54 protein-coding genes (1 of these 54 running past the window's edge) are annotated in these 57,671 nt (G+C 48.9%); 33 read left to right on the plus strand and 21 right to left on the minus strand.

Annotated elements, in window-relative coordinates:
- Positions 1–167 precede the first annotated feature (167 nt).
- Positions 168–890, minus strand: a complete 723-nt coding sequence (gene cysE, locus H6F90_RS24850) for a serine O-acetyltransferase (protein WP_190554758.1) — start codon at positions 888–890, stop codon at positions 168–170.
- 688 nt (positions 891–1,578) lie between these two features.
- Here cysE and H6F90_RS24855 point away from each other — a divergent pair.
- The 3 genes from H6F90_RS24855 (at position 1,579) to H6F90_RS24865 (ending at position 4,913) form a co-directional block, all read left to right on the plus strand.
- Entirely contained in the window at positions 1,579–3,072 is a 1,494-nt protein-coding gene (locus H6F90_RS24855) for an ABC transporter substrate-binding protein (protein ID WP_190554759.1), read from the plus strand.
- 75 nt (positions 3,073–3,147) lie between these two features.
- The gene (locus H6F90_RS24860; protein WP_190554760.1) at positions 3,148–4,041 is read left to right on the plus strand and encodes an ABC transporter permease; all 894 of its coding nucleotides are present in this window, start codon (positions 3,148–3,150) and stop codon (positions 4,039–4,041) included.
- 56 nt (positions 4,042–4,097) lie between these two features.
- On the plus strand, positions 4,098–4,913 hold the full coding sequence (locus H6F90_RS24865; protein WP_190554761.1) for an ABC transporter ATP-binding protein: 816 nt from the start codon (positions 4,098–4,100) through the stop codon (positions 4,911–4,913).
- 15 nt (positions 4,914–4,928) lie between these two features.
- On the opposite strand, the gene H6F90_RS24870 is transcribed toward H6F90_RS24865, so the two are convergent.
- Entirely contained in the window at positions 4,929–6,944 is a 2,016-nt protein-coding gene (locus H6F90_RS24870) for a LysR substrate-binding domain-containing protein (protein WP_190554762.1), read from the minus strand.
- Between the two features lie 229 nt (positions 6,945–7,173).
- Here H6F90_RS24870 and H6F90_RS24875 point away from each other — a divergent pair, with 229 nt between their 5' ends.
- The 9 genes from H6F90_RS24875 (at position 7,174) to H6F90_RS24915 (ending at position 17,768) form a co-directional block, all read left to right on the plus strand.
- The gene (locus tag H6F90_RS24875) at positions 7,174–8,877 is read left to right on the plus strand and encodes a fumarate reductase/succinate dehydrogenase flavoprotein subunit (protein ID WP_190554763.1); all 1,704 of its coding nucleotides are present in this window, start codon (positions 7,174–7,176) and stop codon (positions 8,875–8,877) included.
- Positions 8,878–9,044: 167 nt separating this feature from the next.
- On the plus strand, positions 9,045–9,272 hold the full coding sequence (locus tag H6F90_RS24880; protein ID WP_190554764.1) for a ferredoxin family protein: 228 nt from the start codon (positions 9,045–9,047) through the stop codon (positions 9,270–9,272).
- A 9-nt stretch (positions 9,273–9,281) separates the two neighbouring features.
- Entirely contained in the window at positions 9,282–10,256 is a 975-nt protein-coding gene (locus H6F90_RS24885) for a HEAT repeat domain-containing protein (RefSeq protein ID WP_190554765.1), read from the plus strand.
- Positions 10,249–11,337, plus strand: coding sequence for an Mrp/NBP35 family ATP-binding protein (locus H6F90_RS24890; RefSeq protein ID WP_190554766.1), 1,089 nt, complete (start codon positions 10,249–10,251; stop codon positions 11,335–11,337). The genes H6F90_RS24885 and H6F90_RS24890 overlap by 8 nt, the downstream gene beginning before the upstream one ends.
- A 67-nt stretch (positions 11,338–11,404) precedes the next feature.
- Positions 11,405–13,675: a lipopolysaccharide assembly protein LapB gene (locus H6F90_RS24895; RefSeq protein WP_190554767.1), complete on the plus strand. Its 2,271-nt coding sequence runs from the start codon at positions 11,405–11,407 to the stop codon at positions 13,673–13,675.
- Complete coding sequence (locus tag H6F90_RS24900; RefSeq protein ID WP_190554768.1) at positions 13,672–13,824, plus strand: hypothetical protein; 153 nt, start codon at positions 13,672–13,674, stop codon at positions 13,822–13,824. The genes H6F90_RS24895 and H6F90_RS24900 overlap by 4 nt, the downstream gene beginning before the upstream one ends.
- A gap of 128 nt (positions 13,825–13,952) precedes the next feature.
- On the plus strand, positions 13,953–15,683 hold the full coding sequence (locus H6F90_RS24905) for an ATP-binding protein (protein WP_190554769.1): 1,731 nt from the start codon (positions 13,953–13,955) through the stop codon (positions 15,681–15,683).
- A 129-nt stretch (positions 15,684–15,812) separates the two neighbouring features.
- Positions 15,813–16,859, plus strand: coding sequence for a chemotaxis protein CheB (locus tag H6F90_RS24910; protein WP_190554770.1), 1,047 nt, complete (start codon positions 15,813–15,815; stop codon positions 16,857–16,859).
- A gap of 177 nt (positions 16,860–17,036) precedes the next feature.
- Positions 17,037–17,768 (plus strand): DUF72 domain-containing protein, encoded by a 732-nt coding sequence (locus H6F90_RS24915; RefSeq protein ID WP_190554771.1) that lies wholly within the window; start codon positions 17,037–17,039, stop codon positions 17,766–17,768.
- Between the two features lie 58 nt (positions 17,769–17,826).
- Here the strand turns inward: H6F90_RS24915 and H6F90_RS24920 are convergent, their stop codons facing one another.
- Both H6F90_RS24920 and glf read right to left on the minus strand, forming a co-directional pair.
- Positions 17,827–20,175: a family 1 glycosylhydrolase gene (locus H6F90_RS24920; protein ID WP_190554772.1), complete on the minus strand. Its 2,349-nt coding sequence runs from the start codon at positions 20,173–20,175 to the stop codon at positions 17,827–17,829.
- A gap of 102 nt (positions 20,176–20,277) precedes the next feature.
- Positions 20,278–21,546: a UDP-galactopyranose mutase gene (gene glf / locus H6F90_RS24925; protein ID WP_190441643.1), complete on the minus strand. Its 1,269-nt coding sequence runs from the start codon at positions 21,544–21,546 to the stop codon at positions 20,278–20,280.
- Between glf and H6F90_RS24930 the strand changes: the two genes are divergently transcribed.
- A complete protein-coding gene (locus H6F90_RS24930) occupies positions 21,546–21,734 on the plus strand; it encodes a hypothetical protein (protein ID WP_190554773.1) in 189 nt (62 codons plus the stop codon). The genes glf and H6F90_RS24930 overlap by 1 nt on opposite strands.
- A gap of 30 nt (positions 21,735–21,764) precedes the next feature.
- Here H6F90_RS24930 and H6F90_RS24935 read toward each other — a convergent pair whose 3' ends face one another.
- On the minus strand, positions 21,765–23,003 hold the full coding sequence (locus H6F90_RS24935; protein WP_242024624.1) for a glycosyltransferase family 1 protein: 1,239 nt from the start codon (positions 23,001–23,003) through the stop codon (positions 21,765–21,767).
- Positions 23,004–23,578: 575 nt separating this feature from the next.
- On the opposite strand from H6F90_RS24935, the gene galE reads away from it, so the two are divergent.
- The gene (gene galE / locus H6F90_RS24940) at positions 23,579–24,580 is read left to right on the plus strand and encodes a UDP-glucose 4-epimerase GalE (RefSeq protein WP_190554775.1); all 1,002 of its coding nucleotides are present in this window, start codon (positions 23,579–23,581) and stop codon (positions 24,578–24,580) included.
- 152 nt (positions 24,581–24,732) lie between these two features.
- Here galE and H6F90_RS24945 read toward each other — a convergent pair whose 3' ends face one another.
- A complete protein-coding gene (locus H6F90_RS24945; RefSeq protein ID WP_190441650.1) occupies positions 24,733–25,095 on the minus strand; it encodes a signal peptidase I in 363 nt (120 codons plus the stop codon).
- Between the two features lie 469 nt (positions 25,096–25,564).
- On the opposite strand from H6F90_RS24945, the gene H6F90_RS24950 reads away from it, so the two are divergent.
- From H6F90_RS24950 to H6F90_RS24980, 7 genes are all read left to right on the plus strand, one after another.
- Positions 25,565–27,568 carry a glycoside hydrolase family 2 protein gene (locus H6F90_RS24950; protein WP_190554776.1) on the plus strand — a complete coding sequence of 668 codons (2,004 nt, stop codon included), beginning with the start codon at positions 25,565–25,567 and terminating at the stop codon, positions 27,566–27,568.
- Positions 27,471–28,571 (plus strand): galactose-1-phosphate uridylyltransferase, encoded by a 1,101-nt coding sequence (galT, locus tag H6F90_RS24955; protein ID WP_190554777.1) that lies wholly within the window; start codon positions 27,471–27,473, stop codon positions 28,569–28,571. Before H6F90_RS24950 ends, galT begins: the two co-directional genes overlap by 98 nt.
- Before the next feature lie 102 nt (positions 28,572–28,673).
- Positions 28,674–29,798 (plus strand): Xaa-Pro peptidase family protein, encoded by a 1,125-nt coding sequence (locus H6F90_RS24960; RefSeq protein WP_199296159.1) that lies wholly within the window; start codon positions 28,674–28,676, stop codon positions 29,796–29,798.
- Positions 29,799–29,820: 22 nt separating this feature from the next.
- On the plus strand, positions 29,821–30,879 hold the full coding sequence (galK, locus tag H6F90_RS24965; protein WP_190554778.1) for a galactokinase: 1,059 nt from the start codon (positions 29,821–29,823) through the stop codon (positions 30,877–30,879).
- Positions 30,880–31,164: 285 nt separating this feature from the next.
- A complete protein-coding gene (locus H6F90_RS24970) occupies positions 31,165–31,359 on the plus strand; it encodes a hypothetical protein (protein ID WP_190441661.1) in 195 nt (64 codons plus the stop codon).
- Between the two features lie 255 nt (positions 31,360–31,614).
- Positions 31,615–31,968, plus strand: coding sequence for a DOPA 4,5-dioxygenase family protein (locus H6F90_RS24975; protein ID WP_190554779.1), 354 nt, complete (start codon positions 31,615–31,617; stop codon positions 31,966–31,968).
- A gap of 298 nt (positions 31,969–32,266) precedes the next feature.
- On the plus strand, positions 32,267–32,521 hold the full coding sequence (locus tag H6F90_RS24980) for a hypothetical protein (protein ID WP_190441665.1): 255 nt from the start codon (positions 32,267–32,269) through the stop codon (positions 32,519–32,521).
- Between the two features lie 120 nt (positions 32,522–32,641).
- Here the strand turns inward: H6F90_RS24980 and H6F90_RS24985 are convergent, their stop codons facing one another.
- Entirely contained in the window at positions 32,642–33,820 is a 1,179-nt protein-coding gene (locus H6F90_RS24985; protein WP_190554780.1) for a phosphoserine transaminase, read from the minus strand.
- Positions 33,821–33,977: 157 nt separating this feature from the next.
- Between H6F90_RS24985 and H6F90_RS24990 the strand changes: the two genes are divergently transcribed.
- From H6F90_RS24990 to H6F90_RS25005, 4 genes are all read left to right on the plus strand, one after another.
- A complete protein-coding gene (locus H6F90_RS24990) occupies positions 33,978–34,808 on the plus strand; it encodes a dienelactone hydrolase family protein (RefSeq protein WP_190554781.1) in 831 nt (276 codons plus the stop codon).
- Between the two features lie 30 nt (positions 34,809–34,838).
- Entirely contained in the window at positions 34,839–35,534 is a 696-nt protein-coding gene (locus tag H6F90_RS24995) for a glutathione S-transferase N-terminal domain-containing protein (RefSeq protein WP_190554782.1), read from the plus strand.
- A gap of 160 nt (positions 35,535–35,694) precedes the next feature.
- Positions 35,695–36,324 carry a DUF4142 domain-containing protein gene (locus tag H6F90_RS25000; protein ID WP_190554783.1) on the plus strand — a complete coding sequence of 210 codons (630 nt, stop codon included), beginning with the start codon at positions 35,695–35,697 and terminating at the stop codon, positions 36,322–36,324.
- A gap of 196 nt (positions 36,325–36,520) precedes the next feature.
- Positions 36,521–37,912 carry an erythromycin esterase family protein gene (locus H6F90_RS25005; protein WP_199296160.1) on the plus strand — a complete coding sequence of 464 codons (1,392 nt, stop codon included), beginning with the start codon at positions 36,521–36,523 and terminating at the stop codon, positions 37,910–37,912.
- An 850-nt stretch (positions 37,913–38,762) separates the two neighbouring features.
- Here H6F90_RS25005 and H6F90_RS25010 read toward each other — a convergent pair.
- Both H6F90_RS25010 and H6F90_RS25015 read right to left on the minus strand, forming a co-directional pair.
- Entirely contained in the window at positions 38,763–39,032 is a 270-nt protein-coding gene (locus H6F90_RS25010; RefSeq protein WP_190554784.1) for a hypothetical protein, read from the minus strand.
- Between the two features lie 387 nt (positions 39,033–39,419).
- Complete coding sequence (locus H6F90_RS25015) at positions 39,420–39,824, minus strand: DUF1499 domain-containing protein (protein ID WP_190554785.1); 405 nt, start codon at positions 39,822–39,824, stop codon at positions 39,420–39,422.
- Between the two features lie 122 nt (positions 39,825–39,946).
- Here H6F90_RS25015 and H6F90_RS25020 point away from each other — a divergent pair, with 122 nt between their 5' ends.
- Both H6F90_RS25020 and H6F90_RS25025 read left to right on the plus strand, forming a co-directional pair.
- Positions 39,947–40,231 (plus strand): DUF2470 domain-containing protein, encoded by a 285-nt coding sequence (locus tag H6F90_RS25020; protein WP_190554786.1) that lies wholly within the window; start codon positions 39,947–39,949, stop codon positions 40,229–40,231.
- Between the two features lie 77 nt (positions 40,232–40,308).
- Entirely contained in the window at positions 40,309–40,878 is a 570-nt protein-coding gene (locus H6F90_RS25025) for a hypothetical protein (RefSeq protein ID WP_190554787.1), read from the plus strand.
- A 5-nt stretch (positions 40,879–40,883) separates the two neighbouring features.
- Here the strand turns inward: H6F90_RS25025 and crtW are convergent, their stop codons facing one another.
- Positions 40,884–41,666 (minus strand): beta-carotene ketolase CrtW, encoded by a 783-nt coding sequence (gene crtW / locus H6F90_RS25030; protein WP_190554829.1) that lies wholly within the window; start codon positions 41,664–41,666, stop codon positions 40,884–40,886.
- Positions 41,667–41,749: 83 nt separating this feature from the next.
- On the opposite strand from crtW, the gene H6F90_RS31235 reads away from it, so the two are divergent.
- Complete coding sequence (locus H6F90_RS31235) at positions 41,750–41,875, plus strand: hypothetical protein (RefSeq protein WP_255525062.1); 126 nt, start codon at positions 41,750–41,752, stop codon at positions 41,873–41,875.
- Positions 41,876–42,007: 132 nt separating this feature from the next.
- On the opposite strand, the gene H6F90_RS25035 is transcribed toward H6F90_RS31235, so the two are convergent.
- Positions 42,008–42,223, minus strand: a complete 216-nt coding sequence (locus H6F90_RS25035) for a chlorophyll a/b-binding protein (protein WP_190441681.1) — start codon at positions 42,221–42,223, stop codon at positions 42,008–42,010.
- Positions 42,224–42,537: 314 nt separating this feature from the next.
- Here H6F90_RS25035 and H6F90_RS25040 point away from each other — a divergent pair, with 314 nt between their 5' ends.
- A complete protein-coding gene (locus H6F90_RS25040) occupies positions 42,538–45,249 on the plus strand; it encodes a glucosidase (RefSeq protein WP_190554788.1) in 2,712 nt (903 codons plus the stop codon).
- A 10-nt stretch (positions 45,250–45,259) separates the two neighbouring features.
- Here H6F90_RS25040 and H6F90_RS25045 read toward each other — a convergent pair whose 3' ends face one another.
- Positions 45,260–45,694 (minus strand): rhodanese-like domain-containing protein, encoded by a 435-nt coding sequence (locus H6F90_RS25045; protein WP_199296161.1) that lies wholly within the window; start codon positions 45,692–45,694, stop codon positions 45,260–45,262.
- 54 nt (positions 45,695–45,748) lie between these two features.
- A complete protein-coding gene (queA, locus tag H6F90_RS25050) occupies positions 45,749–46,915 on the minus strand; it encodes a tRNA preQ1(34) S-adenosylmethionine ribosyltransferase-isomerase QueA (RefSeq protein WP_190554790.1) in 1,167 nt (388 codons plus the stop codon).
- Between the two features lie 150 nt (positions 46,916–47,065).
- Between queA and H6F90_RS25055 the strand changes: the two genes are divergently transcribed.
- On the plus strand, positions 47,066–47,455 hold the full coding sequence (locus H6F90_RS25055) for a hypothetical protein (RefSeq protein ID WP_190441687.1): 390 nt from the start codon (positions 47,066–47,068) through the stop codon (positions 47,453–47,455).
- A gap of 72 nt (positions 47,456–47,527) precedes the next feature.
- On the opposite strand, the gene H6F90_RS25060 is transcribed toward H6F90_RS25055, so the two are convergent.
- Positions 47,528–48,127 carry a YraN family protein gene (locus H6F90_RS25060; RefSeq protein ID WP_190554791.1) on the minus strand — a complete coding sequence of 200 codons (600 nt, stop codon included), beginning with the start codon at positions 48,125–48,127 and terminating at the stop codon, positions 47,528–47,530.
- Between the two features lie 264 nt (positions 48,128–48,391).
- On the opposite strand from H6F90_RS25060, the gene H6F90_RS25065 reads away from it, so the two are divergent.
- A complete protein-coding gene (locus tag H6F90_RS25065; protein ID WP_370588090.1) occupies positions 48,392–48,901 on the plus strand; it encodes a pentapeptide repeat-containing protein in 510 nt (169 codons plus the stop codon).
- Here H6F90_RS25065 and dnaG read toward each other — a convergent pair.
- Positions 48,898–50,913, minus strand: coding sequence for a DNA primase (gene dnaG, locus H6F90_RS25070; protein ID WP_190554792.1), 2,016 nt, complete (start codon positions 50,911–50,913; stop codon positions 48,898–48,900). The genes H6F90_RS25065 and dnaG overlap by 4 nt on opposite strands.
- 324 nt (positions 50,914–51,237) lie before the next feature.
- Here dnaG and H6F90_RS25075 point away from each other — a divergent pair, with 324 nt between their 5' ends.
- Complete coding sequence (locus H6F90_RS25075) at positions 51,238–52,641, plus strand: N-acetylmuramoyl-L-alanine amidase (RefSeq protein ID WP_190441692.1); 1,404 nt, start codon at positions 51,238–51,240, stop codon at positions 52,639–52,641.
- A 15-nt stretch (positions 52,642–52,656) separates the two neighbouring features.
- Here the strand turns inward: H6F90_RS25075 and H6F90_RS25080 are convergent, their stop codons facing one another.
- The 3 genes from H6F90_RS25080 to H6F90_RS25090 form a co-directional block, all read right to left on the minus strand.
- The gene (locus H6F90_RS25080) at positions 52,657–53,334 is read right to left on the minus strand and encodes a hypothetical protein (protein ID WP_190554793.1); all 678 of its coding nucleotides are present in this window, start codon (positions 53,332–53,334) and stop codon (positions 52,657–52,659) included.
- A gap of 129 nt (positions 53,335–53,463) precedes the next feature.
- A complete protein-coding gene (locus H6F90_RS25085) occupies positions 53,464–53,661 on the minus strand; it encodes a hypothetical protein (protein WP_190554794.1) in 198 nt (65 codons plus the stop codon).
- 59 nt (positions 53,662–53,720) lie between these two features.
- Positions 53,721–54,131, minus strand: coding sequence for a hypothetical protein (locus H6F90_RS25090; protein ID WP_190554795.1), 411 nt, complete (start codon positions 54,129–54,131; stop codon positions 53,721–53,723).
- A gap of 87 nt (positions 54,132–54,218) precedes the next feature.
- Between H6F90_RS25090 and H6F90_RS25095 the strand changes: the two genes are divergently transcribed.
- Complete coding sequence (locus H6F90_RS25095) at positions 54,219–54,881, plus strand: class I SAM-dependent methyltransferase (protein ID WP_190554796.1); 663 nt, start codon at positions 54,219–54,221, stop codon at positions 54,879–54,881.
- An 11-nt stretch (positions 54,882–54,892) separates the two neighbouring features.
- Here H6F90_RS25095 and H6F90_RS25100 read toward each other — a convergent pair whose 3' ends face one another.
- From H6F90_RS25100 to H6F90_RS25110, 3 genes are all read right to left on the minus strand, one after another.
- Positions 54,893–55,828, minus strand: a complete 936-nt coding sequence (locus tag H6F90_RS25100) for a DMT family transporter (RefSeq protein ID WP_190554797.1) — start codon at positions 55,826–55,828, stop codon at positions 54,893–54,895.
- Between the two features lie 153 nt (positions 55,829–55,981).
- Positions 55,982–57,082, minus strand: coding sequence for a DUF3616 domain-containing protein (locus H6F90_RS25105; protein ID WP_190554798.1), 1,101 nt, complete (start codon positions 57,080–57,082; stop codon positions 55,982–55,984).
- A gap of 237 nt (positions 57,083–57,319) precedes the next feature.
- On the minus strand, positions 57,320–57,671 hold the 3' portion of the coding sequence (locus H6F90_RS25110) for a hypothetical protein (protein ID WP_190554799.1). Its footprint extends 542 nt past the window's final position; only the last 352 of its 894 coding nucleotides appear in the window; its start codon lies beyond the right edge, outside the window; it ends in the stop codon at positions 57,320–57,322.

Here is a 57,671-nt window from a genome sequence, read left to right on the forward strand (position 1 = left end):
GTCAGCCAAGTTCGTCATCGTGTAGTTAATCGGACTGCTTAGTAAGTACTGGCAGTAATCCAGTTTGGTGAAGCTCATGCCTCTAGTTTATGTCTGTCTCTGCGTAAGTCCTGTCAAGTTTTTTATCTCTAGCTTAAGAACCTAGCTTCAGAAGACAGGTACGAAAGCTAGATGCCTGCTCCATTGAGAAACTCTTCAATCATCAAGTCAGAGTTGGCTTTTTCACTTGGCACCCCTACTTCGCTTGAGGCAGGAAGTGAAGGAGCAGACGCTTGCAACTGCTCGATCTGTTGTTCTAAGAATTTAACTCGCTCAAACAATAGCTGAATTACTTCCGCTTCCACATCTCGTAAGCCGCTATTGCCTGGTATTCCCGCACTTGTGCGATCTTGAGGAATTACCCGCCCAGGAATACCCACGACAGTACTGTAGCTAGGAACATTTCGCAGCACCACTGAGCCTGCGCCAATCCGGGTGTGATGGCCAATTTGGATATTACCTAACACCTTGGCTCCCGCGCCCACCACAACATGGTCTCCTACCGTTGGGTGCCGCTTCCCGGTTTCCTTGCCCGTTCCACCTAAGGTAACTCCTTGATAAATCAAGGCATAGTCGCCCACTATGGCTGTTTCCCCAATCACCACTCCCATCCCGTGGTCGATAAAGACTCCTTTGCCAATCTCGGCTCCCGGATGGATTTCGATTCCAGTTAGAAAACGGCTGAGTTGAGAAATGAGTCGAGGTACCAAAGGCACTTTCAGACCATGTAACCAGTGGGCTAAGCGATGGAACTGTAGGGCTTGCAGTCCAGGGTAGCAAAATAAGATTTCCAGCCAATTCCGGGCCGCTGGATCTCGCTCGTAAATTGTCCGAAAATCCGCTAACACCATAGTTGCTCGACCTCTCAAAAGCTTAGGTATTTTTCGCTGGAGACTAGGAACCAGCTAAACTCGCATAAAATATACGGTAACTCTATCAAGTTATAGTATTTTAGATCAATGGCATCCTATCATGCCTTGCAGTTATAGAGCGAGCTGGCCTAGAAAACCAGTAATTGTAGAGAGTGATTGTGGAGAGCGATCGCCTTTACTTTTCCACCGAACAACCGTCATTCCTCAGATTTAGCTTCTGTAGAATGAAAAATTCCTGACTTTATTTAGAGCTTGTATTTAGCGATACAACATTCAGCTAGATAGAGCACTTCTATAGAAGAAATATATTGACTCAATCGTTTTGTTTATCGATACCAAGCGTTCGCAGATTGGTTTGTTAGCGGAATTGCTTGAAAGCTATACATTTGCGGTTTTCCTGTCAGTAAATTTAACTGAGTTCGCAGCTTGAACTACCTGCTTGAACTTTGGTTTTGCCTATGGCATTGTCTTAATCAATCACTAACTACAAAAAGCCTATCGATTAACCGTAGTTTAAAGGTATACTGCCTAAGATTCTACTGGAGAGGGTCCTGTTAGTGCCTACATTCATCGCTCTGGGGCAGTCGGCAATCAAGTGCAGCAGGTAAGCTCCTGTACTTATAGGGCCACTGAATCATTGCTCAAAACTTAGTTCTTGCTGTGAATTATGGACTCAATTGTTCGGAGAAGTGCTGTTTCCTGCTTAATTACAGTGTCCTTACTGTTTAGTAGTGGCTGTTCCAAAGAAGTTACTAATAGTTTGGGTGCTGATACAGGAAAAAAAGTAGTTCGTATTTCTATTGGCACTCAAGATCAAACCATCAATACAGTGACAGGCGGCTCGGTAATTCGTGAAGGAAAACTGCTAGAGAAATACTTACCTAAAACCGGAAAGTACGCCAATACAGAATACAAAATTGAGTGGTCCAGCTATACTTCTGCGCCACCTCTCACCAACAAAATGTTGGCGAACCAAATTGATATTGGGATGATGGCAGACTTCCCTTCTACCATTAACATCACTACATTTCAAAAGAAGGGAAATGGGGTCAAAACTAAATACATTGCTACCCTCGCTTACAGTCCCAACGGCGCGGGTAACGCGGTAGTGGTCCCCAAAGACAGCCCTTACAAAACGCTGCAAGATCTGAAGGGTAAGACGATTTCTGTACCATTCGGTTCTTCGGCCCACGGCATGATCCTGAAGTCACTCAAAGATGCAGGAATTGACCCACAAAAAGATGTCACGCTAGTCAGTCAGTCGCCAGAGGTGGGAGGTAGCAGCTTACAAAAAAGCCAGATTGATGCCCATGCGGACTTTGTGCCTTACGGCGAGTTGTTTCCATTTCGCGGTTTCGCCCGCAAGATTTTGGATGGTGCCCAAGCAGGCACACCCACTTTTCACGGGGTAGTGGTGCGTTCAGATTTTGCTGAAGCCAACCCAGAAATTGTGGTGGCGTATCTGAAGGCGGTGCTGGAAGCAAACAAACTCTTCCGCGAGCAGCCAGAAGTTGTAGCTAGCAACATTCAGAAATGGTCTGGGATTGAAAAAGAAGTGGTTTACATGTTTCTGGGGCCTTCTGGCATTCAGAAGCTTGATCCCAGAATTCAGTCTTACCAGTTGACAGCGCTCAAAAATAGCGTCACCACCCTCAAGCAAATTGGCAAATTAGATGCCAGCGTCAATCCAGATGATGTCGCAACTTGGGCGGATGACAGCTATCTGAAACAGGCAACTAAAGAACTGGGCGTGAGTGAGGCGGAACTTGGCACTCTTGCTGATCAGAATGTGATCGGTGGTAAAGATGCGCTGACCCAAGAGCCGATTACAGAGCCTAAGTTAGCCGCTCAAGTCTGGGTCAAAGGTGAAGATAAGGTGATTAACTTTGCTTCGATCAAAAACATGGTGACGGCATTGGACAAACTCAAAAAAGAGGGCAAAACCCCCAGCGTTATTTTTGTCCACGATCGCACCAATGGCTGGAAGTTGTTTGCCGAAAAGTCCTTCTACGTGCAGAACGGTGATGAAGTAGCGGCTTTCCTGTTAGAACCCGATGCCCAAGCCTTTGCCGAGAAAGCAGGAACTAAGGTCGCTGATTTTAACGGCCTACAGACGCTCTATGCTCAAAGTGCTCAGCCCGCCGCGATCGCTGCTAAGTAAATCGTATTTATCCTGAAACATCACACTTTGTCTATTTTGGGTATTGCCTGAGTTCCTTTCACGGAAAGATGTCGCATGTCTAGCTCCTCTTCTTCTAAGCGTTCTAGCAAAACTACCTGGCTCAGCAGCTTAAGTGGCTTTGTAAGCCAACTGCGAAGCCAATCTCAACGTAGTCAGCGGTCTGCCCGTTTGCCCTTCCCTACAGGTAAAGTACTCAGGCAATGCCTTTCTCTGGTTCTCTTTTTTGGGATTTGGCAATTGCTCTGTATGGCGAAGTTTAATTTCTTTGTCAGCTTTGAATTTTTGCCATCTCCATTAGAAGTCTTTCACGCGACTGTGGAATTCTTCACGGGCAACGCAATGGTACATATTCAGGCCAGCGCAATTCGAGTGTTAGTTGGCTTCAGTGTTGCCACTATATTAGGGGTGAGCTTAGGGATCTTGATCGGCTGGTTTCAAAAACTAGAAGATTTAATCTTTCTGCCTCTAGAAATCCTGCGGCCCATCCCAGCCGTTGCCTGGATTCCCTTAGCAATTTTGATGTTTCCTACGTCCGAAGCAGGGATGATCTACATCACCTTTTTAGGAGCCTTCTTCCCTATCCTCATTAGTACAATTCGGGGGGTGGAGGGAACCGATGTGATTTTGCTCCGAGTGGGGCAATGTCTAGGAGCTAAGCAGTGGCATATCTTTAAGGATATTGTGGTCCCTGGTGCCATGCCTTGTATTGCTAGCGGTCTGGTGATTGGCATGGGGAATTCCTGGTTTTGTTTAGTAACGGCTGAAATCTTGGCAGGCCGCTACGGTGTGGGTTATATCACTTGGGAGTCTTATGTCACTTCTAACTATCCCCCCATTGTCATGGGTATGTTGTTGATTGGTTTGATGGGATTGTTTAGTACTTACTTAGTCGATCGCTTGACTGGCTTACTCATGCCCTGGCGAATCACTCAGAAACAACGAACTTAGCTTCATAGCGCTAGGGATTGCTAATGAATTCGTGAGTGTGAAGAGATAGCAAAACTATGACAAAGTTAGTAGAAAGAACGAGCAAGCCTTCGGTCAAAGGGCTAGTAGAAGTTGAGCAGTTGTCAGTTTCCTTCAAGCGTCGGGGACATCATATTCCGGTTCTAGAATCGATCGATTTAAAGATTAATCCTGGCGAATTTGTCTGTTTACTCGGCCCCTCTGGTTGTGGCAAGTCTACAATCTTAAACTCTATTGCTGGCTTCATTCGACCTAATCGAGGCTATATCTCGGTTGATCAACGCTTAGTCGATCAACCTGGAGCCGACCGAGGCTTTGTCTTTCAGCAATATTCGCTATTACCTTGGAAGACAACCCTTCAGAATATTGAATTTGGCTTAAAGATTCGCGGTTTATCGAAGACGGAACGCGAAGCCCTGGTACATGAATATCTAAACCGAGTGGGGCTTTATAAGCATCGCCATTCTTATCCCCACCAGTTATCCGGTGGAATGCAGCAAAGAGCCAGTATTGTGCGAGCCTTAGTGAATTCTCCTTCTGTGTTGCTGATGGATGAACCATTTGCAGCACTGGATGCCCAAACTCGACATATGATGCAGGAGCTATTGCTCAGCATTTGGAGCGACTTAAAGACAACTGTTATTTTCGTAACTCATGACATTGAAGAAGCCATTTTTCTAAGCGATCGCATCTTTGTCATGGGTGTAAATCCAGGCCGTATTAAGACTACCTTGACGGTGCCATTACCTCGCCCTCGCCACACTGATGACATCTTATCTCCCGAATTTGTGCAACTCAACCGTCAGATCTTTGATCTGATTCGAGAAGAAACGTTGAAGAGTATGGATATTTAGAAGGAGGAAGGTAGTTTAGAGCTGAGCTTTGGCGGTTTGGAGGAGGTCTGATTGAACCCATTGGTTGAGATCGATCGCTTTTAGGCTCTCATTCCCTGGAATCAAGCTGAGTTGCGCGATGTGTTGAGCGATCCAATCAGGTCGAATGGTCATTTCTGAAAAGAAACGTCCTGGTTGTTGCTTCTGGAAGGTACTGCTGAGCAGTTGCACAATGATTTCGGCATTAAGTTGGGTCCAACGACTAATCAAGGGTAAAGCCGCAGAGGTGTTAGCGCACCAATATTGAGCCGCTTGCAAGGCTTTCAAGTAAGCAATCACGATCTCTGGATGTTGTTCTGCTAGAACTTCGCTCACTACGACAGCATGAAACGCCGGGAGACCGCTTAAGTCATCGTCCAATAGATAACGGAACTTACCTTGCTGGCAAGCGATCGCGTGGAAGGGAGCAAAGTGAGCATAACCATCGGCGAGTTTGGTTGGGTGTTGGAAAGGACGATTTAAGTTCGCTTGATCGAGTGCGGCAATGGTTACGTCTGATAAAAGGTTGGCCGTTTGGAGCGATCGCATCACCATGCCGTGAGCGGAGGAACTGAAGGGAACCGCAATCACTCGCCCCCGCAAATCTTCTACACTCTGCAATTTAGATTCATGCGGCACAATCACAGCATTGCAAGAGCCATCTGGATTAGCTGAGACAAAACTGACCAAGCGAGTTTTAGAGACTGGATGAGGAGAGTCTGAGGGAGGCGTGGCACTGAGCAGGGAAGGATAATCACCCAATAAGCCAACATCTAGTTGCCCTGACTGTAACCCTTGAATAATGGGGGCACCCAGAGAGAAATCTTGCCACTGAATTTGATATTGAGTAGAACTGTAGCGACCGCTCCTGGGTAAGAAATGTTCTAGCAAGCCCAAGCGCTGAATTACTAAACCTCCTGTCACTGTGGGAATCGTGGCATTCTGTATCCCAATTCGAATGGTGATCGTTTCAGGGTGGTGAGTTTGATGAGATCGCGTAATTAAACTGGGCGATCGCAGGCGCACTGAGGGTTCAGTTGCAGGAGACGCAGCCGTTAACTCAGAGGTAGAAGTTTGAGCGGGTTGAACGAGAGCCACAAACTTTTGGATCGGATTTAAGCTTGGAGATTTACGGCTAGGGCGATCGCTGGGTGGTATAACTGACTGACTTAAGCGCTGGGGTAGCAACAAAAATACATTTCCTGGTAAAGGAAATTCTTGAAGCGGAATGCTCGTCAAAATACGGGATTGCCGCTCAGATTTGAATTCTAAATCTGAAGCAAATCCCACATAGTTTCCTTGGGTTAAATAAGTCCGTACCAAGCTTAAAGTGTCAACGGTTTCCATTTGAGAAAAGTCAGCGAGCGATCGCCCCAATTCGATTAGCCGAGATTCCAAAACTAGTCGATTTGCAGAACTAGCAGGTAGTACCACCCATTTTTGCTTTTGCAACTCCTTTAAACTTAACCATTTCTGTTTGGTTAGAGGATGGTTTGTTGCCACGATCAAAGCATAGTGAATGGGGGCGATCGCTGTAGCTGAAATTTCAGCGAAATCACCCAAATCAATTTCTGAAACACCTAGATCAATTTGGTTGCTCGTTAAAGCTCGATGCAGACTTTCGGCTGAGTCAAACACAACACACTGAGTTTGAATATCAGGATACTGCTGACGATAGTGAAAGAGTACCTCTGGGAGCCAGTTTTCCGCGATTGCAGTAGTGCAGCCAACCTTTAGTTGACCTAATTTTCCTTGTTTAATTTCCTCAATCGTCTTGAGTAGATGGTTCTCTAGATCAATCAGCTTTTGGCCTTCGTTATATAGAAATTGACCCACTTCTGTAAGCTGAACCTTGCGACCTAAACGATGAAACAGTGAAGTGCCAATTTCTGACTCTAAAGATTTAATTTTGGCACTCACCGCAGGCTGAGTTAAGTTCAGAGTATCTGCCGCCTCAGTAAAACTTAAATATCGAGCAACTTCCAGAAAAACTCGAACTTGATAAACCTCCACAGCCCCACAACCCTTATTTGAAATTTTCTTGATTTTGCCAATATCAAAGTATTCTATCAGTCAATAAAAGATGTGGATAGAGAAACAGTGATTCTTGCTTCAAAATAAAAGTATGAGTTTAGTGTCTTCATTGTTCGAGATTCAGTAAGATCTAGCCTTTAAAGTTATTCTTGCTGACAAGTTTTTACTACTGAAGTAATAGATTATCGCTACTAGAGGGATAGGTTGAGTGGATACTCAATGGCTGAAGACGGATGTTCTAGTGATTGGCGGCGGTACGGCGGGAACAATGGCTGCGATCAAGGCCAAGCAAGCCAACCCCGAAGGAGATGTGTTAGTCCTGGAAAAGGCTAACATCCGTCGTAGCGGGGCGATCGCGATGGGAATGGACGGCGTCAATACCGCCGTGATTCCGGGTCACTCTACACCTGAGCAATATGTGCGAGAAGTTACGATCGCCAATGATGGCATTCTCGATCAGCGAGCGGTTTACCAAACGGGCAAACTCGGTTACGAAACAATTCAAGAACTAGAAAGCTGGGGCGTTAAGTTTCAAAAGGATGCTCAAGGCAACTACGACTTGAAGCAAGTGCATCGGGTGGGCAAATATGTGTTGCCGATGCCTGAAGGAAAAGACTTAAAGACGATTTTGGCTCGCCAAGTCAAGCGTCACAAGGCCAGAGTCACCAATCGCGTCATGGCTACGCGGATTTTAGTCAAAGACGGTCGGGCGATCGGAGCCGTTGGGTTTGATGTCCGCAATGGTGATTTTGTGGTGATTCAAGCCAAGGCTGTCATTCTCTGTACTGGAGCTTGTGGGCGCTTGGGCTTACCTGCTTCTGGTTATCTCTACGGCACTTACGAGAACCCTACCAATGCAGGAGATGGCTACTCAATGGCCTACCATGCAGGTGCCGAGCTATCTAACATCGAATGTTTTCAGATCAATCCTTTGATGAAGGATTACAACGGCCCCGCCTGCGCTTATGTAGCTAGTCCGTTTGGGGCTTATACCGCCAATGCAGAGGGACATCGCTTCATTAGCTGCGACTACTGGAGCGGCCAAATGATGTTAGAAGTTTGGAAAGAGCTGAACTCTGGCAAGGGTCCGGTGCAATTGAAGATGACTCATCTAGATGAGGATACAATTTCTGAAATTGAATCGGTTCTCTGGGCGAATGAGCGTCCTAGCCGAGGGAGATTTCACGAGGGGCGAGGTGAAAACTACCGCACCCACGGAGTCGAAATGAACATCTCCGAGATTGGTCTGTGCAGCGGCCATAGTGCTTCTGGGGTCCGGGTGAATGAAAAAGCTGAAACCACGGTACCTGGGCTTTATGCGGCGGGAGACATGGCGAGTGTGCCTCACAACTATATGATTGGAGCCTTTGTCTTTGGTCACTTGGCAGGTACCAACGCCGTGGAATACGGCCAAGATTTAGAGCATGTTGAGCCTGATCAAGAGTTTCTGGAAGCCGAGAGACAGCGCATCTACGCTCCTTTAAGCCGCCCCGACGGTATCCCGCATACGCAAGTAGAGTTTAAGCTACGCCGCTTGGTGAATGATTATCTGCAACCTCCGAAAGTAGATCACAAAATGGAGATTGGCCTCAGACATTTTGTGCGTTATCACGAAGCCCTAGACCAAATGGGAGCCCGCGATCCCCATGAACTAATGCGCTGTATGGAGGTTCATTTTATCCGCGACTGTGCGGAGATGGCGGCAAGAGCTTCTTTGTATCGTCGAGAAAGCCGCTGGGGTCTGTATCACTATCGCGTAGATTGCCCAGAGAAGAACAATGAAGAGTGGTTCTGCCATGTCATTGTGCAGCAAGATGAGACAGGGGAGATGAATCTGTTCAAGCGGCCTGTAGAACCTTATGTAGTGCAGGTGGATTTGGAACGAGAAGTTTATGATGTGGCGGTTCGTTGAAACCGATCCTCGGGGCACTCGCCCCCAAACCCCCGTTGAGGGACGGTTGCATCCCTCAAACTCCCTCCAAAAAGGGTTCGACAGCGTAGGTGAAGCATAGAAAAGGTAGGCTACTTAAGAGTTGTAGCAACAAATAGAGAAATGGAATGTAAGTTTGGAGAATATATATGGCGTTAGCGACACAACGGGTAGATGTGCCTGTGATTGTGGATGAGTCGAAGTGCTTGGAAAAGTGTACAGCTTGCATTGAGGTTTGCCCGTTGGATGTCTTGGCGAAAAACCCTGAAACAGGGAAAGCCTACATGAAATATGACGAGTGTTGGTTCTGCTTACCTTGCGAGAAGGAGTGCCCCACCAATGCGATCACTGTGAAAATTCCATTCTTGTTAAGGTAAGGAAGAGAGATGTCTGTAGAGACGAATCAAGAGCTAGAGCCGTGGTTGGAGATGTTGCGATCGCCTGAGGTAAGCGATCGCTTAGTTGCTGTCAAAACTCTGCAACATTTAGGAGATGAGGCAGCGCTCACGCCTCTCATGACCGCGTTGCAAGATGAAAGTTCTGTGGTGCAAAAGTTGGCAGTAACGGCGCTTTGGGAATTAGCTAATCCAGCTGCAGTGCCAGCATTAATCGGTTGTTTGGATTCTCCTGATGAGGAAATTCGCGAGGAAGCACAATCAGCTTTAGGTGAACTAGTCTCTCCTGATCACCTACTATTGTTGCTTGATGCTTTGCAGCAGGAGAATACTCACTTACAGTTTCATGGGCTGGTGCTGCTGCGCAAAATTCATGATGTGCAGTCTCTCCCTTATGTGTTGCCATTTTTTGCGGCTGAGCTGCCAGAATTACGGGAGGCGGCAATTACGACCTTGCGCTATCTAAACCAAGTCGATCGCTGCCAGCCTGCTTTGGCACTCCTACAAGATGCATCAGAAACGGTACGACGAGCGGCGGCTTTGACCTTAGGGCATTTAACCGATGCAGAAGTGGTGCCTCTGTTGAGTCAAGCTCTGACAACGGATGCTGATTGGCAAGTACGCCGGAATGCAGCTAAGTCTCTTGCAATTCATGCAGCACCAGCCGCCATCCCGACGCTTCAGCAAGCCCTGAGTGATGATCACTGGCAGGTACGAAAGGCTGTGGCTCAAGCACTTCAGCGGACACCTGATGAGCAGGTCATGCCTGACTTGGTCCGAGCTTTAGCCGATGAATATTCTGATGTGCGGCGAGAAGCGGCGATCGCTCTGGGCAACTTATTGCATCCTGCGGCCATCAATCCCTTGAAACAGGCACTAGATGATCCTGACAGAGATGTGTGCATCTACGCCCAACGAGCTATCCAAAAAATTCAGAACTCCCTCAACGCGACTCCTAATGTCTAGCCACTCTTCTCCTTTTCGTTCTCCTAGTCTCGCCGAAGCACCCCCTGAAGCTGCTCCTGATCCATCATTGCTAGCACGTCAATCAGAGGTAGTGGCTCGCCTCAAACAGGTAGTAGAACCTGTTTTACAGAATGACATTGTCAGCTTGGGTATGGTGCGCAATCTCCGCATTGTGGAGGATTATGTTTATCTGCGGCTGTATGTTGGGACTCATCAACAGAAACTAGAAGCCGAAGTGCGATCGCGCTTGTCTGATTTGACTTGGTGCAAAAAGCTCTATATTCAGCTTTGCACGATTCCAGGTGTTAAGACCACGTTGGCGATTTCTAGCGGCAAAGGAGGTGTGGGTAAATCAACAGTGTCGGTAAATTTGGCAGCAGCACTGGCCCAACAAGGAGCGAAGGTTGGAATTTTGGATGCTGATGTCTACGGTCCTAATATTCCGCAGATGTTGGGGCTAAACCAGACAGAAGTACAGATTGTGGAGACTCCAGCAGGGCAGCGATTTATCCCTCTAGAAGCCCACGGCATCAAAGTAATGTCAGTAGGGCTATTAGCAGAACCCGATCATCCCTTGGCTTGGCGCGGGCCTGTGCTCCACAAAATTATTACCCAATTTATCCAAGAGGTAGAGTGGGGCGAGTTAGATTATTTATTGATCGATCTCCCCCCTGGCACTGGAGATGCCCAAATCACAATTATTCAGGAGAGCCCAATTCGGGGTGTCTTGTTGGTTACGACTCCCCAGCAAGTTGCAGTTGCGGATGTCCGCCGGAGTATCCATATGTTTCGACGTGTGGGAGTTCCGGTGCTGGGCATTATCGAGAATATGAGTTATCTGGTTTGTGGTAGTTGTGGCGATCGCACTCCCATTTTTGGCAGTGGCGGCGGCCAGCAGTTAGCAACTGAGTTGCAAGCGCCTTTACTCGGAGAAATACCGATCGCGGCTCCTATCTGTCAAGGCGGAGATGCAGGCCAACCGATTGCGATCGCAGACCCCAACGCCTTGGCGAGTCAGGTATTTCAACAGATTGCAGCTGGCATTCACCAAACTTTCCAACTTCCGGGGATGGGTAACTAATGGGGAACGGTAGCTGTGGGAGTTGTGTCTACTTCTACAACTCTCCTCTTACCCCAAGACTCACAGCATGTCTCGTTGGTTCCAATTCTGGCTCTCTCTCAGCGTCCTCACGATCACCATTGCCGAAAGTCTTGCGCTCCCTAGCTACCAGGCGATCGCTCAACTGCCTCCAGTCGCAGCCTGCAATTTGGCAGCGCCACAGGACAATGAAGTTTTAACACTTCTGGATCAAGCCCGCATTGAGTTAGACAACAAAAACATAGAAGCTGCAACTCGCTACTTGCAAGCAGCCTTCCCTAATGCCCTCCAACTGAGCAATGCTCGCAAAGCGGAACTGATTCAGCAATGGCTTTTAGATCCCTACGAAGGACATTCGATTTCACGGTTACAGCGGTTGATGCAGCAAGCGGAGGGGCAAAAGTCATCTGCTTCCATACAGCCACTGCTAGACCAACTCTTGCAGCTCACCAACCGCCTCACTGCTAGCCATAGTTTTGTCAAAACCAGAGCTTTAGCCGCGATCGCCCATCATTATGTAACGCTGGGTCAACCTCAACAGGCAAAATTGGCACTCAGCCAAGCACAGCAGGCAGCCCGCTCGATTCAAGGCCCCATTTTTACAGCCCAAGCCCTTACGGATGTATCAGCAGGCTATGCGACGCTGAGTTCAGGCAGTGCTGCCAGTAAAAACCAAGCCCAAACGGCTCAGGCAGTCTTAGCTCAAGTTGAGCAAGCGATGAAGCAGATTCCACTCAACACGTCTGAGTCTTTGCAAGCCGCACTTTGGCCTCGATTAGCAGCCATCTACGCTCAGATTGGCGACTATGCGAAAGCCAATCAAGCCGTTGCTAGATTGCCTAAAAATTCTGAGTCCCAATCTTTTGCTCAGCGTGGCGTGGTAGAAGCTTACATTGCCGCTCAAAACCTCAGCACCGCCGAACAACTGACTCAAGCGATCGCCACGCCTGTACAAAAAGGATTGGCTCTGGGAAAACTCGCCGCTGGTTATAGCCAAGCGAAGCAACCTCAAAAAGCAACTCAACTGCTACGCCAAGCGGTGCAACTCGCACAATCGCCCACGGTGGCACGCGATTCGATTGCCCAGGAAGCCTTGCTAAAAGCGCTCGTAGAATCCTATTTGCAAATAGGACAGCGAGATGAAGCTTTCCAGTTAGCCAAAACTGCGCTGAAAGGGTCTCAGACTGAAGCCATCAGAGCGGTGGCGATCGCCTACGCTCAAGCTGGGCAAACCAACTCAGTGCGGCAACTGTTATCTGAGCGACTGCGTACCATTCAAGCGATGCCACCAAGTTGGGATCGGCAGTTGGTGTCACCGAGCTTGCTGCAACTGGTGATGGATACGCAACAGTTTGACTGGGTTCGTCAGGAATGGCCTCGCCTTGCCGCCCTGGATTACGGTCTACAAGATGATCGGGTAGTAAAAATGGCCACTGCTTATGCCCAGGCAGGACAGCACCGTCAAGCCCTTCAGTGGGCGAAGCAGCTCCCCATCAGCGATCGCCCTTTATTACAGGTTAAGCTAATGACCGCGATCGCCCGTGAGGCTCACCGTCAAGGTGAAACCCAATGGGCGAATGAGTTGCTCCAGCAAACTTTACAAAGTCTCGACCCATTGCTGCAAGCCTACGACGAGCGAATTAAACGCGAAGGAGGCGATCTCCTCGAACGCGAGCGCTTCAAACCCCAATCTTTAGCGCTGATTGCCCTCGTCTACGCTCAGAGCAACCAAGCAGAACCTACTCGCAGATTGCTCCAGCAAGTCAGCCAACTGGATGTCAATATGAGCGATCCAGCGATCGCACCTCCAGACCCCAATCCCTTCGCCCTCTTTATGGCAACCGAGCAATATGTCGGCGCTTTACAATTGGCTCAAGCGACTAAAAACCCAGAAATTCGGGTTGCCCGATTACAAAGCAGTGCTACTGCATTACTGAAACAGAATCGGTTTGATTTGGTGTTGCCAGTGGTAGATCAAATCATCGCTGCCGATCGCAAAACTCAAATGCTGCTGGCGATCGCCCAACGCTACGGTGAACTTCAACAAGTAGACAAAGCCTTGCCAATTCTGGCGCAAGCCTTCCGTGTAGCCCAAACCATTCCTGGAGAGGAATCTCGGGTGGATCGCTTCGGAACCGATGGCGCAACTGTCATTGAGGCATCCGATGACCGGGGCAGCCTGATAGAAGCGATCGCAGTGCAGTATGCTCGCTTCCAGCAACCCACCCAAGCCCTGAAAGTTGCTAACACACTGCAAGCCAAGCAAACTCGCGAGCAAGCGCTCCAAGCTGTAAAGTGTGCTTCTAGTCTCAAGGTTTGATCCAACTTGTAACCATCGTGCTGTATTACTTTGCCCCACCACTGCTTAGAAATCGGGTTAGAGCGATCGCGAAGCTACAAACAGCAGAGTGCGCTCAAATTCCAGTGCTGCGCCTCAGACCAGAAGTTGATATTGCCCAGACTGCCTAATCTCAGCAATCAGTCGTTAGCTGGAAAATTGATGGACTTAAGAATTGCTTAAATCTCCCTATGTATCAATACTTTCATCCGTTTAAGTGTTCACAATAAAGGTGAAGTAATGGGACGAAGGGATCTACGTGAACGGGGACGAGTTTATTGAACAGATTCACGATGTGCAGCAACGAGTAGCAGAACTCCAAGAGGATGCTACCCAACTGCCATCGCTGCAAAAAAGCCGATTGACAGAATCCCTGGAGAGGCTGACCGCAGCTTTAAGAGATTTGCAAGTTGCTGAGGAAGCCATTCGGCTGCTGCTGTCTGCTGTACAGCAATCGCGCGACTCCATCATCATTACCACGGCCCATGTCGATCCGCCAGGGCCAGAAATCGTTTACGTTAATCCAGCCTTCAGCGAGATGACTGGCTATGCCAGCGAGGAAGTGCTTGGCAAAACTCCCCGGTTACTCCAAGGCCCTGATACCGATCGCGAGCTGCTTCGAGACTTACGCCAGCATTTGATTGATGGAGAACCTTTTCACGGTGAGGCAATCAACTACCGAAAGGATGGAACCGAATATTATGTAGAGTGGAACCTCACGCCGATTCGGGATGTGCAGCAAACCATTACCCACTTTGTCGCAATTCAACGAGATATTAGCGATCGCAAACGCTTAGAGCAAGAACGAGAGCATTTATTACAGCAAGAGCAAGCTGCGCGGAATGAAGCAGAAGCAGCGAATCGGACCAAGGATGAATTTTTGGCGATGCTCTCTCATGAACTAAGAACTCCCCTGACACCCATTTTGGGTTGGGCTAAGATGTTGAGAACTAAGCAGCTGTCAGAAGCCAAGCGACAAGAGGCGTTAGATGCGATCGAGCAAAGTGCGAAACGCCAATCTCAAGTCGTAGACGACCTGCTCGATCTCTCTCGGATTGTCCAAGGTAAATTAACTCTCAATCTCACTTCAGTATCATTGGCAACCCCCATTACTGCGGCGTTAGAAACGGTGCGTTTGTCTGCGGAAGCAAAATCTATTCGCATACAGACAAAACTAGATCCAACGGTTGAGCCAGCCATTGGTGATACAGGCAGACTGCAACAAGTGTTTTGGAATCTGCTTTCAAATGCCATTAAATTCACCCCTTACAAAGGTCACATTCAGTTAGAACTGAAGCAAGTTGAGCAATATGCTCAAATCACGATTACCGATAGTGGGCAGGGAATTCATCCGGAGTTCTTACCGTTTGTATTTAATCGGTTTCGTCAGCAAGACAGCTCAATTACACGGCAATTTGGTGGCTTGGGGCTGGGCCTGTCCATCTCGCGGCAGTTGGTAGAAGCGCATGGGGGCACCATTACAGTCAACAGCGCTGGAGAAGGCAAAGGGGCAACTTTTACAGTGCGGCTTCCCCTCATACCGCACACTTCCCCAACGGAGGTTCCTAACTCATCAACCGACCGAGCGCAGAGTTTGGCAGGCACCCAGGTTTTGGTCATAGATGATGAACCTTTTACGCTAAAGTTCATCACTTTTGCTCTAGAAGAAGCAGGTGCAGCCGTTACTGCTGTCACTTCTGGGCAAGCAGCGCTGCAAGCCCTGAGCCAATCTAATTTTGATGTATTGCTGAGTGATATTGGGATGCAGGAGATGGATGGCTATGCTTTAATTCGGCAGATTCGTTCTTCTCGGCCAAATCGAGATCTGCCAGCGATCGCACTCACCGCTTATGCGACTGAAGACAACTGCCAAAAAGTATTGTCGGCTGGCTTTCAACAACATTTGGCTAAACCCGTTGAGCCAGAAGCTTTGATTGCAGCGATCGCACTAGCCTTGGAACAAACGTCAACTCTATCGCGGAATAGTTAGGACTGTCTTGAGAATATCTTTGGGGGAATCTTAAAGCGATCGCCTGAGGTAGGATACTTGGCGACTGAAGAAGTATGAGCTCCCAAGGTTAGAATTAGCAGTAGACGGTTAACACCATGAGAAGTACCTATGTTCGGCCATGACATCATTGTGATTGGTACATCGGCGGGTGGGCTGAAGGCACTAAGCAAAATTGTGGGTAACCTACCTGCTGACCTCAATGCTGTCATCTTTATTGTTCAACATATTGCCCCAGATAAGCCTAGTTTGCTGCCAAGCATCCTAGAAGATGTTTGTGATTTTCCAGTTACGCACCCTCAAGATGGGGAGAAGTTTCAAAAAGGGCAAATTTATATTGCCCCACCTGATCATCATTTGTTGGTGTATCAAGGGCAAATGCGAGTGGTGCGAGGGCCGCAAGAGAATCGATTTAGACCCGCGATCGATGCTTTGTTCCGCTCAGCGGCGCGTGCCTATGGCCCTAGAGTTGTAGGCGTGGTGCTCACAGGCTATCTGGATGATGGCACTGTAGGTCTCCAAGCAGTTAAAAAGCGGGGCGGAGTTGCTATAGTGCAAGATCCTCACGAGGCACAGTATTCTAGCATGCCTAACAGCGCCTTGAGGTATGCCTCAGTAGACCACTGCCTATGCTTGGCGGAGATTGCAGAATTATTGGTGTCTTTGACGAAGGAACCCGCAGCGGAGGAGAAAACGTACCCAGTCACTCAAGAAATAGAGTTTGAATCTAATATTGCTGAACAGCAGATGAATACGCAGCAGTTTCTAGAGAATGTTGAGAAGATTGGCCAGCGTACAACCTATAGCTGTCCTGAGTGTAACGGCAGTATTTGGCAAATTGGGGATGGGGATTTACTGCGGTTTCGCTGCCATATAGGACACGCTTTTACAGCGAATATCTTTCTGTCTGAGCAGACTAAGAATATAGAGAATACTTTATGGTCAGCTGTGCGAGCTTTGGAGGAGAAAGTGACGCTCTCACGCCAAATGGCTCAACGGATGAAAAATATCAATCTGTCTACCGTAGCAACAAAATACGAAAATAACGCACAAAAAATAGATGAAGAGGTGTCAGCGCTGCGGAACTTGATTCTTACGGGCTTTGCCACAAAACAAAATATATTCTTCAAAGATGAGGAGTTAGAGGAGGGGCTGTAACCGTGCGATCGCCCTCTATCCTTCAGGCCTCTCCCTAAATCCCTCTCCGTTTGGAAAGGGGTTATGAATTCTTATCTAACCCTCGCGCTAGAGATACTTTGTTGGTTGGAGATGTCTAATAGGAGAGCACAAAAGGAAAGTTGGCGATCGCCAGGTTAGCCGAATGGATTGAAACTCATGTTGTTAATTGGCACCAGTGGTTGGGTCTATAAACATTGGATGGGATTGTTCTACCCAGCGCAGATGCCTGGTGAGCAGCAGTTACCTTTCTATGCAGAGCAATTTCCTAGCGTAGAAGTCAATTTCTCCTTTTATCGCTTACCAGAGCGATCGGTGTTTGAGCATTGGCGGGCGCAAACTCCGGATAAGTTTCTATTTGCCGTTAAGGGTAGCCGCTATCTCACTCACATGAAGAGGCTGAAAGACCCTGAAGAGCCCTTAGAGCGACTAATGGAGCGAGCTAGCGGTCTGCAAGAAAAGCTGGGGCCGATTTTGTTCCAGTTTCCTCACACCTGGCATCTCAACCTCGATCGCCTGCAACCATTTTTAGACTTGCTCCAGAATTATCCGCAACAGCAGTACACATTAGAGTTTCGCCATACTAGTTGGCTGATTCCAGAAGTTTACCAACGATTAGAGAAGTCACGAGTAGCGCTGTGTCTCCCTGTTAGTCCCACTGTTCCCTTAGACATTTGCCTCACTGCTCCCTGGACCTACATTCGGATGCACTCTGGTCAGGAGGGTACAGGTTACAGCGATGCGGAATTGCTAACTTGGGCGGCCCAAATTCGTTCGTTCTTGGCGCAAGACATCAATGTTTATGTCTACTTCAATAACGATCCAGAAGGCCACGCCATCCGCGATGCCCAACGCCTCAAAACATTGATTGATTCCGATGCCAAACAATGAGCGATCGCCCTACGTATCTATTCCCCTTCCCTGCGGGGGAAGGGGCTAGGGGTTAGACCTAGGTTCTTTGGCAAAGATACCGATCGATCGCGTCATCTAGAGATGGCAGCAAGATTCCCCGTTCACTGCTAAGGGCGCTGTAAACGGGTCGAGAAGCAGCCCAGCCTAAATCTTTAGTAGGACGAGCTTCGATCACTGCGGTATCTAATCCAGCCAGATTCGCCACAGTCTGAGCGAGTTCGGACCAAGCGATCGCGCCTGAGTTCGCCAAGTGCCAAATACCGCATTCTCCATCAATCAGAAGATCTAGCGTGTTATTGACGAGATCAGGGACATAGGTGGGGGATACTACTGCATCTTCCGCTGCGATAAAGGGCTGACCGGAAGCTAGAGTGCGCAGGGCGATCGCGAGAAAGTTATGTTCATCCCAAGGACCGAAAAAGGCGCTAGTGCGAATCACCAAGGAACAGGGATGGTTGGCAAGTACCCGTTGTTCGGCGATCGCTTTGCTACGTCCATATACATTTAGAGGTGCCACTTCACAGCTTTCGACATAAGGTTCCGCTCGGTTGCCGTCGAACACCAAATCCGAAGAGAAGGTGACGAAGGCAGCTCCATGATTTGCACAGGTCTCCGCTAAAATTGCCGCTCCATCTGTATTAATGAACCGACATAGGTCTGGTTCTCGTTCTGCATCATCAACCCGAACATAGCCTGCTGTATTGACCACCGCCCAAGGTTTTAGCTCTGCGATGACGCGATCGACAGAATCTGGATTGGTGATGTCCATATCCTGACGAGACAGCAATTGGTAAGGAATGCCACGGACTTCACAAAGGCGGGCAAAAGCTTTTCCGAGCGTCCCAGTTGCACCCGTGATCAAAAGCGGTGGCGTTGAGGCAGCAGAAGTTTGGGCACCTCCCAACGCTTGGCTTCCAACGCCTGGCTTCCAATGCTTGGCTTCTGACTCTTGCTTATTGGCTCCAGGCTCCTGATTCTTACCTTCTAGCTGCTGGTCTCCTGGTTCTCCGGTGTAGTTCACAGGCGGATACAGTAAACGTTCTGGGCGTTGCCACCAACCGGGAACAGCGAGCAAAGGATGATGAAATTCGTTGCCTTCAGCTAGCTGACGTAGCATCTGAGCTAAGGCAGTAGGCCGAGGCTGAGGTGATCTGAGGTCAAATACACCGGGTTCGTAGTAGCCGTCCGATCGCGTCAGCAGGCTATTCCAGTCGTAGGCTCCTAGCAACGACCAAGCAGTAACAGCTCGGATATCTACACCATCGGTTCGCAGTTGTTGGGCTGCTTCCCAGATCTCCTTGAGCCAGCGCAACTGTTCTTCTCTGGTGCATCCCAAATGTACTTCTGTCACCGCGATCGGCAGCTGGTAGCGCTCCCAGACTTCTTTGAGTAGGGTCTGGGCATCGCAAATTCCTTCTACACAAACCCGGACCGCTTCTACATCGGCATACTGATGCTTGCCGTTGCCCCCGTGAGTATGAGCAGGATAACGTTCTAGCCGCTCATCTAGAAAGCGATCGCTCGTGAGATAGCGGTTGATGCCCATAATGTCCGGTGCGCAAGGATGATCAAGAAACCAAGTGAGTTCAGCTTCGCCAATCCCAACTAGCTCTCGGAGATACTCCCAAAGAGGATGCTCGCGATCGACTCGACCGCAGAGTAGATCAAGACTGAGCCAACGGCGATTGTTCTCGAATTCTGCTTGGTAAGCCAGCAAAGGAGTGCTGAAGATCTTGCCTAAATCTTCGGTCTGTACCAGTTGGGCGCTTGGATTAATTTGCCGAATCGCTTGCATCGAAAGCACAACGGCACGGCATTGATTGAGTAATGCCTGGATAAAAGCCAACCCATCCCGCTTGTGAGGATACCAGTGGCCGTAGAGAGCACTGAAGCGAGCTGTGGTCAGGGGTTCATTCACCGGAGTGTAATGAGTGATCCAGGGATAGCGAGTTGCTACCGCATGAGCAAATTCCGCTAGCTTTTCCGGAAAAGCGGGATCAAGCAAGTTGGTATCTCTAGGACCGCTACCATGATGCACAAGCCCCAGAATGGGCCGAATGCCCAAATCATCCAATCGTTCTAATCGCTGGTCTAACCAAGACCAATCTGCTTGCGCTAATCCATTGGGAGCAATTCGTTCCCAGAGGGCAGGATAGCGGATGGCTGTAATGCCTAAAGAATCGAATAGATCTAGATCTTCGATCCGATTAAGGTGACCGTTGCGCTCTAGTTGATCAAAGTATTGGTCGCCGATACGATTTACGGTGCATTCAATACCAGCCCACAATTCCAGGTTAGCAGCTGAATTTGCGCTATTGGCTACTGAGTTACTAGACGCAACATTAACTGGAGAAGACTGCTCCTCACTCCTCGTATTGGCTATCATGCTTGTTTATTCTGGGTCATGCTAAAAAGTGCATTAAAGGTCAATTAGCAGGTGGATCTTTCGTTGATGACTGATGAAAGATCCACCGCTAAAGTAGGCGTTCTAGTCTGCTTTAGTAGATAAGGATTTGCTGGAGCCATTCTTCTCTATGTTTTTAGCAGGAGATGAATTGGCAGCATGGGTGAGAGAAGTTTGATCCAAGTTGATTTCGGATCTGCGATCGCTGCTAGGAGATTTAGCCGATACGCGAGCGGCAACGCTTTCTTCGGGGTGCCAACTGGGTCGCTCTGTGATTTTGGCGTAGACGGATAGGGCTTGAGCGACTACTTGATCCATGTTGTAGTACTTGTAGGTAGCCAATCGTCCGACAAAATGTACTCCAGGTGTCGAGTCGGCTAGCGCTTTGTACTGCTTGTAAAGTTCAGCATTCTCAGGGCGAGGCACGGGGTAGTAAGGATCTCCCTCAGCCTTGGGATATTCATACACTAGGCTGGTCTTGGTATGCTCCTGACCCGTGAGATATTTGAACTCAGTAACACGGGTGTAGAGATGTTCGTTGGGATAGTTGACCACCGCTGCGGGCTGATGCACAGATTCATTTAGCGTCTCATGCTTGAAGTCGAGCGATCGGTAAGGTAGCTTCCCGTAGCGATAATCGAAGAACTCATCCACGGGGCCAGAGTAGATCATTTCCTTGAAAGGAATCATCTTTTGGATTTCCCGGTAGTCCACATTCAACATCACTTTGATGTTGGGGTGAGACAGCATGTTTTCAAACATGCGAGTGAAGCCGTGCAAGGGCATTGCTTGGTAGGTATCGGTAAAGTAGCGATCGTCTCTATTGGTGCGAGTCGGAACGCGAGCTGTGACCGACTTATCGAGTTCCGAGGGATCGATGCCCCATTGCTTGATCGTGTAGTTGCGGAAGAACTTCTCGTACAGTTCCCGTCCTACTTTGCTAACTACTACATCTTCGGAGGTGCGGATAGATTCTTTAGGTTCCGCAACTGAGGCAAAGAAATCATTCAGTTCAAAGGAAGTGAGATTTAAGCCATACAGCTTGTTAATAGTGTCCAAGTTGATGGGCATGGGCACCAATTGACCATCAACACTAGCTAGAACTCGGTGTTCGTAACGCCGCCACTCGGTGAAGTTGGACAGATACTCAAAGACATCACGCGAGTTGGTGTGAAAGATGTGAGGGCCGTACTTGTGTACTAGAATGCCCGCATCGTTGTAATGGTCGTAAGCATTGCCACCAATATGATTACGGCGATCGCAAACCAATACCTTTTTGCCTAACTGGCTTGCCAAGCGCTCCGCCAGAACGCTACCTGAGAATCCTGCACCCACAATTAGGTAGTCGAACATTGAAGTACCTCTCTTTTAGTAAATGGTTGGAGCTTTCGTTGCCATCTTTGGCATCGCTGAAAGCTCTAGTTTCGGTGTCTGAGCCATTCATCTTCACAGTGCCTGTGGGCACCTATGACTCATCACCGCAGGTTTGTAAATGTCTGTATTTGTCTTATGTCTTAAATCGCTGGTATCTAGTCATCTAAAGCTTGAAGACTAGTGACGAACTGGGTTGGCTAGACACTCGAAACAGATTCTGAGAGAACGGCTGTCGGCTTGGGCGTTGACTCGACCTGCTTACTCGCGATCGCCGACTCAATCAGTTGCAACATTGCTGCCCAAGTTTTATCCCAAGAAGTCTGGGCCAAGAAGGCATCCACTTGATGCCGCCATTCTGTGTCTTGCTCAGCCTGCTGCATCGCTGCTTCGGTTGCTGTCACGAACTCAGATGCTGTATCAGCGATATGAACTAAACCCTGCTCCCCGTAAGGCCGCACCACATCTCGAATCGAGGTAGAAACCACAGGCTTGCCAGCAGCGAGATATTCTGGAGTTTTGGTAGGGCTGATAAAGCGTGTCGATTCATTCAATGCAAAAGGCAACATAGCGACATCCCATCCTGCCAGATATTGCGGTAGCTCTGGATAGGATTTGCCACCTAGATAGTGAATGTTAGGGTAACGGGGTAGAGTCTCTGGATCGATTTTGACTACAGGACCAATAATCACCAAATGCCAATCAGGTCTGGCTTGAGCAATGCCATCTATTAGATCCAGGTTCATCCGTTCGTCTATAACACCATAGAAACCTAGACGAGGATGAGGAATAGCTGCTTGGTCGGCTGGATCTGTGGCGATCGCTCTGGCTTGGGCAAAGTGTTCTGCTTCGATGCTGCTAGGGAAGGCGTAGGCATGAGGATGCTGATGGCGTTTCGCTTCGTACAGGCTTTGGCCACCTGTAAATACCAAATCAGCTCGTTGGAATAGTTGGTCTTCAAACTCTCTGAGTTCCGGGGGGGCTCCCTTAAAGGCAGCTAGTTCATCCATACAGTCATAAACGACTGCTGCGGCCTGCAAATGACTGGTGAACGCCAAGGCCATCGGCGTGTAGTACCAGAGAATCGGGTTGGCGATCGCATACTCAGCAAACAGGTCATCTATCAAGCTCTGTTGCATGGCAGTGACCATCTCTGCTTTCAAGCCACTGGGGAGATGGGGCACAACTACTGACACGCCACATTCCCGTTTACCGACTTCCAGCCACCAATCATCTCCTGCTTCAAAGATGGGTTCCTCAACAAAAAAGACTCTACGTCCCTGAGCACAACGACTTAAAAGATGTTGCGGTCGCTGATAAACAAAATCCCACCGTAAGTGGGACAAACAAACCAAATCAGATGTACCTGGGAAGAACCATTCAACATCTGAAAGAGAAAAGCTAGCAGTCTGCGATTCTGATGTTGATGTATCTTGCAAAGATAACTTTCTTATAGGTCTCATCTTAGTACTATTACTGATTGATGCGGGGTCAGGTGGAGTCATGATTCAACCTAGTTTTATTTAGGTGGAAAGCTCTAATCTTAATTCACAATAATTCCTTATTACTTTTAAAAGCTTCTATTCAACGGTAGATGTGAAATCTATCTTCAGACAGAGATAAGTATTAAAATAACTTGTAGCTTCGAGGCTTTGTAGGGGCTAAAGTGATTTAATATCAGTGTTTTTGGCTTTTTATCTAGTTTTGTTGCAATATCTACAATTAGGGACACCCAGATTTACGTCATTAGTAGGATATGAAGCTTTTGAGAAATCTGAGTTAATTGCCAAATTGGCTGTCAAGTTAAATGTCAATTACTAGATTGATGCAAGTAATTAGATTTGGTTTTGAATTTTATATTGACTCATCTTCAATCTAAGGATTTGCATGTTATTGATTGATATAAAAATTTTATTTTAGAATTAAGACAAATTAAGTTTTTAATTCTGAAGCATTTCTTAAATAGAAATACCCAAAGAAATCCACATCCTATCTATCAAGGCACACCAATCTCATGATTTTAGTAACCGGGGGAGCAGGGTATATTGGCTCCCATGCTGTTATGGAGTTACAACGAGCAGGTTATGAGGTGATGGTTTTAGATAACCTCTCTTATGGCCATCGGGAAATTGTTGAGGAAGTCTTACGAGTAAAACTAGTCGTAGGGGATATTAGCGATCGCGTCCTACTCGATCAACTATTCTCTACCTATCCTATTACCGCAGTCATGCACTTTGCGGCCTACATTGCTGTAGGTGAGTCTGTCACAGATCCCGCTAAGTATTACCGCAACAACGTTACAGGCACTCTAACGCTCTTGGAAGCGATGACCGCAGCGTCTATAAAGCAGTTTGTGTTTTCTTCAACTTGTGCGCTGTATGGCATTCCTAAGTTTGTGCCTATCACAGAAGAGCATCCCCAAGACCCCATCAGTCCCTATGCCACCACAAAACAGACTGTGGAGCACATTCTCTCGGATTTTGATGTAGCTTATGGTCTGAAGTCAGTTCGCTTCCGCTACTTCAACGCGGCTGGGGCACATCCCAATGGTCAACTCGGTGAAGACCATGCGCCTGAAACCCACTTAATCCCTCTTGTGTTGATGGCTGCTTTGGGCAAACTACCCGCCATCCAGATTCTAGGGACCGATTACCCTACGCCCGATGGTACTTGCGTCCGTGACTACATTCACGTCAGTGACTTGGCTCAAGCCCATGTTCAAGGATTACAGTATCTGGAAAACGGTGGAGCCAGTGACGTATTTAACTTAGGAAATGGCCTAGGATTCTCAGTCCGCGAAGTGATTGAAGCCGCTCGCGAAGTCACTGGACGAGAAATTCCTGTAGTAGAGCGCGATCGCCGCCCTGGAGACCCTCCGGTTTTAGTAGGTAGCAGCGACAAAGCCAGAAATGTGTTGGGTTGGAAACCCGAATACGCTGACTTGAAACAAATTTTGACTCACGCTTGGCAATGGCACCAACAACGGCACGGTCAGCATACGCCTGTGCCACAGTAGCCACAATGTGAAGCTTATGAAGCTTTGGGAGCAAGCTCGAGTCCTAGCAAACCTCTCCCCCAACCCCTCTCTGCATCGGAGAGGGGCCTGAGTTCTATATGGCTCCCTGCCCTATCAGGGAAGGGGCTGGGGGCTACTAGGTCTCACAGTTTTTAAGATTCGGGAACAGAGGGATATCTCACAGTCAGCACTGTAGAGTCTTCCTCCGCCAGCCAACCATGAGAGAGACCGGGCAACCACAGGGCGTAATCCCCTTCTTGAGCCAGCACTACCTCGCGATCGGGGAACTGCAAGCGAAAGCGACCCTTGATCAAAATTGAAAGCGTCGTCGCTTGGTGATTGACCCCCCATTCTTGCCTACTGTCCCCAGCGGAGTGAGTCCCCCACTTAACCTCCACAGCCGACGTGGCGCGGGGATCATCGGCTGGCGTCACAAAGTACCCCATAAACCAACCGCGACGGGTTTTTCCTTCGGTGTAACTATTGCCAACAATAATTTGTGGTGAATCAGCCATTTTTTTTAAAATTTTCAATAACAATTTGGTGAATTGTAGCTTTGAGAATCGTCAAGTTTTGTGTTGATAGTTAGTAGTGATTGTCACACTATTTATTCAGATTCAATTCAAAAATGTACTATAAGTATTCTTAATTTCTTGCTAGAAGGATTTTGGTTTGGTAATCAAACATAATTTTGAACCTGATTTCAGGCTTCTATCTCAGGAATGATTGTAATTAGGTATGATTTAAATAGGTAGTTTGACTAGACCTTGATAAAAGCGGTTTATGTCAGGGAATGCAGTAATTCGCTTGGACACAAGAGTAGGGTTACTGTTGATGAATTTTCGCTGCTCTGAAGTTCCCCTAATTAAAAATTCCTTTCCGAAGAAATAAAGGCTCGAAAAATTTTTAGTTTCGAAGCTGATAAATAGATAAATCAGGGGTAGCAAAGGGCATTCTTCGTTAAGTAGCTAGGGTTCAAGTTTGATGAAATTACTCGGCAGAAGCCTCGAAATCAATGCCCCCTCTGATTCCAGCGCGATCGCGATGTTTCGCCAGCTTGAAACGGGGTATCCTCGTCCACAGTTACAGCGAGCTAACTGGCTCAACCTCAATGGAGCCTGGAAATTTGCCTTCAATAATGAAAACAACTGGGTCCAGCCCACCGATGTCGCCGAGTGGACCCACACAATTGAAGTTCCCTTCGCGCCAGAATCACAACGCAGTGGTATCGGTGATACAGGGTTTCATCCCAACTGCTGGTACGAGCGCGACTTTGAATTAAGCCCAACTCAAAGCGCTCATCCCGCTCGTGTGTTGCTACACTTTGGTGCGGTTGATTACCACGCTCGCGTTTGGGTCAACGGTCAGTTCATTGGAGAACACGAAGGGGGGCACACTTCCTTCAGTTTTGACATCACCCCAGCTTTGCGCCCTGAAGGCCCTCAGCGAGTCACCGTTTGGGCCCAAGATGACCCCCAAGACCTCGCCAAGCCCAGAGGTAAGCAAGACTGGTTGCTAGAGGCTCACAGCATTTGGTACCCCCGTACCAGTGGCATTTGGCAGACTGTCTGGATTGAGACGGTGCCAGAAACTTACTTAGAGAAAATTCGCTGGACTCCCCACTTCGAGCGCTGGGAAATTGGGTTTGAAGCGCTGATTGCTGGCAACACCTGCGATGATTTGCGCCTCAGTGTCCGGTTGACAGTAGATAGCCGCTTACTCGTGAACGATGTTTACGAAGTGATCAATGGTGAAATTCATCGGCGGATTGCCCTGTCTGACCCTGGCATTGATGATTACCGCAACGCTCTACTATGGAGCCCCGAAAAACCAACTCTGATTGATGCTCAGGTACAGCTCTGGCGTCACGGTGAGTTGTTAGATGAAGTCAAGTCCTACACGGCGATGCGGACTGTCTCAATTCAGCGCGATCGCTTTATGCTCAACGGGCACCCTTACTATCTCCGTCTGGTGCTGGATCAGGGTTACTGGACTGATACGCTCATGACACCGCCCTCCGATGAAGCACTGCGTCAAGACATTGAGCTGACCAAGCTCATGGGCTTTAACGGCGTCCGCAAGCACCAAAAAGTTGAAGATCCTCGCTTCCTCTATTGGGCCGATGCGATGGGCTTACTAGTTTGGGAAGAAATGCCTAGTGCCTATCGCTTTACGCCCAAAGCCGTAGAGCGGATCACGAAAGAGTGGACAGAGGTGATCGAGCGGGACGCTAGCCACCCTTGTATTGTGGCTTGGGTTCCATTCAACGAATCTTGGGGTGTGCCTAACCTCACTGAAACTCGGGCGCATCAGCACTATGTCCAGGCACTTTATTACTTGACCAAAACCTTAGATCCTAGTCGCCCGGTGATTGGCAATGATGGCTGGGAAAGCACTACTACTGATATTCTGGCGATTCACGATTATGACAACAACCCGCAAAGATTAGCCAAGCGCTATGGCCCAGAAATCAAGATTTCTGATTTGCTGCACAATCAGCGACCCGGAGGACGTGTCTTAACGCTGGACTGCTATCCTCATCAAGGCCAGCCGATTATGCTGACCGAGTTTGGTGGCATTGCTTATACCCGTCCCGCTGATACGGAAGCTTACAAAGCTTGGGGTTATGCCCGCTCATCAGACACCTCGGAACTGCAACAGCAATACAGCGCTTTGCTTTCAACTGTGAATCGGGTTCAGATGTTTAGTGGTTTCTGCTATACCCAGTTGACAGATACATTCCAGGAAGCCAATGGTCTTCTGTACGCCGATCGCACACCGAAGTTTCCGCTAGAGGCGATCGCATCTGCAACTCTAGGTAGGGACAATCCAGAAGTGGAGAGATCTATACTGCCACCATCAGTTACAACCCCGTGGTCTAGTGCAGAAAATGTACCTCCAGGAACTCCTCAAGCCGGATGGTCGCAAGCTCACCCTGTACAGCAGATGCCCCATTGCAGCGGGCATCCAGGCTCCCAGTCCTGGTAACGAGCCGATTCAGGCAAATCCTCATCTCCGTTGGCATCCGTTGCGGGGTGAGTGGGTGGCTTATGCCAGCCATCGCCAGGGGCGAACTTTTATGCCACCCCCTGAGTACAACCCACTCGCCCCCACAACAAACCCTGAATTTCCAACAGAACTTCCGCAAGGTCAGTACGACGTTGCGGTGTTTGAAAATCGTTTTCCATCAATGGCAGTCCAGGCCCACGATCCACCGCATCTCATTGTGGATACCCTGCCTGCCAATGGTGCTTGCGAAGTGGTGGTCTTTACCCAAGACCCCAGTAAATCGCTCTCTAATTTAGAACTGGATCACCTCGATTTGCTGCTGCAAGTCTGGGGCGATCGCACGCGAGCCTTAGGCAATCACCCGCAAATTCAATACGTGCTCCCCTTCGAGAATAAAGGGGTTGAAGTTGGTGTGACGCTGCACCACCCACACGGGCAGATCTACGCTTATCCTTTTGTGCCCCCGGTGCCCGCTCGGATGCTAGAACAGCAGCAAGCTTATTACCAGCAGCATCAGCGGGGATTACTACAAGATTTAATTCAGCAAGAGATTACCGACGATCAGCGGATTCTTTATCGAGACGAGTGGGCGATCGCCTTTGTGCCGATCTGTGCCCGCTATCCCTATGAGGTGTGGGTGGCTCCGATTCAACCTGTACCGACTTTGGGCGAGCTGACTCAGGAGCAGCGGAGGAGTTTAGCGAAGGCGCTGAAGACCGTTACCCTAAAATTCGACGGTTTGTGGAATCGACCTTTTCCTTACTTAATGGCTTGGTATCAAGCTCCCACTGACGGTCAACCCCACCCAGAATCGCACCTACACGCGGAGTTTTATCCTCCTTACCGCACTGCTGATCGACTCAAATATCTGGCGGGAACCGAACTAGCTGCTGGGATGTTTGCTAATGATGCCCTTCCAGAGGAAAAGGCTAAAGATCTCCAAGCCGTGGTGGTGAATTTGGCAGAGTCAGCCTACGCCTAGCCTGACAGCTGGGTAATTTGGCTGAGTCCTGCCAAGGGCTGATGTTGTAGATGCAAGTTGCAGCTATCTCAGTAATTAAAGAACCTCAATAACCCATCAACCATGGTCATGCAACCAGGAACGGAAATTTCTGAGAAGCTTACGAGCATTCGAGATACTTTAGAGGAAACTGGAGCGGCTGGAGTTCGCTTACGTGGCACGGATTGGTTTGCTTGGGCAACGGGAGGTGCGTCTAACACCGTGTTGTTAGCGGCTGAGTCTGGGGTGGCCGAAGTTTTGGTAACTCCCGATGGGGCTTGGGTGCTCACGGATGAAATTGAAGCCCAGCGTTTTCGAGATGAGGAGTTAACAGGCGATCGCGGTGAGTTTTATCAGTTACAGGTCAACCCTTGGGCAGAATCGACCAAGCGCGAAGCTTTTGTAGCGGAGGTGACTGGAGAGGGGAAAGTTTTGAGCGATCGACCTGTGAGTTTATTGCCTCATAGCCCTGAAATGCTTTTACCCACTGCTTTGGTACAGCAGAAACGCACTCTTCTATCTAGTGAACTCGATCGCTACCGTCAAGTAGGACGTTTAGCTAGCGAAGCGATGACAGAAGCACTCACTCAAGCCAAACCTGACTGGACCGAACACCAATTGGCAGGAGTAGGAGCCGCCGCCCTATGGAAGCGAGGGTTACATCCCGCTCTAACTTTGGCTGCTGGAGAACGCCGCCTGCCGCTCTATCGCCATCCTACTGCTAGCGCCGCACCAATTGGTCAAGTGGCAATGATGGTGTTTTGTGCTCGCGGCTTTGGACTCTATGCCAATCTGACTCGGTTTATTTGCTTCGGTTCTCTAGCGGCTGAGCAAAAGGAATTGCATCGGCAGGTTCGAGAGATTGAGGCGGCCGCTTTAGAGCAGTGCCGTAGAGGTACGCCCCTCAATCAGGTTTATACCAGCTTGCAACAGGCTTACGAACAGCAAGGGTATCCTCAAGCGATTTACGAGCATCATCAAGGGGGAACGACGGGTTATCTGGCGCGTGAGGTGGTGGCTAATCCAGATACCACTGATTGTCTCATGGCCAATATGGCGATCGCTTGGAATCCCAGTCTGCGAGGAGCCAAAATTGAAGATACTTTTGTGCTGCACCCAGATGGCAGTTTAGAGGATCTTACCTTTGACCCGAACTGGCCTAGTGTTGAGGTAGAAGGGCGATCGCGACCTGTTCCGTTAGAACTTTAAATTCTCAACTATAAGCTTTCATATGGACTTTCAACAGATCTTTAATGCTGTGCCCAAAGTTGAAGCGAGTGCGCCGGGACGAGTTAACCTGCTGGGCGAACATACCGACTACAACGATGGCTTTGTATTGCCAACCGCTATCCCGCAAAAAACCACTGTTTATCTTGGCCTGAGCCCTGACGATCAACATCACTTCTATTCGCAGGAGCTAGAACAACAGATCGATGTGAAAGCCTCAGACTCTATTCCAGAGAGCTTTGCGAGTTATATCTTTGGCTGCATTGGTGTACTGGAGAAACAGGGAATTACGGTGCCACCGCTCAATGTCTATGTCACCTCATCTGTGCCAATGGGGTCGGGACTTTCGAGCAGTGCAGCTTTAGAAGTGGCGATGTTGCGGGGCTTGCGATCGCTTCTAAACCTCGATCTTGATGATGTTCGCATTGCTCAACTAGGACAGGAAGCCGAGCGACAGTATGCAGGGGTGCAGTGCGGCATTATGGATCAGATGGCCTCTAGCCTTGCGGATACAAATCATCTCCTATTTCTGGATACTCGCACCCTCGATCGCGAACTTCTTCCTTTTCCGTCAGGGGCCGGGATTTTAGTGATCGACAGTGGTATCCCTCGCACATTGGCAGGCAGTGGCTATAACCAACGGCGGGAAGAATGCGAAGAGGCTGCGAAACAATTAGGAGTTGGGGCATTGAGGGATATCAGTGATGTCGAGGCGATCGCCCATCTCCCTGAACTCCTCAAGCGGCGATCGCGTCATGTGATTACAGAGGATAACCGAGTGCTAGAAGCTCGGAAGGGTGTATCAGCCGAGCGCTTTGGCGAACTAATGAACGATTCCCACGCGAGCTTAAGGGATGATTATGAGGTCTCCATTGCAGGGTTAGATCATCTAGTTGAAATTTTGCAGAAAACCCCTGGTGTATTTGGTGCTAGGCTGACAGGAGCAGGGTTTGGGGGAGCTTGTGTTGCCTTGACGGTGGCAGGAAAAGCCAAGGCGATCGCGCAACAAGTTTTGGAACAGTATAATCGCGCAGAACAAATAGGTCGTGTTTTAGTTCCCTAGCCTGAATGGCTCTCAATCATTACATTAAGAATGGTACAAGGGCTTTCTTTAAGGCAAGCAGTGTGATAGTGAATACAGCATCCTGTAAAAGAGATCCTATCTTTGTCTAGACGACATTTGGGGAGGAGTACAGCATACTTTATAACAACAGCATTCGTGGTGTGGGGTGTATCGCTGATGAGAGCCTATGGATGATTGCCAACCCAGACTGTTAAGATCAATCGTTTGATCAAATCTTTTAGTAAGAACTCAGAACTACAAACATAAATAAGTTGGTAAAACATTATGCAGCTCCAAATTGAACCGAATAAGTTTCCCTCCAAAAGCAGTCTTTGTCAGCTCTGCGGGCAATCGTTTGCCATGAAAGAAGCGCAAGTGATTGTCTGTAACGAACAAGGCAAGAGTCAAGGCCAGGTTTGTTCAAGTTGTATTGGCAGAGGGTTTAACTGGATTCAGCAACAATTTGAACTGCTACAGTAAGCTTCAAATACAGAACTTTAACTTTGCCAGAACAGTATCCCAACTTAACTGAATACCATGCCGTTCAGCATGATGTTTACTCGGTTGGCGAATTCATATCCTATAATTTCCCTTTAGATCCTTTCAAATTAGGATTTAAGGGGAAATTGCTATGTGGATTGACTTAAGCCATTGCCACGCTTTTCCAAAGTTTGGATACTCTGAAAATCGATGTAAGCTAGTCGGTGAAAAGAGATCAGTCGTGGAGCTGAGAAAATGGTAGAAGCAACAACCACAATCACTGGATTCCACGCTCACATCTACTACGATCCTGAAACTCGTGATGTTGCAGCGCGGGTACGCGAGGGACTGGGTGCTTTTGAGGTGCGTTTGGGACGGTGGCACGATCGCCCGATTGGCCCTCATCCTCAAGCTATGTACCAGATTGCTTTCCTACCCGATCAGTTCGTAAAGGTTGTTCCTTGGCTGATGCTACATCGCGAGGGGTTGGATGTTTTGGTGCATCCGGAGACAGGCTATGATGTCTTGGACCACACAAACCATGCTCTATGGCTAGGCAATAAATTAGAACTGAATATCGAGATTCTGCGTCAAATTAGCAGAGCCTAAGCGCAGCCTCCAACTTCTAGATTGCTCAATTGCTGTAAAAACATAATTTCTATAGAAGTAACCGCTGCCTTTGATCTACCTTTGGATAGGCGACTAAGGCTAATGAGCCAAAAACCTCAGTGTTTACATTGAATTATTAATTAAATAATCGCTTGGCGCTACACATTTAGTTAGTCAACTGTATTTAGACAGAGAATCCAATCAATTAAATTTATCAACTCAAGAACTATATATATTTGCTTCTATCGTCTTTAGAAACTAGCTTATAAATATAAACAATTCAGTATGACAAGTTGCTATGGATACACATCCTATCGCTAATGAGATTGATTGGAATCCGATTCTGCTACGCTTGCAAATGAAGGAATCACGGCCTACACCAGCTTACCCAGGAGATTTGAAGGCGGCATTACTGAATCATGCAGGTCTCTTTAATCACCCCAAGGGTGAAGCAGCATACCAAATGGCGGTAGAAATTGCTCGGCTTACGACCTGCTGCGATCCAGAAGTCGTTTATTGGTTCTCACGCATTGTATCGTTGATGGATGCTTAGGCAGTTAGCCTAACTAGTGACCCCATCTGTGTCTCATCAAGTTTAGAGATACAGATAGGGCAACGCTTACGGTGATTGATGCCTCGTCTCAGGATTGCTGATAAACGATAAGCGAGTTAATCAGGCCACAGCAGCGAATTCAGCTTTGACAGCGACGTAGGCCCAGTCAAGCCAGGGTAGGAGAGCTTCGATGTCGGAAGTTTCTACCGTGGCTCCGCCCCAGATCCGTAGTCCTGGAGGTGCGGCCCGATAGGGCGCAACATCATAAGCAACACCTTGCTTTTCTAAAGTTTTCGCCCATTTCTTGGCAAAAGTCGCTTGGTCTTCCGCACTGAGATTTGTGAACCAAGGATCAGCTACTTTTAGGCAGATCGAGGTGCAAGAGCGAGTTTCTGGTTTTTCAGCCAAGAAGTCTACCCAATCGCGTTGCTCTACCCAACGAGCGATCGTGCTGAGGTTGGCTTCACTGCGCTGAATCAAACCAGATAAGCCACCCACACTCTCGACCCAATTCAAACTGTCGATCGCGTCCTCTACACACAGCATCGAAGGTGTGTTGATGGTGTCACCTTTGAAGATGCCTTCAATCAACTTACCTTTTTGGCTGAGCCGGAAAATTTTCGGGATTGGCCAGGTGGGTTGATAGCTCTCTAGGCGCTCGACGGCACGAGGAGAAAGAACGATTACGCCATGTTGAGCTTCGCCACCCAAGACTTTCTGCCAGGAGTAAGTCAGGACATCGATTTTGTCCCAGGGGATGTCCATTGCGAATACTGCGGAGGTGGCATCGCAAATGGTCAAGCCTTGGCGATCGCTAGGAATCCAGTCACCATTGGGCACTCTCACGCCTGAAGTGGTGCCATTCCACAGGAATACTACATCGTGGCTAAAATCCACTTGGCCCAAGTCGGGCAGGCTACCGTAGGGAGCTTTGATCAGGTTGACATTTGGTAATTTCAGCTCATCTAAAACATCTTTTACCCATTCCTGACCAAAACTTTCCCACGCTAAAATATCGACGGGGCGCGGTCCTAGCAGTGACCACAGGGCCATTTCGACCGCGCCTGTGTCGGAAGCAGGCACAATGCCCAACCGATAATCTGCGGGAACACCCAAGATTTTTTTCGAGCGATCGATGACTTCTGCAAGTTTAGCTTTGCCGTCAGCAGAGCGATGGGAGCGACCCACACAAGCATTTTGTAAATTAGTCACACTCCAGCCAGGGCGCTTGGCACAAGGACCAGAGGAAAAATAAGGGACGGTGGGTTTAGTGGTTGGAGGAGTAGGATGTTCTGACATGGGTGCTGAATGCAGCATTCATTAGGGTAGGTAGTCATTATATATATTTCTTTTGCACCTCCAACATCCGGTGTTGCACTGGCTTAGCGAAATCACAAAAACTTCTGACCTTCTACACTAGAAATCAGTGTTCAGTGAGGGGGATGTAGGCTCAGTCATGAAAGAAATTACGCGGCGTCAGTTTATTACGACTGCTGCCTTGGCAACTGGCTTTGCCTTAGCAGTAGAACCTATTTCGGCCAAAGTTATTCGGACAGACGGCAAGGGATTGATTGCGGGTGCCGTAAAAATTCCGGTCAAAGACGGCAACGTTCCTGCTTACAGAGCGATGCCTGCCAAAGGCCAAAATTTTCCTGTCATTTTGGTGATCCAAGAAATCTTTGGGGTGCATGAGCATATTCAAGATGTCTGCCGTCGCTTTGCTCAATTGGGATATGTAGCGATCGCTCCGGAATTATTTGTGCGGCAAGGCAATGTGCTGAAGCTAAGCAGTGTGGACGAGATCCGTAAGGTAGTGGCAAAAGTGCCAGATGCTCAAGTGCTGTCTGATCTCGATGCCACGGTGAATTGGGCAGTGAAGTCGGCTAAGGGCAATGGTAAGCGTTTGGGGATTACAGGCTTTTGCTGGGGCGGGCGCATGACTTGGCTGTATGCCGCACATAATCCGCAAGTGAAAGCAGGCGTGGCTTGGTATGGCCGCTTAGTCGGCGATCGCAGCCCTCTTACACCCAGACATGCGGTGGATATTGCGCCCCAACTGAAGACCCCAGTTTTAGGACTTTATGGTGGAGAGGATACAGGGATTTCCCTAGAGACAGTGGAGGAGATGCGCGATCGCCTGAAATTGGGGCGCAGCAAATCCCAAATCATTGTCTACCCTGATGCGCCTCATGCCTTTTTTGCCGATTATCGCCCCTCTTATCGCGAAAGAGACGCGAAGGATGGTTGGAAACGGCTTCAGGCTTGGTTTAAGCAATATGGTGTGTAATTTTCCCAAGCAATATTAGGAGACAGCATCATGATTGAGCTTTATTACTGGACGACTCCAAACGGACACAAAATCACTTTGTTTCTAGAGGAAACAAATCTGCCCTATGAGTTGGTGCCGATTAACATTGGTGCAGGCGATCAGTTCAAGCCCGAATTTCTCCAGATTGCTCCCAACAACCGGATTCCCGCGATCGTCGATCGTGAACCTGTGGGAGGTGGTGATCCGATTTCTGTGTTTGAGTCTGGAGCGATTCTGCTGTATTTAGCGGAAAAAACTGGCCAGTTCATTCCTGCCAATCTCCGAGGTCGTGTTGAAACGTTGCAGTGGCTGTTTTGGCAAATGGGTGGATTAGGGCCAATGGCAGGGCAAAATCATCACTTTAACCAATATGCGCCAGAGAAAATTCCCTATGCAATTAATCGCTATGTGAATGAAACTGCGCGTTTGTACGCGGTGTTAAACAAGCAGTTGAGCGATCGCGAATTTGTCGCAGGAGAATATTCGATCGCGGATATGGCAATTTATCCCTGGATCGTGCCCTACGAAATGCAAGGCCAAAAGCTAGAAGACTTTCCGCAGGTGCAACGCTGGTTTGAAGCGATTAAAGCGCGCCCAGCCACGATCCGAGCCTATGAAAAAGCGGCAGCTTTCAAAGACCAAGCACTCAATATTGAGCGATCGCGGGATCTATTGTTTAATCAGTCTGCCAACACAGTGCAATAGATTTTTACTCTGTGATCCCATAATCTTCATCTCCGCTCTTTAGACAGAGGGTTGCTTAGATAGCAGTCGTTACTCTGCTTATGGGGCGGTCGTTTTTTATGACTTAGATTCAAACGGTCAAGCTGGTTCAATTTACTCTTCACATCTAGGTTTAAGCGCCATGAAAAGACTCAACTACTTTAATAAAGCTACTACTCTTGTAGGAGCAGCAGCCCTCACATCGCTGCTCAGTTTTCCAGTGCTGGCGCAGATGACTCCTCGGCCTAGCACCCCAGCTAATCGACCTGCTCAAAGCACAACAAATCAACAACGGGGCGGTGCAACTGCACCCACCGCTTTAGACCGCGAATTTGTCCTGATGGCAGCTCGCGGAAATAATGCTGAGATTCAAACCTCTCAGCTAGCCTTGCAAAAGTCATCTAATCAGATGGTGAGAACCTACGCTCAGCAGATGATCCGGGAGCATACCCAAGCAAACCAACGCCTATCCCAAGTGGCAGCCCAACATCGGATCACGCTACCCACTGATCCTGGTCCCCTCAATGCAGCGATCGCCCAGCAACTGGCTCAGCTCTCTGGCGCAAACTTCGATCGCGCCTATATGGGCACCCAAGAGAATCTGCACATGCAAGCGATCGCTTTGTACCGGACAGAAATTCAGCAAGGAAAAGCGGCTGATGTGAAACAGTATGCCTCGGCCCTGCTGCCCAACATCAACAATCACTATCAAATGGCCAGTCGTGCCATGACGGCAAATAGACCAGGAAACACAGGACGACCTCTCCAGTAATCGACCCACCTACTTTTAACTGAGAGAAGTTGAGGGATGCCTTGGCTTCTCTTTTTTGTGTCACCTGATCTCGCTGTGTCATAGAGGCTTCCAACCAACTTTGCAATCCCGCAGACCCTTTCATTCCCTAGATAGAACGCGATGGTTCTAGAGCAGCCTCTTTAGCCAGAGGTCAGCAGTCTTTTCGCTACTTAGGATGAATGCAATCGTTAGCAGTTCATCTGTGGGTAGGGCTTCAGCCATGCTAGAAAAATCGATCGCCGAACTAGCTGATGTAGTACGCCAATGCGCCCATCCTCTTTCAAGTTCTCCTTCAGATTACGACCCGTTGATAGATCTAGTTGGGAATGCTCGGTTTGTCTTAATTGGCGAGGCGACACATGGCACCCATGAGTTCTATGAGCAGCGGGCTGAAATTACCAAGCGGTTGATTCAAGAAAAAGGCTTTGCAGCAGTTGCAGTAGAAGCTGACTGGCCTGATGCTTACCGAGTGAACCGCTTTGTCCAAGGCGCGAGTGAGGATGCCACCAGTAACGAAGCACTGGGTAACTTTCATCGCTTCCCGACTTGGATGTGGCGAAATACAGACGTGCTGAATTTCGTTAACTGGCTGCATCAATATAATGTAGCTTTGCCGCCAGAAAGAACTAAAGTTGGTTTCTATGGCCTCGATCTTTACAGCCTCTACAGTTCCATTGAAGCAGTGCTGAAGTATCTTGACCAAATTGATCCAGAAGCAGGGCAGCGAGCGCGTTCTCGCTATGCTTGTTTCGAGCATTTCGAGGAGGATTCTCAGAGTTACGGATATGCGACCAGCTCTGGCATGGCGGAATCCTGTGAAGGTGGAGCGGTAGATCAACTTCTAGAGTTGCAAAGACAGGCGAGTGAGTATACGCGAAGAGATGGCCCCTTAGCAGAGGATGAATTCTTCTATGCGGAGCAGAATGCTCGACTGGTCAAGAATGCTGAGGATTACTACCGCTCCATGTTCCGAGGGAGAGTGTCTTCTTGGAATTTGCGCGATCGCCATATGGCAGAAACGCTTGATCACTTATCGGCCCATCTAGAAAAACAGCAGCAACCCGCCAAGATCGTGGTTTGGGCACATAACTCTCATTTAGGTGATGCTAGAGCGACCGATATGGGAGAAGCGGGTGAGTGGAATGTGGGTCAACTGGTACGAGAGCGTTATGGTGAAGATGCGGTGTTGGTTGGCTTCAGCACGTATACTGGCACCGTCACAGCAGCGACCGATTGGGATGGCCCTGCTGAACTCAAGCAAGTCAGACCTGCACTGCCTAATAGCTACGAAGCCCTCTTTCACGAGACTGGATTACCCCGCTTTTGGTTGAATCTCCGCCAAGATAATCCGGCGATCGCTCAGCTACGAGAACCCCGCTTAGAAAGGGCGATCGGCGTGATTTACCGTCCTCACTCCGAGCGGCTAAGCCACTATTTCCACACCCAGTTACCCAGCCAGTTTGATGCCATCATTCATATTGATGACACCCGTGCGGTCGAACCGCTAGACCGCGATGAGCCTGTCGAGGATAATGAAGTACCAGATACTTACCCCTCAGCGCTCTGAACAAACCAGTAAAAATTTCAATTCAAATTCTAGCGATCGCCCTTCGACACGTTTCCAAATCTTGTGTTTGTCAAAATTCTGAATAAGCGCATAGACTGTGGGCTAGCGATATCTCTTTGTATCATGAGCTTAGTCAGCTAGCGCCTAGATTCACCGGTGCCGCATGATCAAACCGAGGTCATTAGGCAAGCTCCGCGGCGCAGTGTCGGGTGCAATCGCTAGTTAGGCGCTGTCTGGGGAACGGGCCAGCTTAACTCCGCCAAAGGTAAAGAACACGAGCGTTGGTTCGTTGGAACCGCGGTATGCATCCTGCGCATTGCCCAGCTTTGCAGCAATTGCAGTATTTGCCAGGCGTCTATTTCAGTTCCTTCCCAAACGGGCTTGGTAAGCTCAGCGATTGCATACTGCTTGCCGCATTTGCGAACTACCAACGCATAAGAGTCTGGCGCGGTGGACGAATTGTCCCATTGCCCACATCCATGTTTGGCTGCTCGTGTTGAAGGTTCCAACGATCTGTGCTGGTTAATGAGTCTCAATGCCATCCTCAAATTCGGAGATCAGCAAGCCAGCGTCCTGAGCAAAATGCCAAGCCTCCTCTGCACCGAAACGCCAGGCCCTCTGGTGCCTAGACGTCTTGCTCCCCAGTTCATTCCATCGCAACTATTTCTATTTCAACTCTTCGTAAGTCATGGTGTCTCCTGACTCAGCTATCAACTTGCGGTGAGATGCCTAATGCCCGGTATCACCCGCCCGCGCAACATACGTGAGAGGCATTGTGATACGAGTCGGGTGCATATGGTTGTTATGCCTCGCCGTAGGGGATTACCGCCCCTGGTCAACGCTCCTCCGCCTAGACTTCGCCTCGGCTCAGGGTTGAATGGTGGATGACCCAATACAGGCCGGCCACGAAGACACCGCCGAGCAGGGTGGCGAACACCCACACCATCGGTCCCACCAGAGCCGTCCCACGTCTGCGGCGCTGAAGTACACCGACATCGTGGCCAACTCCGAGTGCGAACAGGACGTTGAGTCCGACTGCGAACAGGACGTCGAGGATGACGCGCAGCAACATCACCGGTGCGGCTAGCGCCGAAAATAACTCCCAGCTTTCAGTGTCCATATTCCTCCACGAAATACAAAAAAGGCATAACTATTATTAGGTGTACTTTTTCCACCTAAGATCTCCTATGAGATGATTAGATGACCTGTCTCTCCATAATTAGCTTTTGAGGTTATTAAGCAGAAAACTTTCCGCATAATAACCCTGAACAGTACGCTTCGGTAGAAAGGCGAAGTAAATGTTTCGCCTTTTTAGCTCCTGAACTCAGCCTAAGATTCCATAACAGCTAATTAGCCTGACTCGAGGAGAAATTTGTGGAGTAATAGGATAAAAATCAAGTGATTATATTCAAGTTAAGGCATAGAGCGATCGCCCTTCCAACCACAAAACTCACCGCTCTTGACTAGCAAGCCAAGTGTTGTAGCTAACAGCAGGAGGGCTTTAGTTCTAACCTTGACTTTGCAGAGCTTGCAACTTGGCTCGAATCGTTTCAATGCGTTTGCGGTTGACGCCTAAATCCGATTTGCCCAAGCGAGAGGCCGATCGCACGTGAATCAATTGCTGAACTTCATCCAGGTAAAATTCCACATCATCCACATACCCCATCAAAGCGCTTTTAAATTCTGCGTACAAGTAGTTAGGCCTTTCCGTAACGATGGTTGTACGCTCCAGATTTTGGATCACCGTTTTGAGGTCAGCGATCGCTTGGGTTGCTGTAGAGGTGTAGGTCAAAGGGGCAATCTGACAAGTTGGGCTTGTACTTTGGCTATTGACACAGTTGGGGGTATTTGGGCAGGGTGCTAAGCTACCATTTTGAACGCCAAGATTAGTGGGCCGTTTGCCAGCAAACACAGTTCTTCCTCCAATGCATTAACCGAGACCTTTGTGAGCTTACCATCCCTAGCCCTTGCCTCTGCTAAACTTCCCAACAGGTACCCATGATTTGCTCATAATTTGATGGAGGAGATTTGGTTATGGCTGATCCATTGACCCCTAGTATTAGCGATCGCATTTGCAAACATATGAACGAAGACCATGCCGAGGCGATCGTGCTTTACGCCAAAGCCTATGCTGGAGCGACTAGTGCCACTGCGGCGGAGATGGTTTCGATTGATGCCCAAGGGATGAACTTGATGGCTCAAGTTGAGGGAGCGGCAACCCCGCTTCGGGTTGAGTTTGACCACGAACTGCAAGACTCGGAAGATGCTCACCAAACTTTGATTGCCATGGTGAGACAAGCTCGGACCCAGCCCCAGTAGCACGTTCGACAGCTGCCGCAGTCCTAGGCTGCAACACATTAAGATTGAAGAGAAGACTTTAGTACAGATGTACGTTTATGGTTCAGTATACGCTAGCGCAAAGCCCTGAAATTATTCTGACTGTCTCTGGCAAAGATTCTGCCAAAGCCCGTGAAAAGGCGATGGATCAGCTGATGGAGCTGATGGATTCAGGCAAGTTACCGACCGATTTGGCAGAAGGATTTGGCCCTCAACAATTTATTGAAGTGAAAGAACCAAGCTCAACGGTCTCTGCCGACGAAGATGCTGTCACCCAGGCAGTACAAATTCTCAGCAACTTGGCGACGCTCAAGCTGAAGGTGCAAGAATTGCGTTCTGAAGCAGTCAAAGTGCGAGAGCAGGTCGATATTCTGTTCACAGATGAGTCGGTGAGCGAGGAGGCGATCGCCAACCTCAAAGAAGGCTTCAAAACCTTGAAGACTTTTGCTCAAACCAACCTCCGTTACCGAGAAGCTAGAGCCCAAGCAGAAGAGGCGCGGACTGTACTGGACCAAGCGCTCCAATCGCCGGACTCTAAAGCTTCATCGGACCCTAAAGCAGATAAACCGAGTGACGCCAAAGCGAGTGACAAAACTACTGACACCAAGGCCGAGAAATCTGGCAAATAGTGTGCTCAGATCGTTCCCTGCGCTTTAGCCGCTCCGGGTAGTTGCCACCAAGCTAGCTGCGGATACTCATGGTGCTCCTCGTGATAGCCAAAGTGATAGCAGGTAATGAAAGACCAGAAAACTGGAAGGGGGTTACTTTGAGCCCGATGGTGATTTTTGTATCCTCCTTCTGGTTCTCGGTGCGGCAAGTAGGTGCCAAAGAAAAACAGTTGTGCCGAGCTGGAGATCGAAGGAATGACCCAAAACAGCGTCATGTTTTCTGCTGGCAAAGCCAGCGTCAAGCGAATGGTGTGAAAGAGCGCAACTAAGGCCAATATTCTGACCCAGCTCCAGTGGGATTTCATGAACTGAAAGTACCAAGCAAAAAAATTCTGGTGCTTGCCATTATGGGAGTCTGGGTCTCGTTCGCTCACTGGATGCTGATGGTGTTGCCAATGTTTTTGCTTTAGCTTCTCGAAAGAAAATAGAGCATAGCAAGCTAGAGCGATCGCTCCCATTCCATCATTAATCTTGGAGTTTTTGGGATATACCGCTCCATGCATTGCATCATGCGCGACGATAAATAGCCCTGTGTAGAGAAACATTTGCCAAACCATCAGCGGCAGTTTCCACAACAAGGGCCACGCGGAGATATCTAAGCTCAACAAGCAAGCTAAACTCGTCGCCCAAAGGCTTAACATGCCTATTGCAGTGATCAGGCTACGGTTTGCTTCTTTCGCGGGGTCAGCGATCGTTACCTCTTCTTTTAATGGGGCAGCGGGTGGGGATACTTGCTCAGAGGAAATCAAATCTTCAGCTCCAGATAACGATTGACTTAAGTAGGCAGATACAAAGCTAAGCAACCACCGCTCAGCGTGGGTAAACAATTTCTATGAAGAATATTTACTTTAATCCCGTCTGCCTCCTAAACCAAGGCTTTCTGGCAGAACTAATGCAAAAAGTGGAGTTGGATGTGTCGATTTTCCAACTTAACCATTCCAAGACTCTAGATGAATAGAACATTGGGCCATAGCAAAACCTTGTGGTCAGACTGGCAACTTAAGCTGAGTTAAGGCCACCAGTCTAACGACAAGGTTGGATGCTTATGACTTATTCAATGATTAACAGTCAGTTACTAACGAGCCAGTGACTAACGAGCGATGTACTGGGGTAAGAAGTGCAGCACGTCACGCAATACACTGTAACCGTTCAAATCCCACAACAGATATGCCAAGAAACCAATCATGGCTAGACGACCGTTCCATAGCTCGGCTTGGGGATTCCAACCAAACAAAAAGGCGTTCCGATCTTTGCCGTTATAAGCGTTAGCAACAGTGGGTAGATCAGCAGAAGGACGAGATTCCATATTTACATTCCTCAACGAACTTGTTAACAAACTTGTTATGTCCCTATAGTATCGAGTTGCCTCTAAGCCGCAGTCTGCCTAGGGTGCGAAACTATAGGCCCTCCTTCTGACCGATGTAAAGAAACTTTAAGCTAAAACGGCTCTAACTAAAGATGAGTACAGGCAAGTACAAGCCCAAACTCTACAATTCGACAGAGGCTGAGTCGGCAAGGGCAGGTGCGTTAAAATGGCTCAACTTTAAGGATTGGGGTTTAAGAATCGAGGGCTGATTTAGCCAAGATTTACTTTGCTGCACGCGATCGCTTGAGAGAGCCATGACAGAAAACACCACCGCAGAAGCTCAACGGCTAGAAGCAACTCGTCAAAGGCAAGCGCATTGGCGCAGATGGGGGCCGTATCTCAGCGATCGCCAGTGGGGAACTGTTCGGGAAGACTACAGTGCTAGTGGGGCAGCCTGGGACTATTTCACCCATGACCAAGCGCGATCGCGGGCTTACCGTTGGGGAGAAGATGGCATCGCAGGCATTTCGGACAATCATCAACGGCTTTGTTTTGCGATCGCCCTCTGGAATGGCAATGACGCAATTCTCAAAGAACGACTGTTTGGCTTGACTGGGAAAGAAGGCAATCACGGTGAGGACGTTAAAGAATACTATTTCTACCTCGACAACACGCCGACGCACTCCTACATGAAATGCCTCTATAAATATCCACACCAGACATTTCCTTACGAGCAATTGGTGGCCGAGAATGCTTGTCGGGGTCGCGATCAACTAGAGTTTGAGCTATTGGAGACAGGCATTTTTGACGAAGAACGCTATTTTGATGTCTTGGTTGAATATGCTAAAGCGGCTCCAGAAGACATTTTGATTCGCATCAAGTTCAGCAATCACGGGCCAGAAGCTCAAACCTTACATTTATTGCCAACGCTGTGGTTTCGTAACACTTGGTCTTGGAGTAAGGGGTCTGGGAGTGAGAAGCAAGCTTGTCCCTCCCTTCCCAACTCCGACAAGCCCTTACTGTCTAAAGCGAAATCTAAGGACAATTACAGCGTCATTGCCGCCTCCCATTCCAGCTTGGGTGACTACTGGTTGTATTGCGACCCACCGACAGAGCTGCTATTTACCGAAAATGAAACCAATACAGAGCGTATTTTGGGGACGCCTAACGTTTCGGCTTATCTCAAGGATGGCATCAACAACTATGTAGTTCAGGGTGAGCAAACTGCTGTCAATCCTGAATTGGTTGGCACCAAAGCCGCAGCACACTATATCTTGCAGGTACAGGCAGGCGAGACGCAAACTATTCAACTCCGATTAAATCAAGTGGCTCCAGCCCTTGTCACCGCTTCTCCCTTGGGAGCTGAGTTTGAGCGGGTTTTTAGCGATCGCCAGCGGGAAGCTGATGAATTTTACCAACGGGTTTGCTGTTTCACGCGATCGCCCGATTTGCAAAACATTCAGCGTCAAGCTTTTGCGGGCCTATTGTGGAGCAAGCAGTTTTACTACTACGTGGTGGATGAATGGTTGAAAAACGCGCCTGCTGAGCCATCCGTATCCCCGGAGCGGCTGAAAGGGAGAAATTCTGAGTGGATTCATTTATTTAATGATGACATTCTCTCGATGCCCGACAAGTGGGAGTATCCCTGGTTTGCGGCCTGGGATCTGGCCTTTCATGTGATTCCCATTGCCATGATTGATCCAGAACTGGCTAAATACCAGCTGGATCGCCTGACGCGAGAATGGTACATGCATCCCAATGGCCAACTGCCTGCTTATGAATGGGCGTTTGGGGATGTGAACCCTCCTGTTCATGCGTGGGCAGCGTGGCGAATTTACAAGATTGAACAGAAACTATACGGTCGGGCCGATAGTGTTTTTTTAGAGCGAGTATTTCAAAAGCTATTGCTCAACTTTACTTGGTGGGTGAACCGCAAAGATGCAGCGGGCAATAATGTTTTTCAAGGCGGCTTTCTAGGTCTGGATAATATCGGTGTGTTCGATCGCAGCTCCGAACTGCCGACTGGCGGTCGCATTGACCAATCCGATGGCACTAGTTGGATGGGCATGTATAGCCTGCACATGCTAGCAATCGCCTTAGAGCTATCAAAATCCAATCCTATCTACGAAGATATTGCTAGTAAGTTCTTTGAGCACTTCCTCTACATTGCGGAGGCTATGAACCGCATGGGCCGAGAAGAAGCCTCCCTCTGGGATGAGGCAGATGGCTTCTATTATGATGTGCTGCATTTTCCAGATGGACATCAAGTGCGCTTAAAAGTTCGCTCCGTTGTCGGCTTGATTCCTCTCTTTGCGGTAGAGCCGATCGAAGCAGAGCTTCTAGAACAATTTCCTGGCTTTTGGAAGCGCACAGAATGGTTCATTCGTAATCGTCCCGATCTGACTCAGAACATTGCTTGTATGAAACGCCAAGGGGTAGGCGATCGCAGGCTTTTGGCGATCGTTTATCGCGATAAACTGCGGCGGATTCTAGAGAAAATGCTAGACGAAAAGGAATTCCTCAGCCCCTATGGCATTCGGGCTCTGTCCCGTTATCACGCCGAGCATCCTTACATTTTTGAAGCGCAAGGTCAGGAACACCGCGTTGATTATGAGCCAGCGGAATCCACTAGTGCCTTGTTTGGGGGCAATTCTAACTGGCGTGGCCCGATTTGGCTTCCCATCAACTTCTTGCTAATCGAATCGCTGCAAAAGTTTCATCATTACTTAGGTGATGACTTTAAAGTGGAATGCCCGACAGGTTCTGGGCAATGGATGAACTTGTGGGAAGTCGCTAGCGAAATCTCCCAACGACTCATAAAGATTTTTACCCAAGATGCCGCCGGTCGTCGCCCCGTCTATGGAGACACAGAAAAATTTCAAACCCACCCACATTGGCAAGATTTGATTTTGTTCTACGAATACTTCCACGGCGACAATGGTGCTGGAATCGGTGCGAGTCACCAAACTGGCTGGACTGCTTTGATCGCTAAATTAATTCAGCAAGTGGAAGAGCACGAAGATTAGAGCATAGCCTTCAATCTAGAGGTGGTTCCTGCAAGTCTGCCCGATACTCAGGCTTGAGCAACAAGCTCCACTGGGCGTTGTAAGGATGCACTTTGGTCGTAGGCTGCTCGGCTTGCCAGAGCGGTCGTGCTTCGTTGGCCCACTGAAAAATGCTGCCTTCCAAGTCATAAACCTGCGTGAAGCCTGCCTGTGATAACTGAACTGCAACTTTCGCACTGCGATAGCCAATCGAGCAGTAGACAACTAGGGGCGTATCCTGATCAATCTGGTCAAGAGCGACCAAGTCAGGCGCGATCGGATCGATTTGCTGAGCAGTTGCCAAATGGCTGACAGCATACTCAGTTTTAGTTCGAGCATCTAATAGGAGCGGTTGCGATCGGATTGATTTGCTGAGCCATTGAGCGAGTTCTGCGGTCGTGATCCACCGAACCTGCGGAAATTGCATTGCAATTGAATGCCTGATTAGCTTGAAGATGAGCGATCGCCCCATGCCCATGATTCAAATTCTGGCCTCTGGCAACACCAGCATGGCATCCCCAAATGAATAGAAACGGTACTGCTCCGCGATCGCCTCTTGGTACAACGCCATCAAGCGCGGACGACTTACCAACGCGCTGACTAACATCAGCAAACTGGAGCAAGGCAAATGGAAATTGGTAATTAATCCCTCCACCACGCGCCATTGATAACCAGGGTAAATAAATAGATTCACCTTTCCTTGGTAGGGCTGCAATTCACCGAAGTGGTTGCCATTCTGCTCAGCTTGCTGCGCCACTCCTTCCAAGGTGCGGACGACGGTTGTACCCACAGCAATCACGCGTCCCCCTTGGGCTTTGGTCTGCTGAATTTTGGCGACTGTCTCGGCTGGAACTTCTACCCACTCGCTATGCATAGCATGTTGGGTAATATCCTCCGCTTCGACGGGCCGAAAGGTGCCGACTCCCACATGTAAGGTAACGAAGGCTTGGTCAATGCCTTGAGCTTGTAACTTAGCCAGCAACTCAGGGGTAAAGTGCAAGCCTGCGGTTGGGGCTGCGACAGCTCCAGGTTGCGCGGCATAAACCGTTTGGTAGCGTTCTGGCTCTGCCTCAGATTGGGTAATGTAGGGTGGCAAAGGTACTTGGCCGAGTTCTTGTAGGCGTGTTTGCAATGACTCCCCATCGGGCACCTCGAACTGCAAAATCCTCCCTCCCGTGGGCGCATCCGTCGCTATGACTGTAGCCTTTAAGCTCGGTGGCTCAGTTGGGTCTGGACCAAACTCAATTGCCGCTCCGGGTTTCAGCCGCCGACCAGGTTTGACTAGAGCCAGCCAGCAATTAGGTTGGGGTTGGGGTTCTAGGAGCAAAACTTCGATCGTGGCCCCCCCTGGCTTACGACCGTACAACCTGGCGGGAATCACACGGGTATTGTTGAGCACTAGTAAATCTCCCGATCGGAGGAGATTTGGTAAGTCCCGAAAGATGCGGTGGCTATGCTGAGTTGGGGAGTTGAGGACCAGCAACCGTGCCTGATCCCTTGGCTCTATGGGGTTTTGGGCAATCCTTTCTTCTGGTAGCTCGTAGTCATAGGCGCTCAGTAATTGGTCGGAGGTAGGCTCGGACGCGATCGCCGGAGTGACAGGCTGATCTGAGGAACTAAAATCGTGAGGTTTGGCCGTGAAGTTCATACCAGCGTAGGGCTGCAACAAGCAATGAAGTGCAAAACTTATAACAACATTGGGTGGAACCCCCCATAGGAGGTCGGGGGCTTCTCCCCTATTGGCTTCAGCAAATCCCCGTAAGAATAGAAATGTAGCATTCGCTGGGTCTGAAGAAACATGGAATATCTCTACTACCTTGGCAATGCCAGCCTCACCCTAAGAGTCGTCGAACACCTACATGGCACCACGCTAATGCCTGTTCGATTCATGACTGTAATTCATCAGATTGATGGCTGGGTCGTCAAGGTCAAGATGAATCGCTACTTGAGCCCACAAGAAGATGGAGATTTCCGAGCTTTCTTGAATGAGCTAGGCATTCCTTACGAGCCAGAAATTCGTATTCAAATGGCTTTGTGGAGCCTGGAAACGGGTCAGTCTGCCATCGATGTGATGCGGCGCTATCAAGTAGCGGTGGTTTCTCACGGTAGCCCCGATCGCGGTGAAATTGAAGAATTCCGTAAGCAGTTTGTACTAGGACTGGGCTATTGTCCTGAGACGCTAGCTTAGGCTGCAACGCTTGGCAAATTCTGGCTAGTTATCATCTCCATCACTTGTTGAAGCAGCCTGATAACGGCAAATTTAAGTGAAAGCCGCTTGGATATAATCTTTTAAGCTTAGTTGATAACCTCCGATCGCAATCGGTTGCCCTTGGGCGATCGCTGCTTGACTCTGGTTAATCACATAATTCATTGCTAACATCGCAGCCTGAACTTGATCGACACCAAGCTTTTCAGGTTGCGATCGCGCTTTTGAGGCAGGTTGCACTGCTACTAGGGCCACATCGAAGCGGCAAGGTAGTTCTGCAAGGTCTGGATAATTGGACAAAAATAATTCTGCTGTCTGCCAAAGTTTGGCTTGCTTTTGGGCCGTGATCGCTAGCAAGCCGTCCGCATCCCAATTGTTGCCGCTACGAGTTTTAACTTCCACAAATACAAGCGTGGCTGAGGGCGATCGCATCTGGTCAGGTGATATAGGTCTAGATGCTATGGATTGTTGGACCGCAGGTTGTTGGGCAATTAGGTCAATTTCGCCCCAACGACAATGCCAGCGTTGATGCAGCAGTCCCCAACCTTGAGCTTGCAACCATTCTGCAATAAAGGCTTCTCCTAGCAACCCGATTTCGCTCTTAGATTGAGACGAGCGGCGCGATCGCGAGGGTTCAGGCTTGCCAGAATTCATGCATTTTACTCAGATTTTCTCGCAGGACGAAGTAGTCAGACTTTAACCTTCGTTACGAGTCTAGTGCTTTTTCACCAAGGAGACCGACAGCTTCGGGTAGGATCAGGGATGGGACCGCTCAGGTCAGTCTAGGCTGCGCTTAGCGCTAGCCTATAGATTGATGTGGCTCCCAGACTCACTGATTCGTCACAGTCACTTAGTAAAGTACGCGAGATGGACAGAAGGTACGGTTTCCCATTGATTCAGCAGCCAATTCAGAAACCAGTGAAAACAGCCTGGTATCAACGCCTAGCCACTGCTTGTTTCAGCCTATGCTGGATGACTCTGGCGGGGTTGCTGGTTTGGGGGGCGATCGCGACTCCTGCTTTGGCTGAGGACTATAACAAAGCTTTCTTGGTGGGGGCCGACTTTTCGGGCCGTGTTTTAGTGGACTCCAGCTTTACTAAGGCCAATATGCGTGGCATCAATCTCAGCCAGAGTGATTTGCGCGGGGTGAGCTTTTTTGGGGCTAATCTAGAAGCTGCCAATTTGGCAGGGGCAAACCTCAGCAACGCCACGCTAGATACGGCTCGCCTGTCCGACGCAAATTTAACCAATGCGATTCTGGAAGGAGCCTTTGCCTTCAACGCCAAGTTTGAAGGAGCTGTAATTGACGGCACAGATTTTACCGATGTCGAGTTTCGACAAGATGCTCAAGTTTTGCTCTGTAAGGTGGCGAAGGGCACTAACCCTGTGACTGGCCGCAACACCCGCGACACGCTCTATTGCGACTAACCCAACTGCGGCACTTCTAGTAGATCGGCTGGGGTGATGCAGCGCTGGCGATCGAGTTCCTGCAGATAGCGTCTTTCGTCGTAGAACAGCTTTTGAAATCGCAAGGCTTCGGCATCGAAGGCCGCATCTAGGCTTTGTTCTAAAGAATCTAGGATTTGTACTTGGTTAGGGTCAGCTAAGATCGCTTGCGTGGCTTCTTCCCACATCTTTAGCAAGTGACGGCAACGTTTCTCGCACATGATCCGCTCTAGGCTAGCAGTGGCAGTGCGAATCGCTAGACTCGGACGGAGAATATCTAACTTTGCTGTCTCATCGAGTTGCAGAATATGTAGAACTCGCTTAATTTCCTCTGGCGACTCAGTGCAGCGGTCTTGCAGGGCCGTGAGTAAGTCAACTTCTGTGTGCTCTTCCCAACTGGCGTAAGACTGAGGCAGTTCGGCCTGAGGCTCTTGATTTTCTGTTTCTTCAATGTCTAGGATCTGCCGCCACAGAAAGCGGTGGTGAGACAAGCTAAACTCCAGCTCACGCTCTTTGAGGGCGTTGTGCACTTCTAGACGATGAGCGGGGCAATGAACGTAGATACGGAGTAGTTGGGCTTCTGCTGCTTCTCGCAAGCTGTAATCGGTGGGTTTTTCCCATTTTTGCGATCGCCCGTGCCAACGTTGCCCCCGAACTTGGGTGCGGAGGTTTTCTTCCAGTTGCAGCGCAAACCTGGCATCGCCTTGACTCAAAAACCCCGCACACTGATGAATATAGTGTGTTCGTAAAGGGGTATTGGGTAAATTGCCCAGGAGCTTGACGATCGCCTGAATCGACTGCTGAAACTGGTCAGCTTGCTTCAGGTCTTGGCCGAGGAGTGCTTGCTGAATCTGCCAATCTAACCAGAGGGGCGCTCTTTCCAGCAGGCTGAGGTAATGCTCTGAAGAATGTGTGTGCAAGAACTCATCCGGGTCTTTGCCTTCGGGAATGTTGAGGACTCGCAACTGCACCTGGCCTTGATAAGCCAAGTCAGCCACTTCCCCGATCGCCCGTTCTGCCGCTTTCACCCCCGCTGCGTCAGCGTCAAAGTTGAACACAACTTGCTTTGACTCGCTGTAGCGCAGCAGTTGTTTGACTTGGGCCACGCTCAATGCAGTACCCAAAGACGCGACGGCGTTGGTAATCCCGGCGGCATGCAGGGCAATTACGTCAAAATAACCTTCTACAACCACCGCTTGGTCTTGCTTGGCGATCGCGGCGCGGGCCTTGTCTAACCCAAACAGAGTTTTGCCTTTGTCAAATAGGTCGGTGTCGGGGGAGTTGAGGTACTTAGGTTGCTCATCGCTCAGGGTGCGGCCCCCAAACCCAATCACGCGACCTTGAATATCCAGAATCGGGATCATCAGGCGATCGCGGAAACGGTCGTAGTAACCACCCCCAGATTTGCGCGGCAAAATTAACCCAGCTTGGTCTACCAACTCCACCGGGTAGTGTTTCTGCTCTACCAAATAGCCGTACAGCGTTTCCCAACCCGCCGGAGCGTAACCGAGTTGAAACTGCTGAATCGTTTCTTGGCTCAGGTGCCGAGAGTTTTGTAGGTAATCTAAAGCGACCTTTCCTTGGGGTTGTCGCAGTGCGTGCTCGTAAAACTTGGCCGTCAGCGACAAAATCTCATACAACTGCTCCCGCACCGAAAGCTGCCGTTGCAACTCTTGGCGCTGTTCTGGAGCCAAAGTTTTGACATTTACTTGGTAGCGGCGAGCCAGATCCAACACAACATCACTGAAGGAGTTTTTGCCCAACTCCATCAGAAACTTGATCGTGTTGCCGCCTGCTCCACAGCTAAAGCAATAGTAAAACTGCTTGCTGGGACTGACGCTGAAGCTCGGAGACTTGTCATCGTGGAACGGGCAGAGCCCGACAAAGTCTTTGCCCTGTTTCCGCAGCACGACATGCTCAGAAACTATATCGACAATGTCAGCTTTTTGCTTGACTTGCTCAATAGTGTCAGGATGCAGCCGAGGAATGTCCATTGACGCTGTGCCGAAAAGTAGAACTCACTTACTATTGTCACCGCTCTCTCAGTTTCAGCCAAGCCGTTGTGCTTTGAGAAAAGCCGTGCTGTGACTTCATTTGCCTAAACCCATTGGTACAAACGGCTGAAGTTCGAGTATTATCACGTTGATCTTGCCTGGAAGCTGTATTCTGGCTTTGGGTTGGGCATAATCAATTCGTTAAGGGTAATTTCATTTATTCAGAGTCATGGGTAGAGGGCCGTTCTAGAGGTCAAGCTACAGCAGTTTTATTAAACAGACACTAAATATCAATAATTTTTAGCTCTAGAGGAAACAGCGCAGATGGGACGAATCTTTATTTCGGCAGGTCATGGTGGAAACGAGAACGGCAGAATCGATCCAGGCGCGATCGCGGGCGGCACCACAGAAGCCAGAGAATTGATTCTGCTGCGGGATTTGATCGTCGCCGAACTGCGATCGCGAGCGTTTGAAGTTTTGGCCGTACCCGATGACCTCAGCCTAGCGGGGACCATTGCCTGGATTAACAGTCGCGGGCGTGTGGGTGACGTAGCCCTAGAAATTCACGCTGATGCTTTTTCTGACCCCTCTGTGCGGGGAGCCAGTGTTTTCTATATTGCCAATAATGACGAGCGCAAAGCTCACTCAGAGCTGTTGTTGCTGGCGCTGCTGCGTCGAGTGCCCCAACTGCCGAGCCGAGGAGCTAGACCCGACACTGCTACCGGAGTGGGTAGCCTAGCTTTTTGTCGCCAAATCATTCCTGCTTCTCTGTTAATGGAAGTGGGTTTCTTAACCAATCCAGACGATCGCTTTTTAATTCAAAATCGTCGCCGCGATATTGCCTTGGGTCTGGCTGACGGCTTAGCAGCTTGGAGCCGAGCGGTAAGTGGAACAACTCCTACGCCAACCCCTACACCAACCCCTACTCCTACGCCAACCCCCACGCCCACACCTTTGCCCACGGGCACCTATACTCCCGCCAACATCAATATTAATGGCTCTATTTATGGTGAACAGGGCATTGTGGTCAATGGCAATGCTTACATTCCAATCGACTTAGCCGATCGCCTGCGGGTGGATTTGACCAAAGCCCCTAATATCCGCCGAATCAACTACCGCAACATTGTCTATATCCGAGCGGTGGATCTGCGGGAGGTTAATATTTCTGTGGGTTGGGATAGCGTCAGCCGGACAGTGATTTTGCGATCGATCCTTTCAATTTGTCCCGGTCAACTCGATCGCATCATTAGCAACGGCAACACATCGGAAGTCCAGCTAATGATGTTCCTCAAATCTAACAATGAGAATGCTTTAGCTCAGTTTCCCGACTTACCGAAGCTGTACCGAGAAGAAGCCAGCGTGGAAGGCGTAAATTATGATATTGCTTTCTGCCAAATGTGTGTGGAGACTGGCTTTCTACGCTTTGGTAGTGAAATCAAACCTTCGCAGAACAACTTTGCTGGCTTGGGAACAGTTGGTGGTGCTGAGGTAGGTGCATCTTTCCCTAGCGCTCGCATTGGAGTTCGGGCGCATGTGCAGCACCTCAAAGCCTATGCCAGCACCGAGCCTTTAGTTCAGGATGTGGTTGACCCGCGCTTCCGCTTTGTCACTCGTGGTATTGCCCCTTTGGTGGATCAACTGAGTGGCCGCTGGACTGCTGACTTACAGTACGGCACTAAAATTACCGCGACCCTGAGACGGCTCTACGAAACGGCAGGCTTACTGTAAGGCTCGTTGAATTTACTAGTTGCGATCGCGCTCAACTGTTTCTAACTCAAGATATCGAGTTTGCAACACTCGAGACTGAGCGGCCAATACCTGAGATTGAGTTCGCAGCCTTTGAAATTGTGCTTTTAGCGCCAGAGATCGGGCTTTAAGGCGGTCGTGGTCATCCTTAAATGCGATTGCTTGTTTGGATAAAGGGTAGGTGTTATCTGTGCCAGAAATACGAGGCTGCGGAGATGTCCATCTCCGCAGCCTTCCCAGAGCTCTAGGGCTACCATCTCGGCCATAAATTAGTTGAAACAACCTGGCTAAAGCCTCTCTGATAGGCTCATCCTCATTGAAAATTTTTTTCGCGATCGCTTGATTATAAGAAACTTGATCGGAGTTTAAGGCCTGACATAGTTCTTGATTGGTATGCTGCAATTCCTGATAGCAGGATTTCAACTCCTTAGCCTGGCTCCACAACTGCTGATACAGAGCCTTCTTTTGTGCTTTCAGTTGTGTTGCTTCTGCTTCTAGCTGCTTGACCTTTTCCTCAATTTGTTGAATAAAAAGGTTTAGATAGTCCTCAAAGTTGGACTCTTTACTATTTAAAGGCTCATCTTGCAGCTGCTGAATTTGGGCTTTTAGTTCCCTCACCGCCATTAAAATGTCAACTTGGATTTGGCCCTTAGTGGGTTGTGTTTGGTTATCCATACTTCTAGCGATTGCTAGATTTAAACTAGCAAAAGAATACTGATGCTCACAAATTTAGAACTCATTACAAAAACTTGATTCGCCCAAAAGGACGAATCAAGTTTTTGTGTTTATGGCTACTAGCATTTTCTACTTAGTAGCTGAACTCTTCAAACGAGTTGAAACATTTTTAGTTGATTCCACTAAAATTACACCTACTGTCCCGCTGCAAACACCTGATCCGCCATCAAGTTCAACTCCGCGCAGCTCATAGCGTCCCCCATCTTCTGGATATTGGTTGACAAACTGATCAAAGGTCAATGGCGATCGCGCAACTTGCCCAACCATAGTCAATCTTTCCCTAGGTTTATGGGACTCCTGGCAAATTGGATTTGATGAGTTGAAGTCTACTGGAGGGGTTCTGTCACCCAAGTAAATTCAGCTTCTGTATCTGATTTGCTAAGCTGAGCTAGCTTCCAACTTTTCTGGTCGGGTTGCTGTTGCAGGTAGACCTCGAACGGATTTTTTTCCTGAGTGACTTGGCGGCTAGGAAACTTTAAGGTGAGGTCGTAAGTTCCTTGGAGATGGTAAGCAGATAAGCCTTGAATCTTTAGCGAGTCTTGCTTAGCGATCGCGACTTGCTTCACTTCTACTTTGGGGGGCTTTTTGAGCCGGAGTTGTTGGGCGAGGGTTTGCTGGGTTTGGCCGACTTGTAGAGCGATCGCTTGTTGAACGACTCGGTCACTCAGCCCCGGAATGCCGTTGCCACAAGCCGTTAATAGTCCTACCAGAACTACTGCCAAAATCGCTCGGATCATAAACTCCACTCTCCTCTGAGTTCCAATTACAGCAAATCACCCTCAATATAGTAATTTTGTAGCTGCATTTTTAAGCAAAACATTCCTATGTCTAATAAAACACTGGATTTGACGAATCAACTGTATGACTATCTGTTGTCCAACTCTTTGCGTGAACCGGAGCTTTTAGCGCAACTGCGACAAAAGACCGCTGAACATCCGATGGCTCAGATGCAGATTGCTCCAGAGCAAGGGCAGTTTATGGCGCTGTTGGTGCAGCTAATGGGGGCTAAGAAAACGCTGGAAGTGGGAGTATTTACAGGTTACAGTTCCTTAGCGGTGGCGCTGGCTTTACCCACTGATGGCAAAGTCATAGCTTGCGACGTGAGCGAAGAATATACCGCGATCGCCCGTCGCTATTGGCAAGCCGCTGGCGTGGCTAACAAAATTGAGCTGCGGATTGGCCCAGCCGTAGACACCCTAGACCAGCTTTTAGCTGCTGGTGAGGCCGAAACTTTTGATTTTGCCTTTATTGATGCTGACAAGAGCAACTACTGGAACTATTACGAGCGATCGCTGCAACTCGTGCGTCCGGGTGGGTTGATCGCGATCGATAATGTGCTTTGGTCTGGACGGGTGGCAGACCCGCAAGTGCAAGACAACCGCACCGAGTCGATTCGCGTCTTCAATGCCAAGCTGCACCAAGACCAACGCATCACGCTCAGCCTGGTTCCGATCGCGGATGGCTTAACCTTAGCTCTGAAGCGGTAGCCGAACCAGCGTTAACTAAACAAGAACCAAACGCCTGCCCACGCGACCAAAACACCCAGAATGGCCTGTCTGCTAACCACTTCACCCATTGCGATCGCGATCGGCAGGATGAAAAGGGGGCTGGTGGAACTGAGGGCTTGGGCTACCCCAACTGCCGTAAATTTGAGCGAAGTTTGTTGCAGCCAGATGCCCAAGTAGGTGCTGAAAAAAGAGGTAATGGCGATCGCGCCTAGCCAAGACATTCCCTTCCGGCGATCGCGCTCTAACCCTAGGGTCTGCATCACCAACCCTGCTTGCCGTCGCACTAGTAGCCACATCAGCATCACCAACACCCCGGCGGCTAAGCGGACTAGGGTGCTCCACAAGGGGCTGATAGTGCTCTGAGTTAAAGCGGCACGAGATAGCACCGCCCCTCCTGCTTGGCCCAAGGCTGCTAGTAAACCGTAACCAACTCCTAGTAAAGAATGAGCTGATTTATTTGTCACTGAGTTGGTTGTTCCAGTCGGCGATCGCTCACTCACTACCCAAGTCACGCCGACAATGGTAAGAAAAATCCCCAACCAATTGCTCAGCTTTAGAGTTTCTTGCAAAAACAGCAAGGCGAGAAAAGCGGAGAGCGGGGGTGCTAAAGCCTCCAGTAGCAGAGTTCGCCTTGGCCCCAATAAATTTAGTGCGGCAAAATAATAGGTGTCACCAAAGCCAATCCCCACCACTCCACTCAGGATCAACAGTCCCAAAGCTGTGCCGTTAATGTCAGGTAGGCCGCTGCCTTGGAGCCAGAGGGTAATGGCGAGAAAGGCGATCGCGATCACGCCTTTCAACGAGTTCAAAACCAAGGGAGGCACCCGCTGCCCAATGCGAGTGTAGATGACAGACGCGATCGCCCATAAAAATGCCGCATTTAACGCGGCTATTTCTCCCTTAAATTGGGTGAGCCAAATTAGCATTTAACCGGGATAGATTAAGCCGTTCACTATACACCACTGTAATGGGGAATTAGGCTCCTATCTTTTGTGCCTGATTACTAACATTGCTAGCTTTAAGACACAGATCGCGATCGCGCTTTCACGGAAGTAATGGGAAGTAGACGCGATTGCCATTCATTCTCTACCATCCGAGGCGATCGCCTTGAAGTTGTAGGGAGTTGATACAGCACGAAAGGTTTTCTGCTGGTCTGCCGTTGTTAAGCTTTTGCACTCCGCTCCAGCAATCTTTCGTTTCCCCTCATCAAACACAACCCATAGATGGTCATTGTCGATCGTGATTCCTTCGGGGACAACTCCTTCTGCCAAAATTTGAGAAATAGATTTGTAGCTAGTGAGATCTTGAATTTCTGTGGGCTGAGAAATTGCGTTACCATCCCACGTCCAAATTTTGAAGGTATCACCTGCGCCAGGCGGACCGCTGAGAATTATAATCTGGCGATGCGTTCCATCGTAGTCCAGATCTCGGATGCCAGCACCGTTGAACTGCCATAGGTGTACGTTACCTAAGGTGACATTGTTGCTTGTAACCGATAGGAGAGGGTTTACTAACTCGACCGCGATCGCCTGCCTGGGAGCTTCTGAGTTCATACTTGGATTGGTTGGGCTGCGTAATCCAATCAAAAGATTGCCATTCGGCATGGCAGAAATTCCTTCAATGCTAAGTCCGCCGTCACCATCATCTTGCTTCGGATCTTTTGCCCGATCAATCTCAGAAATACCAACACCCTCAGTGCTTTTAAGTTTGGCTTGAAGCGCAGGAACTAAGTTCTGTAAGGAAGCGAGCACCTCAATTGGATTTTCGACCTCTGACTTCCAGCGGAAGGCAACCAGATTCTTGCGGCTATCCCGGGGTTTGAAGTTTTTGTTCCGACTATGGGAGGCTAGGGCAAAGTAAACGTCACCCACCTGAGCCAACCCTTCAAAATCTATTTCTGGGTTTTTAGAGTCGATTTGCAACTTCTCTCGTGGTAGGACAGGAGCGGAGATGGGTTTGCCACCTTTGCTGAAATCGAAGAGGCGAAAGAAAGTTGTTTCCTGGTCTTCGTCGTTGAGGACTAAAAACTGTGAGTTGATTTTTAGAATTGCCGAAGCATCACACATACCTTGCAAAACCACTGGTGCTGAAGTAGGAATGGGATTTGCAAAGGCGCGACTGATTCCCACAATAAATACCAGAACAATGCTTAGAATCAACGTTTTCAATAGAGTTTTCATAAATAACCCTAGGAAGCATAATTTTTGTTGAAATCTAGCAGCAGACTGAAGCAATTTTTTACTTTTGAGGCTGCAGCGTAGATCAAGGTAGAGATTGATATGCTTTGGAGCAGCTTTGGATTGGATACAACAAGTTACAACAATCAGAATTTGGGTGAGTGCTAACAGAAGGGTACAAGAGCTGATTGTGCCTAGTCCAAGGTTCAGATGAAGCCTCAGTCAAAAATAGGGTGTCCATCAAAGCTGAGAACTACTTGTGGTCAAGTATTTATTGTTGCAATACTCTTTTGTTTTCATTACTGATTCAATTTCAACTTCTACTTTCTTTGAAGAAGTGCTTTTAATAACGAACTCACTCGCTCCAATAGGAGGCTTGTTAGGAGGATTACCCCAATCGTAGGTATATCCTAAACCTGTCCAAGGATAGCCTTCAGCATCTTGTTTAATAGCTACTAGATCAGCACGATCCCCAGGAATAGACGAAGGTATGATGGCACAGCTAGAATCGTTAATTTCTTCATCTATACATGGGCGCATTAGATCTTCTTCCTTTACCCATATTTCAATAAAGTGTGTCTTGACGCTTTCT

This window comes from Trichocoleus sp. FACHB-591, from assembly GCF_014695845.1.
In the GTDB taxonomy this organism is placed as follows: Bacteria; Cyanobacteriota; Cyanobacteriia; order FACHB-46; family FACHB-46; genus Trichocoleus.

What these genes read in the sequence shown, in the direction of transcription:
- H6F90_RS24895 (WP_190554767.1), top strand. Translation starts at nt 11,405, where the DNA reads ATGTCTCGTTGGTTCCAATTCTGGCTCTCTCTCAGCGTCCTCACGATC.
- H6F90_RS24855 (WP_190554759.1), top strand. Translation starts at nt 1,579, where the DNA reads ATGGACTCAATTGTTCGGAGAAGTGCTGTTTCCTGCTTAATTACAGTG.
- H6F90_RS25005 (WP_199296160.1), top strand. Translation starts at nt 36,521, where the DNA reads ATGAATGCAATCGTTAGCAGTTCATCTGTGGGTAGGGCTTCAGCCATG.
- H6F90_RS25025 (WP_190554787.1), top strand. Translation starts at nt 40,309, where the DNA reads ATGGTTCAGTATACGCTAGCGCAAAGCCCTGAAATTATTCTGACTGTC.
- H6F90_RS24860 (WP_190554760.1), top strand. Translation starts at nt 3,148, where the DNA reads ATGTCTAGCTCCTCTTCTTCTAAGCGTTCTAGCAAAACTACCTGGCTC.
- H6F90_RS24985 (WP_190554780.1), bottom strand. Translation starts at nt 33,820, where the DNA reads ATGTCAGAACATCCTACTCCTCCAACCACTAAACCCACCGTCCCTTAT.
- H6F90_RS24915 (WP_190554771.1), top strand. Translation starts at nt 17,037, where the DNA reads ATGTTGTTAATTGGCACCAGTGGTTGGGTCTATAAACATTGGATGGGA.
- H6F90_RS25080 (WP_190554793.1), bottom strand. Translation starts at nt 53,334, where the DNA reads ATGGATAACCAAACACAACCCACTAAGGGCCAAATCCAAGTTGACATT.
- H6F90_RS25020 (WP_190554786.1), top strand. Translation starts at nt 39,947, where the DNA reads ATGGCTGATCCATTGACCCCTAGTATTAGCGATCGCATTTGCAAACAT.
- H6F90_RS25055 (WP_190441687.1), top strand. Translation starts at nt 47,066, where the DNA reads ATGGAATATCTCTACTACCTTGGCAATGCCAGCCTCACCCTAAGAGTC.
- H6F90_RS24995 (WP_190554782.1), top strand. Translation starts at nt 34,839, where the DNA reads ATGATTGAGCTTTATTACTGGACGACTCCAAACGGACACAAAATCACT.
- galK (WP_190554778.1), top strand. Translation starts at nt 29,821, where the DNA reads ATGGACTTTCAACAGATCTTTAATGCTGTGCCCAAAGTTGAAGCGAGT.
- H6F90_RS25040 (WP_190554788.1), top strand. Translation starts at nt 42,538, where the DNA reads ATGACAGAAAACACCACCGCAGAAGCTCAACGGCTAGAAGCAACTCGT.
- H6F90_RS25090 (WP_190554795.1), bottom strand. Translation starts at nt 54,131, where the DNA reads ATGATCCGAGCGATTTTGGCAGTAGTTCTGGTAGGACTATTAACGGCT.
- H6F90_RS24980 (WP_190441665.1), top strand. Translation starts at nt 32,267, where the DNA reads ATGGATACACATCCTATCGCTAATGAGATTGATTGGAATCCGATTCTG.
- H6F90_RS25035 (WP_190441681.1), bottom strand. Translation starts at nt 42,223, where the DNA reads ATGGAATCTCGTCCTTCTGCTGATCTACCCACTGTTGCTAACGCTTAT.
- H6F90_RS25060 (WP_190554791.1), bottom strand. Translation starts at nt 48,127, where the DNA reads ATGAATTCTGGCAAGCCTGAACCCTCGCGATCGCGCCGCTCGTCTCAA.
- H6F90_RS25105 (WP_190554798.1), bottom strand. Translation starts at nt 57,082, where the DNA reads ATGAAAACTCTATTGAAAACGTTGATTCTAAGCATTGTTCTGGTATTT.
- H6F90_RS25075 (WP_190441692.1), top strand. Translation starts at nt 51,238, where the DNA reads ATGGGACGAATCTTTATTTCGGCAGGTCATGGTGGAAACGAGAACGGC.
- H6F90_RS24970 (WP_190441661.1), top strand. Translation starts at nt 31,165, where the DNA reads ATGCAGCTCCAAATTGAACCGAATAAGTTTCCCTCCAAAAGCAGTCTT.
- H6F90_RS24910 (WP_190554770.1), top strand. Translation starts at nt 15,813, where the DNA reads ATGTTCGGCCATGACATCATTGTGATTGGTACATCGGCGGGTGGGCTG.
- H6F90_RS24945 (WP_190441650.1), bottom strand. Translation starts at nt 25,095, where the DNA reads ATGGCTGATTCACCACAAATTATTGTTGGCAATAGTTACACCGAAGGA.
- galE (WP_190554775.1), top strand. Translation starts at nt 23,579, where the DNA reads ATGATTTTAGTAACCGGGGGAGCAGGGTATATTGGCTCCCATGCTGTT.
- queA (WP_190554790.1), bottom strand. Translation starts at nt 46,915, where the DNA reads ATGAACTTCACGGCCAAACCTCACGATTTTAGTTCCTCAGATCAGCCT.
- H6F90_RS31235 (WP_255525062.1), top strand. Translation starts at nt 41,750, where the DNA reads ATGAAGAATATTTACTTTAATCCCGTCTGCCTCCTAAACCAAGGCTTT.
- H6F90_RS24960 (WP_199296159.1), top strand. Translation starts at nt 28,674, where the DNA reads ATGGTCATGCAACCAGGAACGGAAATTTCTGAGAAGCTTACGAGCATT.
- dnaG (WP_190554792.1), bottom strand. Translation starts at nt 50,913, where the DNA reads ATGGACATTCCTCGGCTGCATCCTGACACTATTGAGCAAGTCAAGCAA.
- H6F90_RS25095 (WP_190554796.1), top strand. Translation starts at nt 54,219, where the DNA reads ATGTCTAATAAAACACTGGATTTGACGAATCAACTGTATGACTATCTG.
- H6F90_RS24890 (WP_190554766.1), top strand. Translation starts at nt 10,249, where the DNA reads ATGTCTAGCCACTCTTCTCCTTTTCGTTCTCCTAGTCTCGCCGAAGCA.
- H6F90_RS24975 (WP_190554779.1), top strand. Translation starts at nt 31,615, where the DNA reads ATGGTAGAAGCAACAACCACAATCACTGGATTCCACGCTCACATCTAC.
- cysE (WP_190554758.1), bottom strand. Translation starts at nt 890, where the DNA reads ATGGTGTTAGCGGATTTTCGGACAATTTACGAGCGAGATCCAGCGGCC.
- H6F90_RS25010 (WP_190554784.1), bottom strand. Translation starts at nt 39,032, where the DNA reads ATGGACACTGAAAGCTGGGAGTTATTTTCGGCGCTAGCCGCACCGGTG.
- H6F90_RS24885 (WP_190554765.1), top strand. Translation starts at nt 9,282, where the DNA reads ATGTCTGTAGAGACGAATCAAGAGCTAGAGCCGTGGTTGGAGATGTTG.
- H6F90_RS24990 (WP_190554781.1), top strand. Translation starts at nt 33,978, where the DNA reads ATGAAAGAAATTACGCGGCGTCAGTTTATTACGACTGCTGCCTTGGCA.
- H6F90_RS25100 (WP_190554797.1), bottom strand. Translation starts at nt 55,828, where the DNA reads ATGCTAATTTGGCTCACCCAATTTAAGGGAGAAATAGCCGCGTTAAAT.
- H6F90_RS24920 (WP_190554772.1), bottom strand. Translation starts at nt 20,175, where the DNA reads ATGATAGCCAATACGAGGAGTGAGGAGCAGTCTTCTCCAGTTAATGTT.
- H6F90_RS24865 (WP_190554761.1), top strand. Translation starts at nt 4,098, where the DNA reads ATGACAAAGTTAGTAGAAAGAACGAGCAAGCCTTCGGTCAAAGGGCTA.
- H6F90_RS24950 (WP_190554776.1), top strand. Translation starts at nt 25,565, where the DNA reads ATGAAATTACTCGGCAGAAGCCTCGAAATCAATGCCCCCTCTGATTCC.
- H6F90_RS25085 (WP_190554794.1), bottom strand. Translation starts at nt 53,661, where the DNA reads ATGGTTGGGCAAGTTGCGCGATCGCCATTGACCTTTGATCAGTTTGTC.
- H6F90_RS25045 (WP_199296161.1), bottom strand. Translation starts at nt 45,694, where the DNA reads ATGCAATTTCCGCAGGTTCGGTGGATCACGACCGCAGAACTCGCTCAA.
- H6F90_RS25000 (WP_190554783.1), top strand. Translation starts at nt 35,695, where the DNA reads ATGAAAAGACTCAACTACTTTAATAAAGCTACTACTCTTGTAGGAGCA.
- glf (WP_190441643.1), bottom strand. Translation starts at nt 21,546, where the DNA reads ATGTTCGACTACCTAATTGTGGGTGCAGGATTCTCAGGTAGCGTTCTG.
- galT (WP_190554777.1), top strand. Translation starts at nt 27,471, where the DNA reads ATGTACCTCCAGGAACTCCTCAAGCCGGATGGTCGCAAGCTCACCCTG.
- H6F90_RS24880 (WP_190554764.1), top strand. Translation starts at nt 9,045, where the DNA reads ATGGCGTTAGCGACACAACGGGTAGATGTGCCTGTGATTGTGGATGAG.